Source organism: Glutamicibacter protophormiae, from assembly GCF_016894325.1.
In the GTDB taxonomy this organism is placed as follows: Bacteria; Actinomycetota; Actinomycetes; order Actinomycetales; family Micrococcaceae; genus Glutamicibacter; species Glutamicibacter protophormiae.
The window spans coordinates 1,136,623-1,194,293 of record NZ_CP069806.1; the positions used below are offsets into that span (position 1 = coordinate 1,136,623).

At 65.5% G+C, this 57,671-nt stretch carries 50 protein-coding genes and 1 pseudogene (2 of these 51 only partly in view); 41 read left to right on the top strand and 10 right to left on the bottom strand.

The annotated features are described in order from the left end of the window. The 4 genes from JQN66_RS05415 to JQN66_RS05430 all read left to right on the top strand — a co-directional run. Nucleotides 1-755: the 3' portion of an LLM class flavin-dependent oxidoreductase gene (locus tag JQN66_RS05415; RefSeq protein WP_239464151.1), read on the top strand. It extends 349 nt beyond the left edge of the window; the window shows 755 of its 1,104 coding nt (coding positions 350-1,104); the start codon falls outside the window, past its left edge; the stop codon is at nucleotides 753-755. Nucleotides 756-836: 81 nt separating this feature from the next. Continuing rightward, nucleotides 837-1,838: an AraC family transcriptional regulator gene (locus tag JQN66_RS05420; protein WP_204676954.1), complete on the top strand. Its 1,002-nt coding sequence runs from the start codon at nucleotides 837-839 to the stop codon at nucleotides 1,836-1,838. A 47-nt stretch (nucleotides 1,839-1,885) separates the two neighbouring features. Continuing rightward, complete coding sequence (locus JQN66_RS05425) at nucleotides 1,886-3,538, top strand: thiamine pyrophosphate-binding protein (protein WP_204676955.1); 1,653 nt, start codon at nucleotides 1,886-1,888, stop codon at nucleotides 3,536-3,538. 442 nt (nucleotides 3,539-3,980) lie between these two features. Beyond that, nucleotides 3,981-4,649 carry a hypothetical protein gene (locus JQN66_RS05430; protein ID WP_204676956.1) on the top strand — a complete coding sequence of 223 codons (669 nt, stop codon included), beginning with the start codon at nucleotides 3,981-3,983 and terminating at the stop codon, nucleotides 4,647-4,649. A gap of 92 nt (nucleotides 4,650-4,741) precedes the next feature. On the opposite strand, the gene JQN66_RS05435 is transcribed toward JQN66_RS05430, so the two are convergent. From JQN66_RS05435 to JQN66_RS05455, 5 genes are all read right to left on the bottom strand, one after another. Then, nucleotides 4,742-7,138 (bottom strand): bifunctional salicylyl-CoA 5-hydroxylase/oxidoreductase, encoded by a 2,397-nt coding sequence (locus JQN66_RS05435; protein ID WP_204676957.1) that lies wholly within the window; start codon nucleotides 7,136-7,138, stop codon nucleotides 4,742-4,744. 67 nt (nucleotides 7,139-7,205) lie between these two features. Then, nucleotides 7,206-8,837 carry an AMP-binding protein gene (locus tag JQN66_RS05440; protein ID WP_204676958.1) on the bottom strand — a complete coding sequence of 544 codons (1,632 nt, stop codon included), beginning with the start codon at nucleotides 8,835-8,837 and terminating at the stop codon, nucleotides 7,206-7,208. A gap of 60 nt (nucleotides 8,838-8,897) precedes the next feature. Continuing rightward, entirely contained in the window at nucleotides 8,898-9,782 is an 885-nt protein-coding gene (locus tag JQN66_RS05445; RefSeq protein ID WP_204676959.1) for an acyl-CoA thioesterase, read from the bottom strand. Then, nucleotides 9,779-10,261 (bottom strand): cupin domain-containing protein, encoded by a 483-nt coding sequence (locus JQN66_RS05450; protein WP_204676960.1) that lies wholly within the window; start codon nucleotides 10,259-10,261, stop codon nucleotides 9,779-9,781. Before JQN66_RS05450 ends, JQN66_RS05445 begins: the two co-directional genes overlap by 4 nt. A gap of 60 nt (nucleotides 10,262-10,321) precedes the next feature. Beyond that, entirely contained in the window at nucleotides 10,322-11,170 is an 849-nt protein-coding gene (locus JQN66_RS05455) for a fumarylacetoacetate hydrolase family protein (protein ID WP_204676961.1), read from the bottom strand. Nucleotides 11,171-11,302: 132 nt separating this feature from the next. Here JQN66_RS05455 and JQN66_RS05460 point away from each other — a divergent pair, with 132 nt between their 5' ends. Both JQN66_RS05460 and JQN66_RS05465 read left to right on the top strand, forming a co-directional pair. Then, a complete protein-coding gene (locus JQN66_RS05460; RefSeq protein WP_204676962.1) occupies nucleotides 11,303-11,719 on the top strand; it encodes a RidA family protein in 417 nt (138 codons plus the stop codon). A gap of 549 nt (nucleotides 11,720-12,268) precedes the next feature. Then, nucleotides 12,269-13,441, top strand: a pseudogene (locus tag JQN66_RS05465) (IS30 family transposase). A gap of 95 nt (nucleotides 13,442-13,536) precedes the next feature. Here the strand turns inward: JQN66_RS05465 and JQN66_RS05470 are convergent. Beyond that, nucleotides 13,537-14,307 carry a PaaX family transcriptional regulator gene (locus JQN66_RS05470; RefSeq protein WP_239464152.1) on the bottom strand — a complete coding sequence of 257 codons (771 nt, stop codon included), beginning with the start codon at nucleotides 14,305-14,307 and terminating at the stop codon, nucleotides 13,537-13,539. A gap of 292 nt (nucleotides 14,308-14,599) precedes the next feature. Continuing rightward, entirely contained in the window at nucleotides 14,600-15,160 is a 561-nt protein-coding gene (locus tag JQN66_RS05475) for a phosphorylase family protein (protein ID WP_204676964.1), read from the bottom strand. 126 nt (nucleotides 15,161-15,286) lie between these two features. On the opposite strand from JQN66_RS05475, the gene JQN66_RS05480 reads away from it, so the two are divergent. From JQN66_RS05480 to JQN66_RS05555, 16 genes are all read left to right on the top strand, one after another. Beyond that, complete coding sequence (locus JQN66_RS05480; protein ID WP_204676965.1) at nucleotides 15,287-15,778, top strand: S-ribosylhomocysteine lyase; 492 nt, start codon at nucleotides 15,287-15,289, stop codon at nucleotides 15,776-15,778. A gap of 123 nt (nucleotides 15,779-15,901) precedes the next feature. Next, nucleotides 15,902-16,288 (top strand): hypothetical protein, encoded by a 387-nt coding sequence (locus JQN66_RS05485; RefSeq protein ID WP_204676966.1) that lies wholly within the window; start codon nucleotides 15,902-15,904, stop codon nucleotides 16,286-16,288. A gap of 132 nt (nucleotides 16,289-16,420) precedes the next feature. After that, entirely contained in the window at nucleotides 16,421-17,842 is a 1,422-nt protein-coding gene (locus tag JQN66_RS05490) for a 3' terminal RNA ribose 2'-O-methyltransferase Hen1 (RefSeq protein ID WP_204676967.1), read from the top strand. Continuing rightward, nucleotides 17,839-20,358 (top strand): polynucleotide kinase-phosphatase, encoded by a 2,520-nt coding sequence (locus JQN66_RS05495; protein ID WP_204676968.1) that lies wholly within the window; start codon nucleotides 17,839-17,841, stop codon nucleotides 20,356-20,358. The genes JQN66_RS05490 and JQN66_RS05495 overlap by 4 nt, the downstream gene beginning before the upstream one ends. A gap of 167 nt (nucleotides 20,359-20,525) precedes the next feature. Further along, a complete protein-coding gene (locus JQN66_RS05500) occupies nucleotides 20,526-22,283 on the top strand; it encodes an FAD-binding protein (RefSeq protein ID WP_204676969.1) in 1,758 nt (585 codons plus the stop codon). A 16-nt stretch (nucleotides 22,284-22,299) separates the two neighbouring features. Continuing rightward, nucleotides 22,300-23,202, top strand: coding sequence for a LysR family transcriptional regulator (locus JQN66_RS05505; RefSeq protein WP_204676970.1), 903 nt, complete (start codon nucleotides 22,300-22,302; stop codon nucleotides 23,200-23,202). A 98-nt stretch (nucleotides 23,203-23,300) separates the two neighbouring features. Further along, the gene (locus tag JQN66_RS05510; protein WP_204676971.1) at nucleotides 23,301-24,662 is read left to right on the top strand and encodes an MFS transporter; all 1,362 of its coding nucleotides are present in this window, start codon (nucleotides 23,301-23,303) and stop codon (nucleotides 24,660-24,662) included. Between the two features lies 1 nt (nucleotide 24,663). After that, nucleotides 24,664-25,530 carry a shikimate dehydrogenase gene (locus JQN66_RS05515; RefSeq protein ID WP_204676972.1) on the top strand — a complete coding sequence of 289 codons (867 nt, stop codon included), beginning with the start codon at nucleotides 24,664-24,666 and terminating at the stop codon, nucleotides 25,528-25,530. Nucleotides 25,531-25,597: 67 nt separating this feature from the next. Beyond that, the gene (locus tag JQN66_RS05520) at nucleotides 25,598-26,761 is read left to right on the top strand and encodes a Gfo/Idh/MocA family protein (protein WP_204676973.1); all 1,164 of its coding nucleotides are present in this window, start codon (nucleotides 25,598-25,600) and stop codon (nucleotides 26,759-26,761) included. A 26-nt stretch (nucleotides 26,762-26,787) separates the two neighbouring features. Next, complete coding sequence (locus JQN66_RS05525) at nucleotides 26,788-27,618, top strand: sugar phosphate isomerase/epimerase family protein (RefSeq protein ID WP_204676974.1); 831 nt, start codon at nucleotides 26,788-26,790, stop codon at nucleotides 27,616-27,618. Between the two features lie 79 nt (nucleotides 27,619-27,697). Then, nucleotides 27,698-29,488, top strand: coding sequence for an FAD-dependent oxidoreductase (locus JQN66_RS05530; protein WP_204676975.1), 1,791 nt, complete (start codon nucleotides 27,698-27,700; stop codon nucleotides 29,486-29,488). A gap of 28 nt (nucleotides 29,489-29,516) precedes the next feature. Beyond that, nucleotides 29,517-29,801 carry a YciI family protein gene (locus tag JQN66_RS05535; protein ID WP_204676976.1) on the top strand — a complete coding sequence of 95 codons (285 nt, stop codon included), beginning with the start codon at nucleotides 29,517-29,519 and terminating at the stop codon, nucleotides 29,799-29,801. Nucleotides 29,802-29,847: 46 nt separating this feature from the next. Further along, nucleotides 29,848-30,942 (top strand): alcohol dehydrogenase catalytic domain-containing protein, encoded by a 1,095-nt coding sequence (locus tag JQN66_RS05540; RefSeq protein WP_204676977.1) that lies wholly within the window; start codon nucleotides 29,848-29,850, stop codon nucleotides 30,940-30,942. Then, nucleotides 30,939-32,603 (top strand): FAD-dependent oxidoreductase, encoded by a 1,665-nt coding sequence (locus JQN66_RS05545; RefSeq protein ID WP_204676978.1) that lies wholly within the window; start codon nucleotides 30,939-30,941, stop codon nucleotides 32,601-32,603. Before JQN66_RS05540 ends, JQN66_RS05545 begins: the two co-directional genes overlap by 4 nt. Nucleotides 32,604-32,611: 8 nt before the next feature. Next, entirely contained in the window at nucleotides 32,612-33,379 is a 768-nt protein-coding gene (locus JQN66_RS05550) for an SDR family NAD(P)-dependent oxidoreductase (RefSeq protein ID WP_204676979.1), read from the top strand. A gap of 364 nt (nucleotides 33,380-33,743) precedes the next feature. Then, nucleotides 33,744-35,114: a M16 family metallopeptidase gene (locus JQN66_RS05555; protein WP_407717455.1), complete on the top strand. Its 1,371-nt coding sequence runs from the start codon at nucleotides 33,744-33,746 to the stop codon at nucleotides 35,112-35,114. A 19-nt stretch (nucleotides 35,115-35,133) separates the two neighbouring features. Here the strand turns inward: JQN66_RS05555 and JQN66_RS05560 are convergent, their stop codons facing one another. Together JQN66_RS05560 and JQN66_RS05565 are read right to left on the bottom strand one after the other, a co-directional pair. Then, nucleotides 35,134-35,916, bottom strand: a complete 783-nt coding sequence (locus tag JQN66_RS05560) for an alpha/beta fold hydrolase (RefSeq protein WP_204676981.1) — start codon at nucleotides 35,914-35,916, stop codon at nucleotides 35,134-35,136. A 48-nt stretch (nucleotides 35,917-35,964) separates the two neighbouring features. Further along, nucleotides 35,965-36,378 (bottom strand): hypothetical protein, encoded by a 414-nt coding sequence (locus JQN66_RS05565; RefSeq protein WP_204676982.1) that lies wholly within the window; start codon nucleotides 36,376-36,378, stop codon nucleotides 35,965-35,967. A 184-nt stretch (nucleotides 36,379-36,562) separates the two neighbouring features. Here JQN66_RS05565 and dapB point away from each other — a divergent pair, with 184 nt between their 5' ends. From dapB to JQN66_RS05580, 3 genes are all read left to right on the top strand, one after another. Further along, on the top strand, nucleotides 36,563-37,321 hold the full coding sequence (dapB, locus tag JQN66_RS05570; protein WP_204676983.1) for a 4-hydroxy-tetrahydrodipicolinate reductase: 759 nt from the start codon (nucleotides 36,563-36,565) through the stop codon (nucleotides 37,319-37,321). Next, nucleotides 37,318-37,773 carry a tetratricopeptide repeat protein gene (locus JQN66_RS05575; RefSeq protein ID WP_204676984.1) on the top strand — a complete coding sequence of 152 codons (456 nt, stop codon included), beginning with the start codon at nucleotides 37,318-37,320 and terminating at the stop codon, nucleotides 37,771-37,773. The genes dapB and JQN66_RS05575 overlap by 4 nt, the downstream gene beginning before the upstream one ends. A gap of 199 nt (nucleotides 37,774-37,972) precedes the next feature. Continuing rightward, nucleotides 37,973-39,418 (top strand): IS4 family transposase, encoded by a 1,446-nt coding sequence (locus tag JQN66_RS05580; protein ID WP_239464153.1) that lies wholly within the window; start codon nucleotides 37,973-37,975, stop codon nucleotides 39,416-39,418. Between the two features lie 125 nt (nucleotides 39,419-39,543). Here JQN66_RS05580 and JQN66_RS05585 read toward each other — a convergent pair whose 3' ends face one another. After that, nucleotides 39,544-40,728, bottom strand: coding sequence for a heparan-alpha-glucosaminide N-acetyltransferase domain-containing protein (locus JQN66_RS05585; protein WP_204676985.1), 1,185 nt, complete (start codon nucleotides 40,726-40,728; stop codon nucleotides 39,544-39,546). A gap of 67 nt (nucleotides 40,729-40,795) precedes the next feature. Between JQN66_RS05585 and dapA the strand changes: the two genes are divergently transcribed. From dapA to recA, 16 genes are all read left to right on the top strand, one after another. Then, complete coding sequence (gene dapA / locus JQN66_RS05590) at nucleotides 40,796-41,707, top strand: 4-hydroxy-tetrahydrodipicolinate synthase (RefSeq protein ID WP_204676986.1); 912 nt, start codon at nucleotides 40,796-40,798, stop codon at nucleotides 41,705-41,707. Between the two features lie 58 nt (nucleotides 41,708-41,765). Further along, a complete protein-coding gene (locus tag JQN66_RS05595) occupies nucleotides 41,766-43,433 on the top strand; it encodes a ribonuclease J (RefSeq protein ID WP_374189870.1) in 1,668 nt (555 codons plus the stop codon). A gap of 154 nt (nucleotides 43,434-43,587) precedes the next feature. Beyond that, entirely contained in the window at nucleotides 43,588-44,085 is a 498-nt protein-coding gene (locus JQN66_RS05600; protein ID WP_204676987.1) for a hypothetical protein, read from the top strand. A 46-nt stretch (nucleotides 44,086-44,131) separates the two neighbouring features. After that, entirely contained in the window at nucleotides 44,132-44,617 is a 486-nt protein-coding gene (locus JQN66_RS05605; RefSeq protein ID WP_204676988.1) for a hypothetical protein, read from the top strand. A 162-nt stretch (nucleotides 44,618-44,779) separates the two neighbouring features. Next, the gene (locus JQN66_RS05610) at nucleotides 44,780-45,184 is read left to right on the top strand and encodes a TM2 domain-containing protein (protein WP_204676989.1); all 405 of its coding nucleotides are present in this window, start codon (nucleotides 44,780-44,782) and stop codon (nucleotides 45,182-45,184) included. A gap of 236 nt (nucleotides 45,185-45,420) precedes the next feature. Beyond that, nucleotides 45,421-46,254 carry an ABC transporter ATP-binding protein gene (locus JQN66_RS05615; RefSeq protein ID WP_204676990.1) on the top strand — a complete coding sequence of 278 codons (834 nt, stop codon included), beginning with the start codon at nucleotides 45,421-45,423 and terminating at the stop codon, nucleotides 46,252-46,254. Further along, nucleotides 46,251-46,940: an ABC transporter permease gene (locus tag JQN66_RS05620; protein ID WP_204676991.1), complete on the top strand. Its 690-nt coding sequence runs from the start codon at nucleotides 46,251-46,253 to the stop codon at nucleotides 46,938-46,940. Before JQN66_RS05615 ends, JQN66_RS05620 begins: the two co-directional genes overlap by 4 nt. After that, entirely contained in the window at nucleotides 46,937-47,707 is a 771-nt protein-coding gene (locus JQN66_RS05625; RefSeq protein ID WP_204676992.1) for an ABC transporter permease, read from the top strand. Before JQN66_RS05620 ends, JQN66_RS05625 begins: the two co-directional genes overlap by 4 nt. Continuing rightward, complete coding sequence (locus JQN66_RS05630) at nucleotides 47,704-48,615, top strand: ABC transporter substrate-binding protein (protein ID WP_239464154.1); 912 nt, start codon at nucleotides 47,704-47,706, stop codon at nucleotides 48,613-48,615. Before JQN66_RS05625 ends, JQN66_RS05630 begins: the two co-directional genes overlap by 4 nt. A 209-nt stretch (nucleotides 48,616-48,824) precedes the next feature. Continuing rightward, nucleotides 48,825-51,401 carry a DUF3892 domain-containing protein gene (locus JQN66_RS05635; RefSeq protein WP_204676993.1) on the top strand — a complete coding sequence of 859 codons (2,577 nt, stop codon included), beginning with the start codon at nucleotides 48,825-48,827 and terminating at the stop codon, nucleotides 51,399-51,401. A 214-nt stretch (nucleotides 51,402-51,615) separates the two neighbouring features. Beyond that, the gene (locus tag JQN66_RS05640) at nucleotides 51,616-54,642 is read left to right on the top strand and encodes a DNA translocase FtsK (RefSeq protein ID WP_204676994.1); all 3,027 of its coding nucleotides are present in this window, start codon (nucleotides 51,616-51,618) and stop codon (nucleotides 54,640-54,642) included. 5 nt (nucleotides 54,643-54,647) lie between these two features. Further along, nucleotides 54,648-55,256: a CDP-diacylglycerol--glycerol-3-phosphate 3-phosphatidyltransferase gene (gene pgsA / locus JQN66_RS05645; RefSeq protein ID WP_188949185.1), complete on the top strand. Its 609-nt coding sequence runs from the start codon at nucleotides 54,648-54,650 to the stop codon at nucleotides 55,254-55,256. Between the two features lie 79 nt (nucleotides 55,257-55,335). Continuing rightward, on the top strand, nucleotides 55,336-55,818 hold the full coding sequence (locus tag JQN66_RS05650) for a CinA family protein (RefSeq protein WP_204676995.1): 483 nt from the start codon (nucleotides 55,336-55,338) through the stop codon (nucleotides 55,816-55,818). Nucleotides 55,819-56,013: 195 nt separating this feature from the next. Then, on the top strand, nucleotides 56,014-56,427 hold the full coding sequence (locus tag JQN66_RS05655; RefSeq protein ID WP_047121151.1) for a helix-turn-helix domain-containing protein: 414 nt from the start codon (nucleotides 56,014-56,016) through the stop codon (nucleotides 56,425-56,427). Nucleotides 56,428-56,556: 129 nt separating this feature from the next. Continuing rightward, nucleotides 56,557-56,754, top strand: coding sequence for a DUF3046 domain-containing protein (locus tag JQN66_RS05660; protein ID WP_245353557.1), 198 nt, complete (start codon nucleotides 56,557-56,559; stop codon nucleotides 56,752-56,754). 234 nt (nucleotides 56,755-56,988) lie between these two features. Continuing rightward, nucleotides 56,989-57,671: the 5' portion of a recombinase RecA gene (gene recA / locus JQN66_RS05665; RefSeq protein WP_188949188.1), read on the top strand. 370 nt of this gene lie beyond the right edge of the window; only the first 683 of its 1,053 coding nucleotides appear in the window; it begins with the start codon at nucleotides 56,989-56,991; its stop codon lies off the right edge, out of view.

The window sequence follows — 57,671 nt, forward strand, 5'->3', positions numbered from 1 at the left end:
TCGGCGGTGGCGGACGCGCGGGATTGAACATCGTCGCCGGCTGGAACCAGCCGGAATACGAGGCCATGGGGACCCTCATGCCGCACGAACACGACGACCGATACAGCTTCGCCCAGGAATGGGCGGACGTCGTCCTGGCGGCCTGGCAGGAACCGGGAATCTTCAACATGGAGACCAAGCATTTCAAGCTGCGCGGAGCCGAATCCGAACCGAAGCCGCTGGGCAACAAGGTGCCGATCCTGAACGCTGGCTCTTCCGGCCAAGGACGGGCCTACGCGGCGAAGAACTCGGACTTCGTGTTCACCATCGTGCCGGACGTAGCCACAGGAGCCACGATCGCCTCGACCGTGAAGGAACAGGCCCGCACCGAATTCGGCCGGGAGGTCGGCGTCTTCACCCTGGGCCACGTGGTCTGCCGCGATACCCGTGAAGAAGCCCATGAATACCTGGAATACTATGCCCGGGACAACGCGGACTGGGGCGCGGTGGACTACCTGATGGGGCTACAGGGCCTGCATGCCCAGTCTTTCACCCCGGAAATGCTCGCGACCATGCGCGACCGCTTTGCCTCCGGCCACGGCTCCCTGCCATTGGTCGGTACCCCGGAGGATGTCGCGGACCAGATCACCGCCTTGTACGAGGCCGGTTTCGACGGCATGACGTTGGCGTTCGTCGACTACGTGACCGAGCTTGAATACTTCGGCCAGAAGGTGCTTCCAATCCTGGAAGCCCGAGGTGTTCGGCTGCCCCGCTAGGCGGCAGAAGGTGGCAGGGCCCCGCAATGGTGCGGGGCCCATGCCCTGTGCAACAGGGAAAACTCGCTAAGGAGGATCATTGTGACTGAGCTGTCGACGACTGGTCATTCGGAGTCGGAAGGGATGCTGACCCAGCATCCGGTCGCCCGGAGCACCGATCCGTGCATCATCCGCGATGCAGTCAATGAACTGACCCTCGACCAGCACGCCCTGCGCCTGAATAGCGGGGTGGCTTTAAACGGCACGGTCAACGGCACCAGCTTGGGCCCACTGTCGCTGGTCCACGTAGCCTATGGCGAAGAAGTCACCATCACCTCCCCTCCGACCGACGACCGCATCCTGGTCGTTTTCCCACTCGGTCCCATGGCCGTCGAATCGAGCTCTCACCAGTGGAAATCCGCGACACCCTTCGCGCTGAGCACCTCCCGGACCACCGTGATGGTCCCGGACGCCGGACGCGGGGCGCTGATCGGCGGGATGGAATCCAAGGTCGCCGCCGAGTACTTCGCCCGCATCAGCGGTAGGAGCCTGGCCTCCGGCACCACCCTGGATTCGCGCACGCCCCTGCAACTTGCCGCGCCGAACCTGGTCGCTCACACCTGGATGGAATCCTGCTTGGCCCTGGGCGAGCTGGGCGTCGACCCCGAAGCGCATATCGGCCAGACCCTGCTGAACACGTTCTTATCGACCCTGTTGCTCGGATTGACTCCGCATCTGGACTGTTTCGAGCCGCCGCAGCAGACACCCAGCGGATATCCCGACTACCTGCAGGCTGCCAAGAATTTCATTGACGAAAATTTCGCGCACATCACGCGGATCTCGACGGTGGCGCAAACCGTCGGTATCAGCTCGCGGCAACTGCAGTATGTATTCACCCGACATCTGGGTACCACGCCGATCCAGTATCTGCGCGAGGTGCGGCTGCTGGCGGCCCACCAACTGCTGCTGGGAGCCAACCCTGCCCAGGGTGACAGCGTCAGCTCCATCGCGTCCAAGGTAGGATTCGACCACCTTGGGCGCTTCTCGGCCTACTATGGGCAGAAGTTCGGTTCCGCTCCCTCGCGAACCCTTGCCGCGGCCTGACAATTCGACCAGCTTGTAATTACCATTCGCCATCAAAGGAACCGTCCATGAATGTTGCAGAACTTGTAGGAAAAACCCTCGCGGAGCTCGGCGTAGGACATGTCTTCGGTGTTGTCGGCAGCGGCAACTTCACCATTACCAATGCCCTGATAGAGCAGGGTGTGCCGTACACGGCCGCGCGCCACGAGGGCGGGGCGGCGACGATGGCGGATGCCTACTCGCGCACCAGCGGGCAGGTCGGGGTGGTTTCGGTGCACCAGGGGTGCGGGCTGACCAATGCTGCCACGGGCATCGGCGAGGCGGCCAAGTCCCGCACGCCGATGATCGTGCTGGCCGCCGAGGCCGCTCCGAGCGCGGTGTATTCGAACTTCGCCATGGACCAGGACTCGTTCGCGTCCTCCGTCTACGCGGTCTCCGAACGGATCCACAGCGCCCAAACTGCGGTGGCCGATACGGTGCGCGCCTATCGCACGGCGGTGAACGACCGCCGGACCGTGGTGCTCAACCTGCCGCTGAACGTGCAGGCGCTGCCGGCCCCCGACGCTGTCGAACCAATCGAGGTGGTGCCGCGCGAACCGATCCGTCCCTCGCGCGATTCGGTGCGCGCCTTGGCGGTTCTGCTGGAAAATGCGCAGCGTCCGGTCTTCGTGGCCGGGCGCGGCGGCCGCGGTGCCAAGCAGGAGATCCTCGCCCTGGCCCGCCATACCGGTGCTCTGGTGGCCACCTCGGCAGTGGCCAAGGGATTGTTCAATGCGGATGATTTCAACCTGGGCATTTCCGGGGGTTTCTCCTCCCCGCTGACTGCCGAGCTCATTTCCGCGGCGGACCTGATCGTCGGGTTCGGCTGCGCACTGAACATGTGGACGATGCGCCACGGGCACCTGATCGGTCAGGACACCAAGGTGGTCCAGGTGGATCTGGACGAGCCGGCGCTGGGAGCCAACCGGCCGATCGACCTGGGCATCGTCGGGGACAGCGCCGAATGCGCCAGGGATGTACTGGAGCTGCTGCTCGCCCAGAAGACCGCGGTTCGCGAAAGCTACCGCACCAGCCAGGTGAAGGAACGCATTGACGCCCAGGCCCATTGGCAGCAGGTCGACTATGTGGATCTGTCCACCGGGACCTCGATCGATCCCCGGACCCTGACCACGGCCCTGGACGAAATCCTCCCGGCCGAACGGGTGGTGAGCGTCGACTCGGGCAACTTCATGGGATACCCGAGCCAGTTCCTCGACGTGCCCGACGAGCACGGCTTCTGCTTCACCCAGGCGTTCCAGTCCATCGGACTGGGCCTGTATACCGCGATCGGCGCGGCGCTGGCGCAGCCGGAGCGACTGCCGGTGCTGGGTACCGGCGATGGCGGATTCCACATGGCGATCGCCGAGCTGGATACCGCGGTGCGCCTGAAGCTCCCGCTGGTTTGCATTGTCTACAACGACGCGGCCTACGGCGCCGAGGTGCACCACTTCGGCGAGGCCGACGAAGTTCCGGACATGGACTCGGTGGTGTTCCCCGAAACGGATTTCGCCGCCATCGGCCGCGGCTTCGGTGCCGATGGCATCACCGTGCGCACCCTCGCGGACCTGGACGCCGTGAAGCATTGGGTGGGTTCAAACCCCGCCAAGCCACTGGTGATCGACGCGAAGATCGCCTCGGATGGCGGCGCTTGGTGGCTGGCCGAGGCCTTCAAGGGCCACTAGACCCGGGCATGCATAGTAGCTGGGGCGCGGTCGTGGACGTAATCCACGACCGCGCCCCATTTGCCGTGCACCTATCCGCCGCAGCTACTGGACTTCGGCGGCCACGGGGCGGAGACATGCAGACAAGTCAGGCCGATCGCCGAACATCCCTCGCATGCCATCCGGACTCCGACATGGATGGAGCGTGAATCTTGCAGATATTTGCGGCCAGCCGGAGCCCAGCGTTGTGAACCCTGACAGGGTTGGAATCGATGCAGGTCGGGCTTGTGCTGCGCCGTCTGGAAAAGATGGTTCATGGATCTTCCAGCCTCGCCGCTACCGGCGTACCCTGCGTTCCATGGAAGAACTGGAAATGGTTCAGGATCCGGATCCCGGGAGCACACGCCGGATCCGGCTGGCCCGCGTCGTTGCGGGTTTCTTTTGTTTGGTGGCGCTAGTCCCCATGTACGGGCTCATTGATCTTGGAACCCTGCTGGGGTGGGCCAATCCCGATTACGTCTGGGCGGTGCCCCTGGAGTCCAGCTGGGGCGCGCTCTTCACCTTCAGCATCGGCTCGGCCCTGGGCTGGATCGCCCTCTGGCCCGCGCGTTCGCGCACCGCGCTGGTGCAATTGGCCACCGTCACGGGCGCGGTACTCCTCTGTGCCCTAGTGCGGTGGGAACAAGGACCTTGGTGGGTTGGACTGACGGTAGGTGTGGTGACCGCAGCGCTGGCCTGGCTGTTGCGTGGCCACTTGGTCCCTGCCCCGGTGTCGGCGACGGCTTGGCCCCGGCTGGTCTGGGCGCTGCTCGGCGTGGTGTTGTGGGCGCCGGCTGCCTGGGGCGCCTTCCAGCATTCGCTGTCCGTCGCCCCGGAGGAATTGGAAATCACCAACGACGTCGATCACTGGCCAATACACGCGGCAGTGGCCCTGTTGCTGATACTGCTGCCCTTCCTGCTTGTCCGGCGCCCGGAATCCGAGCGCCTGGTGCTCTTGTCGGTAGGCCTTTCAGCCAGCTGGATCGGGATGGCGATGCTCGTCTTCCCGGACCGGGCACGGGCCGTGCTCTCGACTGCAGCGGGGGCCGCGATGGTGCTCTGGGTGCTGGCGGGAGCGCTGTTGAAGCGCTGAAGACCGGTCCGGTACACGAATATAAAGCGGGAGCGCACCGAACAGCCATATGGCGGTTCGGGGCGCTCCCGCGTGCCAGCATCCAGCTGGTGTTAGACGGTTGGCATCAGGTCGTCCTGCGCGGCGTCCTTGGCCGGGGTCCAACGCAGGTGGACCTGCTCGTCGACCTCGGCCTCCTGCAGCAGCGACAGGCGCGGGCGGACCGCGTCGGTGCGTGCGCTCGGCGGCTTGCGGCGTCCGGCCTTGAACGGCATTGGCCAGGTGGCCCCGTCTCCCACGTAGTCCTGTTCGGCGGCGGCCTGCAGGGTCCACTGCGGGTTGTACAGGTGGGTACGGCCCAGCGCTACCAGGTCGGCACGTCCCGCCAGCAGGATCGAGTTCACATCGTCGTAGGAGCTGATGGCACCCACGGCAATGACCGTCACCCCGGCGGCCGCGGCGACCTGGTTGCGGATCTTGTCCGCAAACGGGGTCTGGTAGCTGCGGCCGAAGGCAGGGCGCTCATTGCGCACGATCTGGCCCGAGGACACGTCGATCGAATCGATGCCGTGGGCGATGAACGCCTTGGCGATCTCCAGCGCGTCGTCCTCGGTGTTGCCGCCCTCCGCCCAGTCGGTGGCGGAGATGCGGGCGCCCAGCGGCTTGTGCGCCGGCCAGGCGGCACGCACCGCGTCAAGGACCTCCAGCGGGTAGCGCAGGCGGTTCTCCAGGGAGCCGCCGTATTCGTCGGTGCGCTGGTTGGACAGCGGGGAGAGGAACGACGAGAGCAGGTAGCCGTGCGCGGCGTGCACCTCAAGCAGGTCGAAACCGGCCTCGTCGGCGCGCTTGGCGGCGGCCACGAACTGCTCGCGGACCTCGTCCATCTGGGCACGGGTGATTTCCGCCGGAAGGTGGCAGCCTTCGCCGTACGGCAGCGCCGAAGGGGCCAGGACTTCCCAGTTGCCCTCATCCAGCGGCTCGTCGAGGCCTTCCCACATGAGCTTGGTGGAACCCTTGCGGCCGGAGTGGCCGATCTGGGCGCCGATCTTCGCCTGCGAGTTGCCGTGCACGTACTGCGTGATGCGCTTCCACGCGGCGCCCTGCTCATCGGTGTACAGGCCGGTGCAGCCCGGGGTGATGCGGCCGATGTCCGAGACGCAGACCATTTCGGTCATGACCAGTCCGGCGCCGCCCATGGCCTTGGAGCCCAGATGGACCAGGTGGAAGTCGCCGGGCACGCCGTCGACCGCCGAGTACATGTCCATGGGGGAGACCACCACGCGGTTGACGAGCTCCAGCTCGCCGATCTTGTGCGGCTGGAACATCGCAGGGGCCACCACATCGGATCCGTTCAAGCGTGCGAAGTCCTCATCCACCTTGTTGGCGAACTCGGTGTCGCGCAGCTTGAGGTTGTCGTAGGTGATGCGGCGCGAACGGGTGAGCAGGTTGAAGCAGAACTGGACCGGATCCTGGTCCTTGTACTGGCCGATGTTCTCGAACCATTCCAGCGATGCCTGGGCGGCACGCTGGGTGGATTCGACCACCGGGCGGCGCTCGGTCTCGTAGGCTTCAAGCGCCGTTTCAACCGAGCTGTGCTCGTGCAGGCACGCGGCCAAGGCGAGCGAATCCTCCATGGCGAGCTTCGTGCCCGAGCCGATGGAGAAGTGCGCAGTGTGCGCGGCATCGCCCAGCAACACGATGTTCTCGTGGCGCCAGTGCTGGTTGCGCACCGTGGTGAAGTTGATCCACTTGGAGTTGTTGGTCAGCACGTCGAAGCCGGCCAGTTCGTCCGCGAAGATCTCCTTGACCTTGGCCACGGATTTCATGTCGCTCACGCCCGGAGGGAAGACGTCGTTTTCGGTCTCGTCGAAGCCGGCCGCGCGCCACACATCCTCGTGCATTTCCACGATGAACGTGGAGCCCTCGTCGGAGTACGGGTAGCCGTGGATCTGCATGGTTCCCGCGTCGGTTTCCTTGACGAAGAACTTGAAGGCCTCGAACACCTGATCGGTGCCCAGCCACATGTACTTGGACACGCGCGGGTCCAGCGAAGGCAAGAAGGACTCGGGGAACTTGGCGCGGACCGCGGAGTTCAAGCCGTCGGCCGCCAGCACCAGGTCGTACTCGGCCATCAGCTCTTCCACGGGCGGGGCGATGGTGGAGAAACGCACGTCCACGCCCAGCTCGATGCTGCGGCGCTGCAATAGCTCCAGCAGCTCCTTGCGGCTCATGGCCGCGAAACCCTGGCCTCCAACCGTGTGCATTGCACCGCGGAAGTGGATGTCGATGTCGCTCCAGCGGGCGAAACGGCGGGACATGTACTCGGCGATCACGGGGTCGGCGTTGCCGATCCCGCCCAGGGTCTCGTCGGAGAACACCACGCCGAAGCCGAAGGTGTCCGAAGCTGCATTACGCTCCCAGACCGTCACCTCGTGCGCCGTATCCAGCTGCTTCATCAGGGCGCCGAAATACAGTCCGCCGGGGCCTCCGCCAATCACTGCGATTTTCATGATCTTAGTCCTTTCACCAGTCCCCGTGGGCACTGCGGTCAAAAAATATGTTGGGGTGGCTGTCGTCTTAGGACAGCGAATCGGCGTTCAACGCGTCGCGCAGCTTGAAGTGCTGCAGCTTGCCGCTGGGATTGTGTGGCAGCTCGTCGACGAAGTGGATTTCCCTCGGGTACTTGTATGGAGCGATCGTCGCCTTCACGAAGTCCTGCAGTTCCTTGGCCTTGTCCTCGGACTGCTCGACCCCGTCAACCAGCACCACGAACGCGCAAACGATGGAGCCGCGGTTCGGGTCGGGTCGGGCGATGACGGCGGTCTCCAGCACCTCGTCGTGCTGGTTCAGCGCGTTCTCCACTTCCGGAGCCCCGATGTTGTAGCCGGAGGAGACGATCATGTTGTCGCTGCGGGCCTGGTAGACGAAGTAGCCTTCCTCGTCCTTGAGGAACACATCGCCAGTCACGTTCCACCCGTCGCTGATGTAGTTCAGTTGGCGTTCGTCGTCCAGATAGCGGCAGCCGGTCGGGCCGATGACCGCCAGTCTGCCGATTTCATTCGGGCCCAGTTCCTTGCCATTCTCGTCCAGGATGGTGGCGCGGAATCCGGGAATCGCGGTGCCGGTCCTGCCGGGGCGGATGTCCTTGCCAGCGGCCGAAATGAACACGTGCAGCATTTCGGTGGAGCCGATACCGTTGACGAGTTCCAGGCCCGTGGCTTCCTGTACCTGATGCCAGGTTTCAGCCGGCAGATGCTCACCGGCCGAGACCCCGACGCGCAGTGAACGCAGCAGGTCCGCCTTGCCGTTCTTGAGGATCGCCCGGTAGGCAGTGGGAGCGGTGAACAGCACCGTCGCTCCGGCCTGGTGCGATAGCTCGGCCAGCTCCACCGGGGTGGCCTGCTCGGTCAGCAGCGAGCTGGCCCCGAAGCGCAGCGGGAAGACGACCAGGCCGCCGAGCCCGAAGGTGAAGGCCAGCGGGGGAGAACCGGCGAAAACGTCGTCTTTGGTGGGCTTGAGGATATGGCGCGCGAAGGTGTCGGCATTGGCCAGGATGTCCCGGTGGAAATGCATGGTGATCTTCGGGGTTCCCGTGGTGCCGGAGGTCGGGCCAAGCAGTGCCACGTCGTCGGCCGAGGTGTCCACATTGGCGAACTGCCCCGGCTTCGCCGCGGCCAGTTGCACGAGGTCGGATTCCCCATTGCCGCCGAACGCCACCACGGGGTAGGCATCCTGGGCGGCGAGCGCCATGTCCTCGACGAAGCGGTGGTCGCACAGGGCCACGGAAGGCTTGGTCAGGTCCGCAATGCTCCTGATTTCCTGGGCGCGCAGCGCGGCCATGGTGGTCACCACGACCGCGCCGGCCTTGAGTACCCCGAGCCAGCAGGCGACCAGCCAGGCATTGTTCGGTCCGCGCAGCAGGACCCGATTGCCCGGGAGGATGCCGAAGTCCTCCACCAACACCTGCGCCACCTGGTTGGAGCGGGTCAGCAGTTCGCCGTAGCTGACGCTGGTTCCGTCGGGAGCCAGCAAAGCCGGTCGGTCGGCGCCGAAGGCTGCGACGGCATCGTCGATCAGCACGGTGGCGGCGTTCATCCGGTCGGGGTACTGCAGTTCCGGCAGGGTAAATTCCAGCGTCGGCCACTGTTCGAGCGGCGGCAGGTGGTCGCGGGTGAACGTGTCAACGTGGGACGAGGGTGATAGAGGCATGTCGTATCTCCAGTGGTCGTTTCGCCGTGTACGGTGTGGTGAAGGATTTCGGTCGGTGCACTAGCCGCGCGGGCCGCGGATCATGCCCTCTTGGGCGACAGTGGCCAGCAGCTTGCCGTCGCGGGTGTAGAACCGGCCCAAGGCGAGTCCGCGGTTATTTTGGCTGGATACAGCCTCCTGGACGTAGAGCACCCAGTCGTCCACCCTGCCCTCGCGGTGGAACCACATGGAGTGGTCCAGGCTGGCGGTGGTCAGGCCCTCGGTGCGCCATGGCAGGTTCAGGCTCCGAAGGATCGGTTCCAGGATGGTGTAGTCGCAGACATAGGTCAGGGCCGCCCGCTGGACCACCTTGTCGTCCGGCAGCGGGGTGAACGCCTTGACCCAGACCGCCTGGTGCGGCTCGGTGGATCCTTCCACGCTCAGGTACACCGGTGAAGGCACGTGGCGCATTTCAAAGCTGCGGCCGTTGGACCAGTACTCTGCGTCTGCTCCTTCGGCGCCAGCCAGCGCCTGGGCGGCGCTGTCCAGCGATTCAGGATCCAGGTCAAAGGAGCCTTCGGGGGCTTGCATGGACAGGTCCGGGCCCTGCTCCGGCACGTGGAAGGAACCCAAGGCCGAGAAGACCGGCTTGCCGTTCTGGAATCCGCGGACCTGGCGGGTGGAGTACCCGCGTCCGTCGCGCAGGTGCTCTACCTCGTAGCGCACTGGTTCATGCATGTCGACGGGGCGCAGGAAATAGGAATGCATAGAATGCAGTTCGCGGTCATCGCCCACCGAACGCATCATGGCCATGGCCCCCTGGGCCACCATGTCGCCGCCGTAGGCCTTGGGCCACGGAGCGTACTGCGGGGTGGCGTTGAACGCCTGGTCAAAAACCTCCGGCGCGGTCTCCGTGAGCTCGATGGCCTTCAGGAAGATCTGGGAGTCGAGGGTCTGGGCGTTCATGCTCGGCGGTATCCTTCCAGCGAGGCGTCATCGACGTCTTCAAGGTTCACAACGATGTTTTCCGGGGTGCGGGCGGTGAGCCAGACAAGTTCCTCGGTGACCGACATATTGGCTTCGACGTGGGGCATGAAGGGCGGAACGAAAACCCAGTCGCCTGCGGTCATGTCCAGGTACTGCTCGTAGTTCTCGCCGAAGTAGATGCGGCCGTGGCCGCGCAGCACATAGCCGCCGGTTTCCGCTTCACCGTGGTGGTGCGGCAGCGAACGGTAGCCTGGGGTGTTGGAGACCTGGCCGAACCAGATCTTGGTGGCAGGGGTGTGCTGGATGCTGACACCCGAGACGCGCACGCAGTCGCCGGACTGCGCGGTATTGGTGTCTTCCTCCCCGGCACGGGTGACCACCGGGACAACCAAACCGTCGGCACCGGCGTACATCGAGTTGTCGCCTTCGGTGCGGTAGACCATTGGTGTTTCAGTCATGGTTTTTCTCCTTTGGAAGTGTGAACTGAAATTTGGGCTGTGGGGCAGATTTCGAGTGGATCAGGCGTCGGCCGGGATCCGCAGGGTGAACTTGTTGGATAGCTCGCCGATGCCGGGAATTTCCGTGGACAGCACGTCTCCTGATTGCAGGAAACGCGGCGGGGTCATGCCCATGCCGACGCCTCCCGGAGTTCCGGTGAGCACCACGTCCCCGGCACGGAGCGTGGTGAAGCCGGAAATGTAGGACAGCAGCGCGGCCGCCGAGAAGACCAGGGTCCGGGTATTCCCGCGCTGGACCTCTTCGCCGTTGATCCGGCAGATCACCTCGACGCCTGCGACCGGGTCGATTTCGTCCGCGGTCACCAGGTAAGGGCCCAGCGGGGTGGTGGCGTCGAAAGCCTTGCCCTGGAACCACTGGAGAGTGCGGCGCTGCCAGTCGCGCATCGAGACGTCGTTGGCCACCGTGTATCCGGCAATAGCTGCGAGTGCTTCGTCTTCAGTGGCGTCGCGCAGGGTGGAACCGACAACCACGGCCAGTTCGGCTTCCCAGTCGACGGACTCGGAGTTTTCACTGGTAATCTCCGCATTCGGATCGGTCAGGGTATCGGCGAACTTGGCGAAGAGCGTCGGGTATGCGGGGAGCTCGCGACCCATTTCCAGAATGTGGTCCGAGTAGTTCAGCCCGCAGCAGATGACCTTGTTCGGGGCTGGCACGGGGTTCAGGACGGTTGCATCGGCGGCAGCGATGAATTCGGAGGATCCCGACGCAAGGGTTTGCCGGGCTAGGCCCTGCCAGTGCTCGTCGTTGAGGAGCTCGCTGAGATTCTGGGCCTTCAGCGGAACATAGCCGCCGTCTACCGCCACGGCCGCCATGCGCTGCGTTTTGTACTGAATCGAAGCGAGTTTCATTGTGTGCTTTCTCCCGAAGAACTATGTGTCGACTTTTTTACTGCCGTCACGTATGCTCAATGTAGCACGCATCACAATTTGTGCGCTAGACCTAATTTTGGATATCGCATCGAATCTCTGAAAGGGACCACCATGGCCGAAGCCGCAGTTTTCGAAAACCTCACCGTCAACCCAGAATCCCTGCCCAAGCCATCCGGTTATGCGCATGGAGTGCGTGCTGGAGAAACCGTTTACCTCGGCGGCCAGACGGCACTGGACAAGAACATGCAGATCGTTCCAGGCGGTATCGTGGAGCAGTTCAAGCAGGCTTTCGGCAACGTCTTGGCCACCTTGGAGGAAGCCGGAGGCAAGCCGGAGGACCTGGTGACCGTGACCATCTACCTCACCGACGTGGACGACTACATGGCCAACGGCCGGGAGATCGGAAAGCTCTGGCGCGAGATGGCGGGCAGCAAGTACCCGGCGATGGCCGGTATTGGCGTCAGCCGCTTGTGGCAGAAGGAAGCGCTCATCGAAATCCAGGGTGTCGCCGTCATTCAGAGCCGCTAGGGATCTGCAGCGCAATAGAGCAAAAAATGAGCCGCAGGCCAGCTTGGGTTCTAACGGTCGTTGCAACACCCTGTCCAAACAGGAGTTGCAACGACCGTGTCCCATTTAACCGACAAACCAGAAACCCCACACCCCACCGGCACCCGCCGCCGAATCACCGAAACCGAACGCCAGCGCTTCGCAGAAGTCCTGGACCGGACCACCTCGGTGAAGGAAGCTGCCGAAGCTATCGGCATCTCCCTACCCACCGCTTATAGGCTCGCCCGAACCTGCGGGTGGGAAGCGCCGAATGCTGCGGAATCAGGGGCCAGCAGGCAACGAGGCAAGTCCAAGACGAAATACACCCAAGAGCAGAAGAACACCTTCTTCAAAGCTTTCGACCGACTGCAGAACGTCAGCGCGGCCGCCAGGGAAGCAGAGTTCCCCATCTACACGTGCTATCAATGGGTGAACAAAGCCGGCCTGAACACGTCCCCTCCACGCGGGCAAAAACGCGAAGAGTTCCTCAGACTCCGAGCCGCAGGTAAGAGCAGGAAAGAAGCAGCCGGCATCGTCGGGGTGCATGGACGCACGGCCGAGGACTGGGATCACGGCGTGCGCAGATCAGGCAACGTGAGGATTTATCCCGATGGCCGGCGCGTGGACTATAAAAGAGGGGTGACTACCACTGTTGACCCATCAGGTGCACTATCCAGTGCACCAGCGCCTACGATGGCTGCCCTGGATCAGGCGATCTGCTCGCGCTACCTTTCGCTGCAGGAACGTGAACAAATCTACGCGCTGCACCAGACGGGTGAATCGATGAATGCCATCGCCCGCAGCTTGGGACGCGCGGTCAGCACGATCAGCCGTGAGCTCAGGCGCAACAACAGCCCTTTGGGCTACCAGCCGTACTCAGCGCACCGGCAATCCGTGGCCCGCCGGCCCCGGCCCAAGCCCAGCAAACTCGCCGCGGACGGGGACCTGCGTGACTACGTGGTGAAGAAACTGGAACTAGGCTGGTCACCGGAGCAGATCAGCCATCAAATCATCGCTGATCACCCCGATCAAACGGAGATGCGTGTGTGCCACGAAACGATTTAACAAGCAATCTACGTGCAGGCGCGAGGAGGGCTGAAACGCGAGGTGGAGCAAAGCCTGCGTACCGGCAGGGCGCGGCGCAAGCAACACCGTAATCCTGCATCGCGCACCCCACGGTTCCGAGACCCCATGATCAACATCAGCGAGCGCCCAGCCTCGGTGGAAGACCGTGCGGTACCTGGTGATTGGGAAGGGGACCTGATCCTCGGGGCGGGGAACAAGACGGCGATCGCCACCTTGGTGGAGCGGACCACGCGCTTCGTGGCGCTGGTGCACCTGCCGGTGGATCACACGGCCGAATCGGTGCGCGACGGCCTGATCAAAACCATGGGTGATTTGCCCAAGCTGCTGCGTGGGTCGTTGACCTGGGACCAGGGGGTGGAGATGGCCAAGCATGCCGCGTTTAGCACTGCGACGGACATGGAGATGTATTTCTGCGATCCGCATAGCCCTTGGCAGCGGGGCACGAACGAGAACACGAACGGGTTGCTGCGCCAGTATTTCCCCAAGGGCACGGATCTGTCCGGGTATGGTCCTGAGGATTTGGAGCATGTGTGCAATTTGCTCAATGGGCGTCCACGCAAGACGCTCGGCTGGAAAACTCCAGCCGAGCGTCTTGATGAACTATTATTGGTGGCTTAGCCGCCGGGTGTTGCGTCGACCGCTAGAATCCGCCCAGTTCACGCGAACTGGCTTGCGGCTCATTGTCTTCCCGGGCTGGGAAAGGAGCCCCGGATCTAGGTTTTGGCGTCGGCTGCCTGATCGCTGATGACACGCTCCGCGTGTCGGGCGGCCCTGAACCCGATGATTTCGTGGAGCTGCTGGAAAAGTTCGGAGGCCGCGATGGCGTTCCAGCCTTCCGGCAGGAGCTCGGCAGGCAACCCCGGATCGGAATAAGGCAGCCGGCGCCATTGGGTGATCAGCACGAGGTAGTCGGCGAACGCCTCGGTGTCGCGGTCCGCTGAGTCTTCTGCCGACGGCATTCGCGTCCACTTGTCCAGGAGTGGCTGATTGGTTTCCAGGAACTCGGAATACAGGGAATCCAGCGATTCGAGGTCCCACCAGATGCCCATGTTCTTCGCCAGGTCGTGGCTGCCCACATGCTCTGCCAGGAAGAACTCGAAATAATCCGACAGCCCGTGGCGGTCGAAGTAGGACATGGCCTCGTCCTTGAGGTGCTCCGGGGCAATCCACAGCCCGGGCGCGACAGCGCCGAATCCCATGCGGATCAAGGTGGAGCGGATCTTGTGCCGGATGCTCCGTTGCGATTCCGGCACCGTGAATGTAGCGAGCAGCCAGCGGCTGCCAGCCGTAGCCCGGCGGGGTGTGAAGATGCGCTCATCGCCCTCTGCGAAAGCGGACAGGGCTGAGGGCGACAGCGCGTACCCGTTCCGGCTGTTGACCTTGACGCTGTCAATGATTCCGCGTTTCTTGAGCCGGGAGATTGATGAACGAACCCCGGCCGACTCAACGCCAAGGTCGTTCATCAGCGAAATAATTGTGGACACCTGCAGCTCGCCCCCATACGCCCTGGCATAGAGGCCGAAGAGGGAAATGATGAGTTGGTGGTGGCGCGGCGTCGAGTTTTCGCTGCCACCTGATGGTTGCTCGGTCCGTGGCGTCATGCGCTCACTGTATCGAATCCGAGGTCTATTAGACCAAGCGGCACTGCGGCTGCTGCCTGTGTCGATCCCGTCCGGCCCGGTCCAGGCGGCCTGGCCAGGGCCAATGGAAAAGGGCAAGGGCAGCGCGGCCGGGTGTCTACCCGTGGCGCTGCCCTTGCCCTCGTCGCGAGTGCTGCTAGGCCAGGTTCTTCTCATAGAATTCGCGCAGCTGCACGCTCTTCGCCTTGGCGATGTCGTCCCATTCGTCGATCGACGCCGAGTCGTCCGCGTAGTCCGAAGGAATCTTGAAGATCTGCAGCGGGACGTTGAAGCGCTGGCAGATGCTGGCGTAGGCGTAGCCTTCCATATCCACCAGGGAAGCACCCAGACCCGAGATGTGCACCCGCTGCTTGTCGTCGGAGACGAAGACATCGCCGGTGGCCATGGTGGCCTGGAACTCCGGAAGCAGGATCTCGCCGGCCGGATCGACGTCTGCCGACGGCAGCGGGAAATCATGCTGGATCAGCTTGGTCACCTGGTAGATGGTGTCCAGGCTCGGGCGGTCCTCGCCGGCATGGCCGACCACGCCGGCGGTGCCCAGCACGATGACGCGCTCGACGGTGCCGGCGGCCAGCTCCCCGGCCAACGCCACCGCCGCATTGACCTTGCCCACGCCGGTGATCAGGTGCTCGACGTCGGCAAAGGCGACGGCCTCGTCGCTATGGGCAAAGACGAGCAAGGTCTTCTTGTCCGACATGAAATTCCCTTCTGAAGAAGTCAGTCCGGGGTCCGCTGGTGCGCCCCGAAGTCTCCCAGAATTCTATCGGTTACGCCCCATTAACCCTCATCGCGTCATGGCCGAGTGAGCGGATAGACTTTTGCCATGAGTGATATTGAACTTGCAGAAGTTGAGAGCTTCGCGCTGGACCACACCAAGGTCAAGGCGCCCTACGTGCGCAAGATCGGCGTCGAACGCGGACCCAAGGGCGACGCCATTTCCAACTACGATATCCGCTTCGTCCAGCCGAACCACGGGGAGATCCCCACGGCCGGACTGCACACGATCGAGCACACCCTGGCCGGGCTGATCCGCACCCGTTTCGAGGGGCTGATCGACTTCTCGCCGTTCGGCTGCCGCACCGGATTCCACCTGATTGCCTGGGGCGAGCCGACCCCCGAGCAGGTCGCCGCGGCCATCAAGACCTCGCTGGAGGACCTGGTGGAAAAGGTCACCTGGGAAGATGTCCCGGGCACCGAGGCCGTCAGCTGCGGCAACTACCGCGACCACAGCCTGCACTCGGCCAAGGAATGGGCCAAGCTGATCCTGGAGCAGGGCATCAGCTTGGACGCCTTCGACCGCTCCCGCATCGCCTAGCGACAGCATACTCGAAGCAGTGGATCCCGGCCCCGCCCTGGCGCGGCCGGGATTTTTCGCGCCTGCTTGTCGAGATGCGCGTGCTACGCGCGACCCAGCGAATACCTAAGTAGCATGGGTAGCATGGCTGCTATGCGAAAAGTTCTGCCCTCGGCCGCTGTCCTGTCGATCCTCACGCTGGCGGCGGCCGGCTGTGCGAACTTCGATGCGGCGGCGACCTCTCCGGTCAGCGACGTGTGCAGCGCCGCCATCCAAACGCAGAACGAGGCATGGTCCAACCCCGAAACCTCGAACCAGCAGCTGCAGGAAGCGGAACTGCGGGGACTGCAGGACTGCAAGAACATCGACGAGTGGAGCACCGCGGTGTCCTACAACCCCGGTTCCATGGGATACGAGGTGCTGAGCACCGAAGAAGCCGCCAACCTCGTCTACATGTCCTGCGAGAGCGGGGACGCGGAGAACCTGACCCCGGTCTGCGCGGACGCCGCCGGGCGCGGCTACCTGAACTAGCGGGCCCCGCCGCCCGGAATCCCGGCACCCCGGCGGCACACCGGCCGGCCGCATCCCGTGCCGCCGCAGCTTTTCGGTAGGGTTGCATAAAACGCCAAGCCATCATGCAAAAACTTCTGAGAAGGCCGCCACGTGCTATTGACGATTACGCTTGAATCCGCACCCGGGTCGGGGATCGACGCCACCGCCCTGTCGCATCTGCTGCGCAAGCATCCTGCCAAGGTGCAGTCATTCGACCTGCCGGTGGGCCAAGCCCACGTGTTCTACCCCGAATGCACCGCGCAGCGCACCACGGCGGCCCTGCTCATGGAAGTCGACCCGGTGGGGCTGGTGCGCAGCAAGCGCTTCCGCGGCGATGCCGGCGCCCTGGACTACTACGTCAACGACCGCCCCTACGTCGCCTCGAGCCTGATGTCCGTGGCCCTGGGCAAGGTCCTGCGCAGCGCCATGACCGGAACCAGCGAATCCTACCCCCAGCTGGCCGCCGCGCCGCTGCCGCTGCGCATCGAGCTGCCCGCGGTCTCCAGCCGCGGGCTTGCGGGCCGGGACCTGGCGAAGCGGCTGTTCGCGCCGCTGGGCTGGAATGTCGAACAGACGCCCATCGCCCTGGACGGGCAGTACCCCGACTGGGGCGCATCGCAGTACAGCTCGCTGGTGCTCAGCGGCGAAGTCCGACTGGACCTGGCGCTGCGCCAGCTCTACGTCCTGCTGCCGGTGCTGGACGACTCGAAGCACTATTGGGTCAACGACGACGAAGCAGAGAAGCTGGCCCGGCAGGGCGAGGGCTGGCTGGAGGACCATCCGGACCGGGAACTGATCGCCCGCCGCTACCTGGCCCACCAGAAGGACCTGGTGGCGCTCGCGGAATCCCGGATGGACGCGGCGGCGTCCCCGGAATCCGCGGCGCGCGCCAGTGCACCGGAGCCAACCGGAAACGACGCCCAAGTTCCGCTGCGGGTGCAGCGAGCCGTGGATGTCATTGCGGCGCTCAAGGAGCACGGAGCCCACCGCGTGGTGGACCTGGGCTGCGGACCGGGCGCGCTGCTGCGCCGCTTGCAGGCCGACCCGTTCTTCACCCGCATCGTCGGCACCGATGTCTCCACCCGTTCGCTGGAGCAGGCGGCCGCCGCGCTGCGCCTGGATGAGCGCTCGGACGAGCAGCGCGAGCGCATCAGCCTGCTGCACTCTTCCGCGGTCTACCGCGACGCCCGGCTGTCCGGCTACGACGCGGTGGTGCTCATGGAGGTCATCGAACACGTGGACGCCACCCGGCTGCCGGCGCTGCAGGACGCGGTGTTCGCCGCGGCCGCCCCGCGCGTTGTCGTGATGACCACCCCCAACGTCGAATACAACGGCAAATACCCGGACCTTGGCCACGGGTCCCTGCGCCACGACGACCACCGTTTCGAGTGGACGCGCGCTGAATTCCAGGCCTGGGCCCGAGCCGCCGCGGCGGAGTTCGGCTACACCGTCGATTTCCGCGGCATCGGACCGGCGGACAGCGCCGTGGGCGCACCTACCCAGATGGCCGTCTTCCGAAAGGACGCAGCATGAGCGAGTTCTCCATCCCAGAAACCGGGCTGGTGGTGCTGGTCGGCGTCTCCGGATCCGGCAAGTCCAGTTTCGCCGCCAAGCACTTCGGGCGCTTCGAGGTGCTCTCCAGCGACTACTTCCGCGGCCTGGTGGGCAACGACGAAACCGACCAGTCCGTCACCGCCGCGGCCTTCGACGCGCTGCACTACGTGGCCGGCAAGCGCCTGGATGCCGGGCTGCTGACCGTGGTCGATGCCACCAGCGTCCAGCAGTCCGCCCGGCAGAGCCTGATCGAGCTCGCGAGAAGCCACGATGCGCTGGCCACGGCCATTGTCCTGGACGTGCCTGTCGACGTGTGCCTGCAGCGCAACGAAGGCCGCGGCGAACGGCGGGTGCCCAAGGCGGTGATCGACCGCCAGCACCAGCAGCTGCGCCGCTCGCTCAAATCCTTGCGGCGCGAGGGCTTCACCCGGGTCCATGTCCTCTCCAGCCCGCAGGACATCGACGGGACGGCCATCACCCGGCACAAGCTGCTCAATGACTTCCGGGACCAGCACGGCCCGTTCGACGTCATCGGCGACGTGCACGGCTGCCTGGAGGAGCTGGTGCTGCTGCTGGCGAAGCTGGGCTACGATATTGTCCGCGACCGGCAGGGGCGCGCCGTCGACGCCTTCCACCCGAATCGCCGGGCCGTCTTCGTGGGCGACCTGGTGGACCGCGGCCCGGACTCGCCCGGCGTGCTGCGCCTGGTGATGGGCATGGCCGCCGCCGGGCATGCGCTGGCGGTGCCCGGCAACCACGAGGACAAGCTGGTGCGCGCGCTGCGCGGGGCCAAGGTGACCCTGAATCATGGCCTGGACAAGACCCTTGAGCAGTTGGAGGCCGAAGGCCCGGAATTCAAGCGCGAGGTGCAGGACTTCTGCCGTTCCCTGGTCTCGCACCTGGTGCTGGACGACGGCAAACTGGTGGTGGCGCACGCCGGGCTGATTGAGAAGTACCATGGTCGCGCCTCCCAGCGGGTGCGGGCCTTCGCCCTCTACGGGCAGGTCAGCGGGGAAGTGGACGAGTACGGTTTGCCGGTGCGCTATCCCTGGGCCCGGGACTACCGCGGCGACGCGGCGGTGCTCTACGGGCACACGCCGGTCACCGAGGTCGCGTGGATCAACAACACCGCCTGCCTGGACACCGGTTGCGCCTTCGGCGGCCAGCTCAGCGCGCTGCGCTACCCGGAACGGGAAGTTGTCGCGGTGGAGGCGCTGGCGCAGTACGCCGAGCCGATGCGCCCGCTGGAATCCCCGCACGGTCCGCAGCGCGAGCCCGGGGTGCTGTCCATGGAGGATGTCACCGGCCCGCTGCACCTGAAAGCGGGGGAGCGCGGCACCGTGAAGCTCAGCGCCGCCCAAGCGGCCGGGGCGCTGGAAACCATGAGCCGATTCGCCACCGACCCGCGCTGGCTGCGGTACCTGCCGCCCACCATGTCCCCGGCGGACTCCTCGGCCCGCCCCGGATACCTGGAGCATCCGGACGAGGCCTTCGCCTACTTCCGCAAGCTCGGGATCGGCGAGGTCATCTGCGAGGAGAAGCACATGGGGTCGCGCGCGGTGCTGCTGCTGGCCCGCGATCCAGCGCGCTTCGACGCGCCGGCCGGCTGGCTCGGGGCGTTGCATACGCGGACCGGGCGCGAATTCCTGGAGCCGGAAGCGGAACGCGCCCTGCTGCAACGTGCCCATGCGGCTGCGGAGGCTGCCGGGTTGTGGGACGAGCTGGGCTCGGACTGGGTCATCCTGGACGGCGAGCTGCTGCCCTGGTCGCTGAAGGCCGAATCCTTGATCAAGGACACCTACGCCTCGGTCGGGGCCGCCGCGGTGGCCGCAACGTCGGCCGCAGCGGACCTGCTCGAAAGGGCGGCCGGAACCGGGCTGGATCTTGTTGCGCTGCTGGAACGCACCAGGGAACGCAGCGAGAACGCGCAGGCGTTCCGCCAGTCCTACCGGCGCTACGTCGGCGACAAGGAGCAGGTCCGCTTCGCCGCCTTCCAGGTGCTGGCCTCCGAAGGCAGGACCTACGAAACCAGCGACCACGGCTGGCACATGGGCATTGCGCGGAAGCTTGCGGTGCAGGCGCCCGACCTGTTCAAGGACACCGCGTGGATGCGGGTGTCGCTGGACTCCGGGGAATCGACCGCCCAGGCGGTGCAATGGTGGGAAAAGCTGACCGCGTCCGGCGGCGAGGGCATGGTGGTCAAGCCGTGGCTGAATCTCACCCGCGGTGCCAGGGGCTGGGTGCAGCCGGGCATCAAGGTGCGCGGACGGGAGTACCTGCGCATCATCTACGGCGCCGACTACCTGGCGGAAGCGAACCTGCAGCGGCTTAAGCAGCGGGCTACCGACCGGAAGCGTTCTCGGGCCCTGCAGGAGTACCTGTTGGGGCTTGAGGCGCTGCGGATGACCGCTGCGGGGGAACCGCTGTGGAAGGTGCACCAGATGGTGTTCGGTGTGCTCGCCTTGGAATCCGAGCCGCTGGATCCGAGGCTTTGAACGGCTGGCACACGTTCTCGACCTGCGGTCAGGTTTACCCCGCAGCGCATTGAGTAGTTTTGGTACATAATAAATGACCAAAATTGTCGTGGACACTACATTGTTCTGCATCACATAATAAACACCAGACAGACCAACGTCATGTGAACAGTGTTTAGGAGCAAGCGATGCCGCGCCAGAAAAGCGAATGGGACCTCGAATACGATCTGGTGGTTCTCGGAACCGGCGCCGGAGGGCTGGCCGCCACGCTGACCGCCGCGGCGCACGGCGCCAAGGTGCTCACCCTGGAAAAAACGGAATACCTGGGCGGCACCACCGCCTATTCGGCCGGCACCTGTTGGGTGCCCGACAACAAGTTCCAGCGCGAGCAGGGGATTCTGGACGACTACGACAAGGCCGTCCGGTACCTGGACCTGGTTGTGGGGGACAAGGCCCCGCGCGAGGCGCGCCTGGGATACCTGGACGCCGCGCCGAAGATGCTCGACGAGCTCGAGGGCCTGGGGGTCCGCTTCCTGCATTCGCCAGCCGTGGTGGACTACCACTCCGAGCTTCCGGAAACAGGCAAGACCGGCCGCGCGCTGGAACCCGAACCCTTCGACGGGCGCAAGCTCTCGGCCACCGAATTCCGCCGCGTGCGCCGCCCGGTTCCCGAGTTCGCGCTCATGGGCGGAACCCTGATGCTGCGCCGCCCGGATGTCGCCACGCTGCTGAAGCTGTTCAACGGCACGCTCGGCGAGCGCGCCAAGGCCGTGGGCCTGGCCGGAACGCTGGGGCTGCAGTGGGCCCGCGACCGGGTGACCCGCCCGCGCGGCACCCGCCTGGTGATGGGCAACGGACTGGTTGCCTCGCTCTACTACGAATCGCTCAAGCGCGGGGTGGACTTCCGTTTCAGCGCGCACACCACGGAATTGATCCGGGGCAGTGAACGGGTCGAGGGGCTCGTGGTGGTTCACGAGGGCAAAACCCTGAGGGTCCGCGCCCGCCAGGGTGTGGTCCTGGCCGGAGGCGGCTTCTCGCAGAGCCCTGCGTTGCGCGAGCAGTACCTGCCCAAGCCCACCGCGCAGTTCTCCCGCGCGGGGGAGGGTGCAACCGGCGACACCCTGGCGCTCGCCGCCGGCGCGGGGGCCGCCCTGGGCCGGGACAATGAGGAAAACGCGCTGTGGTTCCCGAGCTCCATCGGCCGCCGCGCCGATGGGTCGCAGGTTGTGTTCCCGCATATCTGGGACCGCGCCAAACCCGGCGTGATCGCGGTGGGCAGCGACGGCAAGCGCTTCGTCGACGAGTCCTGCTCCTACCACCGCTTCGTGCGGGCCATGTACGCCACGCAGGGACGGGCGATCCCGGCCTGGCTGATCGTGGATTCGCGCACGCTGGCCAAGTACGGTCTGGGCATGATCACCATGCCTCACCTGCCGCGCAAGGCGCTGCAGCGTTATGTGAAGGACGGCTACCTCTACGAAGCCAAGACGCTGGCCGGTTTGGCCGCGCAGATCGGCGTGGATGCCGCAGGCCTTGGAGAGACCGTGCGGCGCTACAACGGCTTTGCCGAAACCGGCAAGGACGAGGACTTCGGCAAGGGCGAACTGCTCTTCGGCCAGGTGGCCGGCGATCCGGAGCATGCCCCGAACCCGAATGTGGGCCCGGTGGCGCGGGCCCCGTTTTACGCCATGGCATTGGTCCCCACGCCGCTGGCCACTGCCTTCGGCGTGCTCACCACCCCGCAGGCCCAGGCGCTGGACGAGCGCGGCGAAGCCATCGACGGCCTGTACGCCGTGGGCAACGACGCCGCCTCGGTGATGGGCTCGGAATACCCCGGCGCCGGCGTGCAGGTCGGATCCGGACTGGCCTTCGGCTGGGCCGCCGCACGCCACGCCGCCGGCGGCCTGCCGCGCACCGGTACGCTAAAGGAGTTGACGACCGACTAGGGAAAAGCGGGTAGGCATGGAAATCCGGTGGCTTGAGGCATTTATCGCGGTGGCCGAGGAATTGCATTTCGGCAATGCCGCCCTGCGGCTGCGCATGGCGCAGTCGCCGTTGAGCCAGACGATCCGCAAGCTGGAGCGCTCGCTGGGTGCCGACCTGTTTGTGCGCAGCACCCGCTCGGTGGAGCTGACGGCCGCCGGCCATGCCCTGCTGCCGCATGCGCGCCAGGTCATGGAGGAGCTGGCCATCGCCGCCCAGGCGGTGCGGGTGCCCCAGGGCAAGGTCTATGGAAAACTTTCCCTGGGTTTCACCGGCGTGCTCAACCAGCTGGCCCTGCCGCCGATGACCCGCGCGCTACGCAACACCCATCCCGACATCGAACTGACGCTGGTGGGCCGCGTGATGACCCACGATGCGGTGCACCAGCTGGAGGCGGGATCCCTGGATCTGGCGTTCGTCGGCCTGCCGGTCGACTCCACCCGGATCAACTCCCGGCTGCTGGCGCAGGAGGCCTTCGGCATGGTGCTGCCGCAGGAGCACCCGCTGGCGGACAAGGACGGTGTCCAGCTGTCCGCCTTCGCCGACGATTCGTTCATCACCCCGCCGATCTCCGCGGGATCCGCGCTGTACCAGTCGACCATTTACGCCTGCACCGATTCCGGGTTCTATCCCACGGTGTCGCAGGAAATCACCGACCCCTACATGACCATGATGCTCGTGGCGGCAGGGGTCGGTGTCGCGTTCATGCCCGAAGGCATCGCCAACGTGGTGCCTCCGGGCGCCGTTTTCGTCCCGCTGCACGGCAAGCAGTACTACATGAACCACGGCCTGGCCTGGTCCGTGCGCCCCGGCTCGCTGGCCCGCGACGCCTTCCTCGAATTGAGCGAAGAAGTGCTGCCGACCCCCAAATCGATTATGTGATTTCTGCACATAGTCTATGTGTAATTAGGTCGTGGACTTAATAAGTTAGGCGGGTCACACTTGATGATGTTCCTCTCGAAGAGGAGAAAGGACTCATCATGCGATCTGCAACTTCTTCCCCGGATGCCGTCAAGGCTCCAGCCCGTCCACAGGCCCGCCGCGCGGCCGTGTCAGGCTTCCTCGGCAGTGCCCTGGAATACTACGACTTCTTCATTTACGGCTCCGCCGCCGCCCTGGTTTTCTCCCACGTGTTCTTCCCGGCAGGGGGCGCCAACTCGGTGCTCCTGTCGATCTCCACCCTCGGCGTTGCCTATGTGGCCCGCCCGCTGGGCGCGGTGCTCTGGGGGCACCTGGGCGACCGCTTCGGACGCCGCAACACCCTCATGGCTTGCCTGCTGCTCATGGGCATCTCCACCCTGATGATCGGCCTGCTGCCCACCTACGAGCAGATCGGCATCTTCGCCCCGATCCTGCTGGTGGTCCTGCGCCTGTTCCAGGGCCTGTCCGCCGGCGGCGAGTCGCCCGGCGCGGCATCGCTGTCCATGGAGCACGCTCCGGAACGCCGCCGGGCCTTCTTCGCCAGCTTCACCATGAGCGGCGTGATGTTCGGCATCGTGCTGGCCACCGTGGTCTTCATCCCGATCGCCAGCATGCCCGATGAGCAGATGCTCAGCTGGGGCTGGCGCATTCCGTTCTTGGCCAGCGTGGTGCTGACCGTCCTGGCCTTCTTCATCCGCCGCCATTTGGACGAGCCGGAGGCCTTCACCGAGGCCAAGGAGAACAACGAGGTCGTCAAGGTCCCGTTCTTCGAGCTCTTCGCCCGCCACTGGACCTCGGTGATGCGCGTGATGCTCTCCTCGACCTTCGCCATGATCAACACGATCGTGAACGTCTTCGCCCTGGCCTACGCGGTGGAGCACAACGGCATTGAACGCACCACCATGCTCGCGGCCATCGCCGCCGCGAACCTGGCCGCCGTCTTCACCCAGCCCTTCTACGGCTGGCTGGCGGACAAGGTCGGCCGCAAGCCGGTCTTCATTGTCGGAGCGCTGGGCGCCGGGGCCATGGTCTTCGTGTTCTTCAACGCCATCAGCACCGGCAATATCGCGGTTATCTTCATCTCCGCGATCATCCTGATCGGCGTCTTCTACGCGGCCCCGAACTCCACCTACATGGCAGGCTTCCCGGAGCAGTTCCCGGCCAGCGTGCGCTACTCGGGCATGGCCATCGGCCTGATGCTGGGCCTGCTGGTCTCCGGCTTCACCCCGGCCATCGGCACCCTGATGACCTCGGGCGACATCACCAACTGGATGCCGGTCGCCATGATGTGCATGGGCTTCGCCACGCTCTCCGCCATCGCCTTCGCCACCGGCCCGGAGACCTACCGCACCCCGACCGCCGAGCTGGGGCTGAGCAAGCTCCAGGTCAAGGCGCTGCGCGAGATGCAGGGGAAGAAGTAGCATGCACCGCACCGCACACCGCATCGGCCTGATCGGCAACGACCTGGCCGGCTCGCTCTCCCCGGCCCTGCACCAGGCCGAGGCGCACGCGCTGGGCCTGCCCGGCTACAGCTACGAGCGCATCGACCTGGAAGGGCAGTCGGACGTGGACCTGGGGCAGGTGCTGCGCGACGCGCTGGCCCGCGGCTTCACCGGGTTCAACGTCACCCACCCGCACAAGCAGGCCATCATGCCGCACCTGGACCAGATCGCCCCGGACGCCGCCGCGATCGGCGCGGTGAACACCGTGGTGCTCCAGGACGGCAGGCTCATCGGGCACAACACCGACCGCACCGGCTTCCTGGCCGGGCTGCGCCGGGGCCTGGCCCAGGACACGCAGCGCACCACCGTGACCCTCTTCGGAGCCGGCGGCGCCGGCTCCGCGGTCGGCGCGGCGCTGCTCGACTTCGGCGTGGCCGACCTGCGCATCATCGACACCGATGCCGGACGCCTGGCGCAGCTGCGGGAACTGCTCACCGCCTCGCTGGCCGCCGGCCAGCGGGTGGGCACCGGGACCCCGCAGCAGGCCCGGGAATGGATCGGCGCATCCCAGGGGGTGGTGAACGCGACCCCGCTGGGCATGGAAGGCATCGGCGGCACGCCGTTCGACACCTCCTGGCTCTCCGGGGCCCAATGGGTCGCGGACGTGGTCTACCGCCCGGTGGCCACCGAGCTGCTGCGCGATGCCGCGGCACACGGATGCACCACGGTGAAGGGCACGGAAATGCTCATCGAGCAGGCGGCGGACACCTTCGCCCTGCTGGTGGGCACCGCCCCGGACCGCCGGCGCATGCGCAGCTCGCTGGAGCACCTGCTCGCCGCCGTGTAGCCGCTCCCGCACCGGCCGAATTCGGCCGGAACACTCCCGAAGCGAATCGAACCCAAGGACTCACGACATGCCAACACCGCCAAGCTCCGCCGACACCGCCGCACCCCGCACCCTGCGGGTGGGCATCGTGGGCTGCGGCAACATCAGCGCCAACCACCTCGAAGCGTTCCAGGCCCTGGACTCGGTCACCGTGGCCGCGGTCTGCGACGTGGACGGGGCCCGCGCCGCCCAGGTGGCCGCCGAATACTCGGTGGAGCACGCCGTGGATTCGGTGCAGGGCCTGCTGGAACTGGGCCTGGACATCGTCTCGGTGTGCACCCCGCATCCCACCCACCAGCAGGTGGTGCTGCAGGCCGCGGCGGCCGGGGTGCATGTGCTGTGCGAAAAGCCCATCGCGGTGGACGTGCCGGCCGCCGAGCAGATGGTGCAGGCTTGCGCCGAGGCCGGGGTGAAGCTGGGGGTGCTGTTCCAGCGCCGCTTCTGGCCGGCGGCCGCCGAGCTGCGGGCGCAGATCGATTCCGGCGCGCTGGGCACCCCGGTGCTCGGCCAGGTCTCGGTCATGCTGCACCGCGAGCACGAATACTACTCGGCCGCCGACTGGCGCGGCACCTGGGCCGCGGACGGCGGCGGGGTGCTGATGACCCAGGCGATCCACTATCTGGATCTGCTGCAGTGGTACCTCGGCGACGTGGCCCGCGTCCAGGGCGAGGTCAACACCTACAAGCACGGAGAGCACATCGAGGTGGAGGACTCCGCCACCGCGCTGCTGACCTTCGCCAGCGGCGCCATGGCCACCGTCATGGCCAGCACCAGCGCGGACCCGGCGCTGGGTGTGCAGATCCGCATCACCGGTTCCAACGGCGCCAGCGCCGAACTGAGCGAATTCCCCGAGGGCAGCGACGGCCGGTTGACCCTGCGCACCGCGGACCACCGGATCGACGCCAGCGCGGTGCATCCCGCCGGGGTGCCCGCGAACGTGGCACTGGACCAGATCAACGGCGCGCTGAAGGAACACCACCGCGCGCAGATCGCCCAGTTCGTTGCCGCGGTCCGCGAAGACCTGGAACCGGCGGTCACCGGCGAGGAAGCGGTCAAATCCCTGCGCATCCTGCTGGCCGTCTACGAATCCGCGCGGACCGGACGCCCCGTCGACTTCGCTGCGGGGCCCAGCCGGAGCACCGTGGTCCCTCACTCCGTGGCCGACCGGCTCTACACCACCGCCCGCGCCTAGATTCTTTCGACCACCAAGGACACATCATGAACACCACCACCCAGGAACTCGGACTGGCCCAGCTTTCGCTGCTTGACAGCTCCCCGGCCGAATTGGTCCATCTGGCCGCCGACACCGGATTCGACTTCATCGGCGCGCGCGTGCGCCAGGTGACCCCGGAGGAGAAGCCCTACAACCTGCAGCCCGGATCCCCGCTGCTCGCCCAGACCCTGCAAGCGGTCAAGGACACCGGAGTGCGCGTGCACGACATCGAATTCATCCTGCTGGACGGCAGCGGCCAGCGCGAGGCCTGGCTGCAGATGCTGGACGCCGGACAGGCGCTGGGCGCCAAGACGCTGACCGTCGCCGCCTCGGACGCCAACCTGCCGCGGCTGACCGAGAACCTGGGCCGGATGGTCGAGGACGCCCGGAACTTCGGCATCGTGCCGACCCTGGAGGTCATCTCTTACCAGAGCGTGAACTCGCTGGAACTGGCCGGGCAGCTCGCGCAGGCCACCGGCTGCAAGATCGTGGCCGACACCCTGCACCTGAGCCGCATCCAGGCCCAGCCCGGACAGCTGGCGGCCCAGGCGGAACACGTGGCCATGCTGCAGCTGTGCGACGCCGTGGCGCAGCGCCCGCAGACCCGCGAGGGGCTGGTGCTCGAATCGCGCAGCGAGCGAGTGGTGCCCGGTCAGGGAGCCGTGCCGCTGGCCGAATTCGTCGCGGCCTTGCCGGCCGAGCTGCCGCTGAGCGTGGAATCCCCCTCGGATTCCACCGTCGCCCGCATCGGCGCCCGCCGCTGGGCCGAGGAGCTCAAGGCCGGAGCGGAGCAGGTCCTGGCCCGGGCCCGGACCCTGCGCGCCGCCGCCGTATAGCCGGATGCCGGCAGCAAGGCCCGCACCCGGCACGGCAGACCCACTGATGCACGAACTTTCAAGAAACGGATGAATAACCATGAGCACCGCAACCCTTCGAAGCGCAACCGCTGACACCGCCGCCGATGTCGTGGTCGTCGGCTCCGGCGCCGGCGGGCTGTCCGCGGCAGTCGCCGCCGCCTACCACGGACTGAAAGTCGTCGTGGTGGAAAAGGCCGCGGTCTGCGGCGGGGCGACCTCCTACTCCGGCGGCTGGGCGTGGGCCCCGGGCAATCCGCTGGCCAAGGCAGACGGAGTCAACGAAGACCCCGAAGAATTCCGCACCTATCTGCAGCACCGGCTGGGGGAGTACTACAACGCCGAGCGCGTGGACGCCTTCCTGGAAGGAGCCCCGCAGATGGTGGACTTCTTCCACAACCACACCAGCTTGCAGTTCACCCCCGGCGCCCAGATCAAGGACATCTACGGCAACACCCCGGGCGCCGGCACCGGCCACCGCTCGGTGGGCCCGGCCCCCTACGACGCCCGCAAGATCCCGCGCGCGCTGCGCGCCAAGATGCGCCACCAGCTGTACGCCACCAGCTTCCTTGGCATGGGCATCATGGCCGGACCCGACCTGGCGAAATTCCTTTCCGCGTCCACCGGCAGCATCCCGGGCCTCCTCCACGCCGCCAAGCGCGTGAGCACCCACATGCTCTCCCTGGCCGTCTACCGCCGCAACATGCAGCTGGTCAACGGCACCGCGCTGACCGGGCGCCTGATGAAGTCCGCCGACGACCTGGGCGTGGACATCCGCGTGTCCACCTCCGCGGAGGAACTGCTCACCGATGCCACCGGGCGCATCACCGGGGTGAAGGTCGGCAACGGGACCAAGAGCTACACCATCACCGCCGCGCGCGGCGTGGTGCTGGCCACCGGCGGCTTCCCGCAGAACGCCAAGCTGCGCCGGGAGCTGTTCCCCAAGACCCCGACCGGCGAGGAGCACTGGACGCTGACCCCGCCGGAAGCCGACGGCGCCGGGCTGCGCCTGGCCCAGGCGGTGGGCGCCCGCTTCACCACCGACGTCGCCTCCCCGGCGGCCTGGTGCCCGGTCTCGCTGATCCGCTACCCGAACGGCAGCACCGGCACCTTCCCGCACATCATGGACCGCGCCAAGCCCGGCAGCATCGGCGTGCTGCCCAACGGCAAGCGCTTCGTCAACGAGGCCAACGGCTACTACGACTACGTCGCCGGAATGCTCGAATCCACCGAGGAAGGCCAACCGGTGGTCTCCTGGCAGATCGCCGATGCGCGCTACGTGCGCCGCTTCCCGCTGGGCATGGCCAAGCCGCTGCCGGTGCCGCTGACCCCCTACCTGCGCAGCGGATACCTGGTCAAGGGCAACACCCTGGCCGAGCTCGCGGACAAGTGCGGCATCGACCCGGTCCAGCTGGAGAAAACCGTCAAGGACTTCAACGCCAACGCCGACAAGGGCATCGACCCGGACTTCGGACGCGGGGAAACCCCCTTCAACCGCTACGGCGGCGACGCCGGGAACACCCCCAACCCGACCCTCGGCGCCCTGCGCAAGGGGCCGTTCTACGCGGTCAAGGTGGTTCCCGGCAGCTTCGGCACCTTCGCCGGACTGGACGTGGACGCCAAGGCCCGCGTGCTGGACGAGCAGGGCAACGCCCTGCCCGGGCTGTTCGCGGTCGGCAACGACCAGGCCAGCGTCATGGGCGGGCATTACCCGGCCGGCGGCATCAACCTGGGACCGGCGCTGACCTTCGGCTACCTGGTGGGCCGCGACCTGGCCAGCGGCCCGGAAACACGCGCTGGCGCCTCCGCCGCCGAACAGCAGGACCATCCCGCCACCGGCGCCCGCCGCTAAATCGAGAACCGAACAAGGAGCAACAAGCATGAACTTCTACGCCATCACCTACACCTACTCGCCGTCCACCAGCGACGCCCGGGACCGCGTCCGCCCGACCCACGTCGACTTCCTGCAGCAGCGCTTCGAGAACGGCGAGCTGCGCGTGAGCGGGCCGGTGGATTCCGGCGCCGGCGCCCTGCTGGTCATCGGCGCGGAATCCGAGCAAGCGGCGCTGGCGCTGATGGACCAGGACCCATTCGCGCTCGAAGGCCTGATCGCGCAGCGCGACATCCGCCGCTGGGACGTCTTCTTCGGCAAGGACAAACTCTAGGAACACCGGCGGCGGCCCCGAGCCGCAGCCAGCGAAGGACTACACCATGCTCACCGCCACCACGACGGCCAAGCGCCGCATTGAATACCGCGAGGTTCCCGCCCCGGTCCCGGCCCCCGGCCGGGCACTGGTCAGGGTCCGCCACGTGGCCCTGTGCGGCACCGACGCCCACATCTGGGACGACGACTACCCGGCCGGCCTGCCGGTCATCCAAGGACACGAATTCACCGGAATCATCGAACAGATCGAGCCCGGGGCCAGCGACGCGCGCAGCGGCATGCCGCTGGAACCGGGGACTGCGGTCGCGGTCAGCCCGATGGTCTACTGCGGCCAGTGCCCGCCGTGCCTGGACGGGCGATTCAACGTGTGCGAATCGATTTCCTGCCTGGGCTGCTATGAAGACGGAGCGCTGGCCGAACTCGTCAGCGTCCCGGTGGACAAGCTGCACCCGCTACCTCCATCGCTGCCGTTGCACCTGGGCGCCCTGGGGGAGCCCGGATCCATTGCGCTGCAGGCCGTCAACCGCGGCACCCCGAAGCCCGGGGAAACCGCGCTGGTGCTCGGCTGCGGTCCCATCGGGCTGCTGGCCACGCTGTTCCTGACCGAACGCGGGGTGAAGGTCATCGCCTCGGACCTTTCCGCCGAACGCATGCAGCTGGCCCGCGACTTCGGCGCCGAGCAGACCTTCGCCGCCGGCTCCGGCGCGGCGGATGCGGTCGCCTGGGGAGCGGCCGCGGGCCCGACCCTGGTCATCGAGGCCACCGGCGTTCCGGTGTCCTTCGAGACCGCGGTCCGCCTGGCCGCGCCGACCGCGCGCATCGTCCAGGTGGGCATCTCCGCCAGGAACGCCGCGCTGTCACTGCGCGAGGTTCCATTCAAGGAACTGGAGATCCGCGGCAGCCGCAACAGCCTGAACCTGATTCCCGACGCATTGGAGATCATTGCCCGCCGGCAGGATCTCGCAGCCCGTCTGGTGACCCACCGCTTCGCCTTCGATGCATTGGCTGAAGCCTTTGAAACCATGATCGACCCGGAGCAGCCGGTCGGGAAGATCGTTATCGACCTGCCCGCGGCTTCCGGCGAATCCGCCGCGGAACCCCAGGGCGCAACCGCCGGCGGCGAAAGGAATGCAGCAGCATGAATACCGTACGCAAGGAATCCAGCGGGCCGTTGAGCGCGCTTGAGGACCTCGACGCCGCCTATGACCTGGTTGTCATCGGCTCCGGGGCCGCCGGTCTCACCGCCGCGGTGCGCGCGGCCGCTGGCGGCGCCTCGGTTTTGGTGCTGGAGAAGGCCTCCAAACTCGGCGGAACCAGTTCTGCCGGAGGCGGGGTGATCTGGGCTCCGAACAACCACCTGGCCGCCGGTGCCGGCTACGAGGACAGCCAGGCCTCGGCCGCGGACTACCTGCGCGCCGCCGCCGGCCACGCGATGGGCGAAGAGGACATCAACTGGTATGTGAGCACCTGCGCCCAGGCCGTGAAATTCCTGGACGAAAACACCCGTGTCCGGCTGGTGCCCCTGGGACGGCCGGACTACCACATGGAATGGGACGGCGCCGCACCTGGCGGGCGGAGCCTGGACAACCTCCCGTTCGCCGCCGAGGACTACCCGGGGCTCATGAACGCGCTGCGTCCGCCGACCTATTTCCCGCTGCTGAGCATGATCGAACGCGACGAGCTCAACGGGCGCGCCCCGGATCCGGAACTGCTCGCCGAGCGCGGCGCCTCGGGCATCCGCACCATGGGCGGCGCCTTGGTGGGGTCGCTGGCGGCCAGCGCGCTGGACGCCGGGGTGAAACTGGCCGCGGACGCCGCAGTCACGGACCTGCGCCGTGCCGGGGAGCACTGGAACGTGCAGATTGCCGGCCGTCACCGGGTCGAGGCGCCGAACGTGCTGATCGCTTCCGGAGGATTCGAATGGAACCCTCGGCTGCGCGAAGCCTTCCTGTCCTACGAGGTGACGCCCATCGGCGCCCCGTCCAATCAGGGAGACGGCCTGGAGCTGGGGCTCGCGGCCGGGGCGGCGGTCAAGGACATGACCGCGGTCTGGGGCGTGCCGGTGATCGCGGCTCCCGACGCGGTCTACGACGGCAAGCAGTCAGGGCGCATGGCGAATGTCGAGATGACGCTGCCCGGATCCATCACGGTTAATGCGGCGGGGCGAAGGTTCGTCAACGAAGCGCTGAACTACCACGACGCCTGCCGGGTCTTCGGCAATATCGATCCGCTGACCTCCGCGGTGCAGAACAGCCCCGCCTGGCTCATTTTCGATGCGGCGTACTTCAGCAAGTACCCGGTGGCCGGGTCGACCCCGGGCGTGCAGCCGGACTGGATGGCCAGCGCGCCGACGCTGCCCGAGCTGGCCGAGGCGGTGGGCGTGGATGGCGCGGCGCTGGAAGAAACCGTCAAGAAATTCAACACCGATGCGGTGCGCGGGATCGATCCCGAATTCGGCCGCGGGGCCACGGAGCAGGACCGGCATCTGGGCGACGCCTCGAACACCCCGAACCCGTGCCTGGCGCCGCTGACGCAGGGTCCGTTCTACGCCGTGCGGATCCACGCGGGCGTGCTGGGCACCTCGGGCGGGTTGTCCACCAACGGGCAGTCGCAGGTGCTGGACCGCCACGGCGAACCCCTGGCCGGGCTGTACGCCGCGGGCAACGTCTCGGCCGGTGTGTTCCGCAACAACTATCCCGGCGGCGGGGCCACCTTGGGGTCGGCCGTGGCCCGCGGGTACGCGGCGGGAAGCCATGTGGCCAGCGTGCTGCAGCAACGACAACCGGCTCCGGCCGGCAGATAGGCGGAAAAATGACGCAGGAAACACCCGCGGGCGCGGTACTGGAGTTCGAGCCCTGGGCGGGACGCTTCAGCGGGCGGGTCGTGCTGGTCACCGGCGCGGCCGGAGGACTGGGCGCCCAAGCGGTGCAGCGCCTGCACAGTGAAGGCGCCATCGTGATCGCCACCGATATCCGCAGGCCGGACACCGGGCATGCGGCGCTGTCCCTGGAACTGGATGTCGCGGATCCCGAAGCCTGGGCGCAGGCCGCGCAGCGTATCCGGGACGCCTACGGCCGGCTGGACGGGGCGCTGTTCTGCCACGGCATCCAGGGCCCGGAGCACACGATCCAGGACGTGCCGATCGCCGGATGGAAAAAGACCCTGGAAATCAACCTGGACGGCTGCTTCTACGGGCTGCAGGTGGTTGTTCCGCTGATGCGGCAGGAGAACTATGGGCGCATCGTGATGCTCTCTTCGATTGCCGGGCGCGAAGGCAACGAGAACATGAGCGCCTACGCGGTGTCCAAAGCCGGATTGATCACCCTGGCCAAGACCGTCGCCAAGGAGACTGCGCGCAACGGGATCACCATCAACTGCATCGCCCCCTCGATGTTCAACACCCGGCTGCTGGAGGACCTGAGCGCCGAACGCAATGCCGCGCTGCTGGCACGGGTGCCCATGCAGCGCGTGGGGGAGCCGCAGGAATTCTCGGCACTGGCGCTGTGGCTGCTTTCGCCCGAAGCCAGCTACATGACCGGCCAGGTGCTGGATCTCAGCGGGGGCCGCAACACCGCGTAGGCCCCGCCCGGCGCCGGCGCCATGAGGATGCCCGGAACCGCAGCCAGCACGGCGGCTGCGGTTCCGGGCATCGTCGCGCCGCTCCCGGGACGCTGGAATTCCACGGCGTCGCGGGAGAGCGGAAGCGAAGCGCCTCGTGGCGGATCAGGAGTTCCCGGTGCAGCGGCCGCGGCAACCAAGCGGGCTTGGCAGAGAGGGTTGCTCGGGTTTGCCGCCGCAGCGGTGTGCGCTGAATTCCAGCGGCCCGTCCGGGGCATCGGCCCGCCGCGAACCGGTTGTCTACCCCGGTGCTCGCTGTGGGAGAATCGGTAGAGCTAATGCCAGCTGGTGCTGGCTGACTTCGAGCGATCTAAGGACGTACCCAGTGGTCATGATTCCGTTGCCGTTGCATTCGGTGGAGGATCAGCAGTTTTCGCCTCTCGACCCCGCAGACCTCACGCTGGTTCACCGCGGCGAGGGCGGTTCGGAAGTCCGCCGCAGCATCCTGCCCGGCGGCGTTCGCGTCTTGACCGAAGCCATGCCGGGACAGCGCTCGACCACGGTGGGATTCTGGGTGCCGGTCGGTTCGCGCGACGAGGAAGCCGGGCACTACGGCTCGACCCACTTCCTGGAGCACCTGCTGTTCAAGGGCACCACCAAGCGCAGCGCTCTGGAAATCGCCCAGTCCTTCGACGCCGTCGGCGGCGAGTCCAACGCGGCCACCGCCAAGGAATCCACCTGCTACTACGCGCGGGTCCTGGACACCGACCTGCCGATGGCCATGGAAGTCATCGCGGACATGGTCACCTCGGCGGTCATCGACCCGCACGAGCTGGAGCAGGAACGCGGAGTCATCATCGAGGAACTCGCGATGGACGCCGATGACGCGACGGATGTCGCGCACGAGCACTTCGTCGCCCGCGTCATGGGCAACCACCCGCTGGGACGCCCCATCGGCGGCAGCCCCGAGGAGATCATGGAGATTTCCCGCGAGGCGGTGATGGAGCACTACCGCGCCCACTACCGGCCGAGCGAACTGATCGTCACCGCGGCGGGCTCGCTGGACCATGAGGAATTGTGCACCATGCTGATGTCCGCGCTGAGCGAGGCCGGCTGGGAACTGGATCCGCTGGCCGTGCCCGAACCCCGCCGCAATCCGGAGCCGGCGAAGATCACCAGCATCCCGGGGCTGGAGGTCATCAACCGCCCGGTGGAACAGGCGAACATCATCATCGGCTGCACCGGAATCACCGGTCACGACGAGCGCCGCCAGGTGCTGGCGGTCCTCAACGCGGTGCTGGGCGGCGGCATGAGCTCGCGGCTGTTCCAGGAGATCCGGGAAAAGCGCGGCCTGGCCTATTCGACCTATTCCTTCTCCGCGGCGTACACCGACGCCGGATACTTCGGCATGTATGCCGGCTGCGCCCCGGGCAAGGCCGCCGAGGTCATCGGCCTGCTCGGCTCCGAGCTGGACCGGCTGGCCCGGGAAGGCATCTCTGACGAGGAACTGTCCCAGGCCAAGGGGCAGCTGGCCGGCGGCACCGTGCTGGCGCTGGAAGATCCGGGAAGCCGCATGTCCCGCCTGGGGCGCGCGGAAATGATCACCGGGGAATTCCAGGACATCGACGAAGCGCTGTCCCGCGTGCATGCGGTGACGGCGGACCAGGTCCAGGCCCTGGCCCGGGAACTGGCCGCCCGGGAACGGGTTGTCACCGTGGTCGGGCCCTTCGAGAACGAGGCGGCCCTGGGCCTCTAGCAGGATGCCGCCCCGCGGGTCACGCCGCCTCGGCGGGGGCCTGCGGGACCTGCACTGCGCGGCCGGTTTCTCCGGCCCGCCGGACGAGACCTGCCAGTTCCGGCGCATGGGAGAAATTGAAACCATGCGCGGCCCGGGGCAGGATCGTCAACCGCGACCCCGGGGCTTTGGCGGTGAGCCGCAGCCCGAATTCGGGTGGAGAGAGCGGGTCGCGGGTGCCGCACACGACATCCACCGGGCAGCGGACCGTGCCCAGCAAGTCGATGGTCGGATAGTCCAGCATCTGCCGGCAGCTCTTGGCCCACCACGGGATGCCGCAGCGCAGGTAGTCCACGGCCAGGATCGCCTTGACCGAGTTCAATTCGTTCGGGAAGTCCTCCAGCAGGCGCCGGGTCTGCCGGAACAGGGTGTCCTCCCGGTCGTTGACCGCCGGTGCGGCGACGACCAGGTGCTTGACCATGTCGGGCCATGAGCGCGCAATCTCGATGGCCACCTGGGCGCCCATGGAATGGCCGACCAACACCACGTTCTCGGCCTTGAGCTGCCGCAGCGCCAAGGCCACCTCATGGGCGAACCGCGCCACCGTGACGGGCCTGCCGTCATCCAGGTTCTTTCCATGGCCGGGCAGCTCCGGGACGATGACGCGATGGTCGGTGGCGAGCAGATTGGCCAGCGGGGTGAAATAGCGGCTGGACGCGCCGAGCCCGTGAATCAGCACCACATCGGGGCCTTGCCCCGCACTGCGCACCGAGAGCCGGGTTTTCAGCGACTCGGGTAGCGCTCCAAAGTATTCGTGCCTCACAGCGGCCTTTCGTGTTTTCAAGAATGACGGGACGATGCTGCGCGGCAGCTAGGCTCCGCGGTTGCGCTGTTCAAGTGCGGACCAGAGATCCTCCGGGAACATGGTGTGCACGTCCTTGAGGTACTGGGCGCCGTCCCCGGGCTTCTCCACCGTGTTTCCGGTGATCTTGAACGGGAATGCCGTCGCCTGGGCGGCGGGTGCGGGGTTCGGCCCTTGCGTTTCGGTGCAGGTGGCCCAGCCGAAAGTGGCCGGATCCCCGATGCGGAATACCTCGACCTGGCATGAGGGCGCGGCGAAGTCGGTGCCGTGATCCTGGACCAGATCGACGATGGCCTGCTGCTGGTCATCCGAGAGCGCTTCCGGCTCGCTGGCGGCCCCGCAGGCCGACGTGCCGAAGGCCAAGACCAGCACCGATAGCGCGCTGATTCCGAATCTCTTGATGGTGTGCCCCACTGTGTTCATGCCTGTCGATCGTGATTTGCCTGGTCTCATCTTGGCCCAGGTGCCGCAAGAAATCCAAGCTACCCCACCGTGCGGGCCAGCGGTGTCCGCAGAAACACAGGAACAGCATTCCCGGGATGTCCCGGGCTGAGCGGCGCGTCACGCAAATCCATCGCAGGCGGTGGTTGGCTATAGGGTTAATGGCATGAGTGCACAGATCAAGGTGGCCGTGCTCGGCGCGGCCGGACGTATGGGCTCGGAAGCGGTCAAGGCCGTCGCCGATGCAGCGGATATGGAACTGGTAGCGAGCCTGGGGCGCGGGGACGACCTCCAGCAGATCATCGATGCCGGAGCCACCCACGTCGTCGACCTGTCCGTCCCCGCCTCCACCGAGCAGAATGTGCGTTTCGCCGTTGAGCACGGGCTGCATGCAGTGGTCGGCACCACCGGCTGGAGCGACGAGCGCCGTGCAGCGCTGGAAGCGCTCCTGGCCGAGCACCCCGCCAGCGGCGTGCTGATCGCCCCGAACTTCGCCCTGGGCTCCGTCCTGGCCAGCGCGTTCGCGGCCACCGCCGCCAAGTACTTCGAGTCCGTGGAAATCATCGAATTGCACCACCCGAACAAGGTCGACGCGCCCAGCGGCACTGCCGTGCGCACCGCTGAGCTGGTTGCCGCGTCCCGCCAGGCCGCAGGTGTCGCCCCGAGCCCGGATGCCACGGAAACCCAACTTGAGGGAGCCCGCGGTGCCGACGTGGACGGCATCCGCGTGCATTCGGTGCGCCTGCGCGGACTGGTCGCCCACCAGGAAGTCCTGCTTGGCGGCCCGGGCGAGCAGCTCACCTTGCGCCACGACTCCTACGACCGCGCCTCGTTCATGCCCGGCGTGCTGCTGGGGCTGCGCACCGTCGCCTCGCGCCCGGGGCTGACCTACGGCCTGGACGGTTACCTGGAGCTGGGCCAGTGAAAACGAAACTCTGGGTCGGCGGAATCCTGATTCTCTTCGCCCTGTACATCGGCATGGCCTTCACGCAGGCGTTCCGCTTCATGGGGACCGATTCGTTGACGGCAAAGATCATGGGTGTCGCCATTCTGGTGGTTCCCGCGTTCGGTGTCTGGATCCTGATCCGCGAAGTCCTGTTCGGCCTGCGCACCGAAGCCATGGGCAAGACCCTGGCCGCGCTGGGCGAACTGCCCGAAGACCTGCCGCGTATGCCGTCGGGACGCTTCGTGCGCGAAGCCGCGGACGCCGACTTCCCCAACCACCAGCGCGATGTGGAAGCGAACCCGGAGTCCTGGAAGTCCTGGTACCGTTTGGCCCTGGCCTACGAAGCCTGCGGCGACAAGCGCCGGGCACGCAACTCGATGCGCACCTCCATCGGCTTCTGGCGCCAGGAGCAGAAAGCCGAAGCGGCCTAGCCCCAATGCCGTTCAGTTAAGCAGCTAGAGCCCCAGTCAACTCACCCCAGCGTGCCATCGGCCAGACCACCACTGCCCGATGGCACGCTCTTTTTGCGTCTTAAATCGTGAGATGCCACCTGACAAGTCTTTAAATCAAACGGAACTCCTGTTAAACATGTGAATTGTTCACACCCAAATGCAAAACAGGAGTTCCTGCATGCCATCATTCCACCAACCCGCACCAGCACGCCAATCCCCGCACCCCGCCACGTCAAAAACCGTGCAGCACACCACCGCGGCGAAGGCCTTCGGCACACTGCACCTCGGCGCCCTGACCGAGCACATCCCCGTGGAGATGGTCCGTGAAGCCTTGACCGAGACCGGCACCCATGAGCAACGCACCCGCCGGCTCAGCTCGGCGCGCACCGTCTACTTCGTGCTGGCTCTGGCCCTGTTCCCGGCCCTGGGCTACCTGAACGTCTTCGCCAAGCTCACCGCCCACGCCCCACTGCCCGCGAAGATCAGTGCCGCAGCCCTGACCGGTGCACGGCGCCGTATCGGGGTCAAACCCCTGCAACTGCTCTTCGACCTGCTGCGCGGCCCGGCCCCCACCGTGCAGCGGGAAGGCTCGTTCCATGGCAGGTATCGGCTCTGCGCGCTCGACGGGACCATCCTGACCGTGGCCGACACCGTGCAGAACCGGCTCACCTACTGCAAGCAGCCAGGTTTGCACGGCGGCACCGGATACCCGCAAGCCCGACTTTTGGCGTTGGTCGCGTGCGGCACCCGCAGCATCCTGGATGCCGTGTTCGGACCGACGAGTATCGGGGAAACCACCTACACGCCCCGGCTACTGCGCTCCATGGGCAAGGACATGCTGGTCATGGCCGACCGGAACTTCGCCTCCGCCGCCCTGTTGCACCAGATCCGTCAGACCGGCGCGCAGTTCCTGGTGCGGGTCAAGCTCGGCCGGAACCTGCCGGTGCACCGGGTGCTGCCCGATGGGTCCTACCTTTCGGTGCTGGCCGGGATGCCGGTGCGGGTACTCACGGCGAACATCACCCTGCACCCGGCAGGAGGCCAGGCCCGGACCGAGACCTACCGGCTGGTGACCAGCATGCTGGACCCGGCCGAAGGGACCGCGGCCACGCTGATGGGGGTATACCACCAGCGGTGGGAGGTCGAGACGGCGTTTCGAGAGTTGAAATCCACCCTGTTGGGCGGCCGGGTGCTGCGTTCGAAGACCGTGTTGCTGGTGGAGCAGGAAATCTATGCGTTGCTGATCGTTGAGCAGGTGCTGCGCACGGTGATGAGCGAAGCGACCAACGCGGTGCCCGGGGTGGATCCGGATCGGGCGAGTTTCACCGTCGCGTTGGAAACGGCCCGGGATACTGTGCTGGCCGGCCCACCATCAGCCACGCCAGTGCCACTTGGCACCGGCGACGACTCGGGATGGCGGGTGCTGGCCGGGATGATCGGGATGCAGGTCTTGCAGCGTTTGCTGCCGCCACGCAGGTTGCGGACCGGGTCCAGGACGGTGAAGCGGGCGATCTCGAAGTATCAGGCCAGGCGCAGCAAGCCGCATACCCCGACCGTCGTGGCAACGGTCAGCATCCGCATCGTGGATCCTGGTTCGTTGTTGACGGGCGAGGTAGCGGCTTAACTGAACGGCATTGGGCCTAGCCCCGCGGACCAGAGCCCAGAACCACGCAGGTCCCCGCCATCCTTGATCGGAAGGCGGGGACCTTTCGCTTGACGCCATCGGCCAGCGGCCACCGGCAGTGCGGGTCAGCGGGGCGGAGGCGCGGCGTTTTTGCCTGGTGGCTCGGCATCGGCCCCGCTCAGGACGCGCACCACATATTCGAGGGGACCGGTGGCCTTGGTCAGCGCGAGCCAAAGCCCCAGCGCCGCAGTGGCAGCGCACAAGATCCACCAAATGGTCATCGGCGGCAGGTAATCCTGCATCAGGGGCAGGAGCAGGATGTGCCCCGCATAGAGCGTCAAGGGGGCCCGTCCCGCCCCGGCCAGGAATGCGCCCAGCCGGCCCAGCTTCGGAACGACCAGCTGCATCACCCCGATGGCGGCGACCGCGCAGGCCGCCGCATGGAGCGTGAAGACCAGCGAGGTGCTGTGCGCGGTGGGCAGCCAGAGGTAGGCAGGATCCGCCATGAATGGATCCAGGGTGACGCGCGGCAGGCGGCCGGCGACCACCAGCGCACCTACGTCGGAGAGCTGGACCTGCGCGGCGGCTGCGATCTGGTCGAAAAACCGGCTCGTGGCCACCCACCCGAGCGCCAGCGTCGCCAATGCCGCCCCGGCTCCGCCGGCGGCGAGCTTGGCCGCGGTCGCCGGAGAAGCCAGGGGAGTGCGGCCCAAGGCGATGCCCAGCAACCCGAAACCGAACCAGACCATCAGCGGGTAGTAGCCGGTGACCAAGACGTCCTTGAGCAGGAGTCCCGGGGTGAGCAGGTCGGTGAAGGTTGGGTTGTGCCCGAGGTCCTGTCCCGCCCAGGCGTGGGCCAACGGGCGCCACAGTATAGGCATGATCAGCAACCAGAGGGCTGAGACTACCCAAACTGTTGCTCTTGAGAGCCTCAGGGCCAGCGGAAGCAACAGAAAAAGTAGGCCATAGTGAACCAGAATGACGGCAACGCCTTCATTTGAGGGTCCAATGAGCATTCCGAGCACGGCAATAATTAATGCTCTCAGGGCAAGGACTGAGTAAACCTTGGGGTTGGAAAAGCCTTTGCGCGCCAGCGAACGCGTCAAAAGCGTCAGCGAAACCCCGGCCAAAACCATGAATAAAACCGAGGCCCGCCCCGAGGCCACAGCCCCGGTAAACGTAGGGGAGTAGGCCCCTTCGGGCCCCCTTTCGTAGAGGCTGAAAACGTGGGCCGCGAACATGCCGAGAATGGCGGCCAGACGGGCGGCATCCACCCCCAGCAGCCGTGGCGGTTTGCTCGTTGGGTCCATGGATTTATCGCATCACGGAATTGTTCGAAGATGCCATCGCAACATGCGCGAGTGTAGATTTAATCCCATGGCTACAAGTGCAATTGATAATCAGGCGTTCCCCTTTGGCACGGTGCTGACCGCGATGGTCACGCCCTTCACCGACGCAGGTGAGGTCGATTATGAAATGGCCGCGAAGCTGGCCACCAAGCTCGTGGACGACGGCTGCGATGGCCTGGTCGTCACCGGCACCACCGGCGAAACCTCGACGCTGACCGACGAGGAAAACCTGGGCCTGTTCCGTGCGGTGGTCGCCGCCGTCGGAGACCGCGCAGCGGTGCTTGCCGGATCCACCACCAACGACACCCGCCACTCGATCGCGCTGTCCCTGGCGGCGAAGGAAACCGGCGTGGACGGCATTCTGGTCACCACCCCGTACTACAACAAGCCGAGCCAGGCCGGCGTCATCGCCCACGTGAAGGCGATCGCCGAGGCCGTGGAACTGCCCATCATGCTCTACGACATCCCGGGCCGGGCTGGCATTTCGCTGGCCCCCGAGACGATCATCGAACTGGCGAAGATCCCGCAGGTGATCGCGCTGAAGGACGCCAAGGCGGATTACCAGTCCACCACCACGGTGCTGGCCAAGACCAATCTGCACGTGTACTCGGGCGACGACGGGCTGACCCTGCCGCTCATGGCCGCGGGCGCCGTCGGCGTGGTTTCGGTCTCAGCTCACGTCGAGGCGGCCAAATACCGTACGCTGGTTAATGCAATGCATGCCGGGGATCTGGCCACTGCACGTGCTACACACTTCGAGCTGGACCCGATCCAGCGCGGCATCATGAGCCACATTCAGGGCGCGGTCGCCGCAAAATATGGACTTCACTGGCAGGGTGTCCTGCCGAACACCGTCGTCCGACTGCCGCTGCTGGCACCGTCGGACGCAGAACTCGATGCCATCCGCGCGGACCTACGTGAAGGCGGATGGGATCTGTAACGAAAGGGTATAACCGCACATGACCGAGAGTTCAGTAGGAAAGGCCGATTCTGCACGCATGCAGAAGCCGGCCAAAGTGAAGAAGGGGACGATGCGCATCGTCCCCCTCGGAGGCTTGGGCGAAGTAGGCCGAAACATGACCGTGTTCGAGCTCAACGGCAAGCTGTTGATCGTGGACTGCGGTGTGCTCTTCCCCGAGGAGCACCAGCCTGGTGTGGATCTGATCCTGCCGGACTTCTCATACATCAAGGATCGCCTGGACGACGTGGTGGGCCTCGTGCTCACCCACGGCCACGAGGACCACATCGGCGCCGTGCCGTACCTGCTGCGCCTTCGCGAAGACATCCCGCTGTACGGGTCCAAGCTGACCCTGGCCTTCGTCGAAGCCAAGCTGGCCGAGCACCGCATCAAGGCCAACACCAACATCGTGGTGGAGGGCGAAATCGCCCAGGTCGGAAACTTCGAATGCGAATTCGTCGCGGTCAACCACTCGATCCCGGATGCCCTGGCGGTCTTCCTGCGCACCGAGGCCGGCACCGTGCTGCACACCGGCGACTTCAAGATGGACCAGCTGCCGCTGGACGGGCGCATCACCGACCTGCGCCACTTCGCCCGCCTGGGCGAGGAAGGCGTGGACCTGTTCCTGCCGGACTCCACCAACGCCGAGGTGCCGGGCTTCACCGTCGCCGAACGCGAAATCGGTCCGGTGCTGGAAGCCAAGTTCGCCCGCGCCCGCCGCCGCATCATCGTCGCTTCCTTCTCCTCGCACGTGCACCGCGTGCAGCAGGTGCTGGATGCCGCCGCCATGCACGGCCGCAAGGTCGCCTTCATCGGCCGCTCGATGGTGCGCAACATGGGTATCGCCGAGCGCCTGGGCTACCTGGACATCCCGCAGGGCGTGCTGGTCGACCTGAAGCAGATCGACCAGCTGCCGGACCACAAGGTCGTGCTGATGTCCACCGGTTCCCAGGGCGAACCGATGGCCGCGCTCTCGCGCATGGCCAACGGCGAGCACAAGGTGCAGATCAACCCGGGCGACACCGTGATCCTGGCGTCCAGCCTGATCCCGGGCAACGAGAACTCGGTCTTCCGCGTGATCAACGGCCTGATGCGGCTGGGTGCAGAGGTCATCCACAAGGGCATGGCCAAGGTCCACGTCTCGGGCCACGCTTCGGCCGGTGAGCTGCTGTACTGCTACAACATCCTGCGCCCGAAGAACGTGCTGCCGGTGCACGGCGAAACCCGCCACCTGATTGCCAACGGCCGCCTGGCCGCGCAGTCCGGCGTGCCGGAGGAAAACGTGCTGCTGGCCGAGGACGGCTCGGTCATCGACCTCAAGGACGGCGTGGCCCAGCTCGTCGGCCAGGTCGAATGCGGCTACGTCTACGTGGACGGCTCCAAGGTCGGCACCATTACGGATGACGACCTGAAGGACCGCGTCACCCTCGGCGAGGAAGGCTTCATCTCGGTCATCACCGTGATCAACCGCCAGAACGGCACCATCATCTCCGGCCCGGACATCCACGCCCGCGGCGTGGCCGAAGAGGACTCGGTCTTCAACGAGATCAAGCCGAAGATCGCCGCCGCGATCGTGGAAGCGGTTGCGAACAACCCGAACCATTCCACGCACCAGCTGCAGCAGATTACCCGCCGCGTCATCGGCTCGTGGGTGTCGCGCAAGCTGCGCCGCCGCCCGATGATCGTCCCGGTAGTGCTCGAAGCCTAGGCTTTCGGAACACCGGACAGCGGAACCCTGCCCACCGGGCGGGGTTCCGCTGTTTAACGGGACACGGCATGAAAATCCGGTCAAGGATGTTCCCGGTTCGTCATCTACCCGGTGGATCAGGCCTGCCGGAGGACCCGCGGGTTAGGCTTGGCCCATGATGCGTCAACGGGCACGGGCCCTGAGTACCATGGGCCAACAGCTCTTCTGGTCAGCGGCAGGTCTCGGAGCGTTGTGCGGGGCGGCGGCGGCCGTGGCAATTCTTGGCCCGGCGGCTTACTGGACCGGTTCGCAGGGCGATGTCGATACGGCCTATCTCCTTAATTTCCTGGCCACGATTCTCCCGATTGCGATGCTCAGCGGAATCGGTGTGGGGATACTCAGCTGGGCCGCGACGTACGCTGCCGTGGGAATCCTCGAAGTGCGACGACCCGAGGCGACGGCATTGCATCAAGCGGCAGCCGGCGCCGCGGGATCCATGGCAGGCGGGCTGCTTCCCGCGCTCGTGATTTTTCCAAGTGTTTTGGCGGAAGAGCCGAATTTTGGAATCATTTACGGCCTGGTGTTCGGTCTGATGGCATTGTGCTTCATCCTGGCGTTCGGAACCCTGTTGGCCTTGAACCGCACTGATGTTCGGCAACGGCCCGGGACCTGACAGAGCAGGCCGCAGAATAACTTGACCAAAGAAAGGTGTTGCCCACATGCCACCGCACACTCCGGCGTTGGAAACACAACGGATTTCACTTCGCCTGCTGGCGGGAACGGTCCTGTCCGGTGCAGCGCTCGGCGCTTTGCTGGGACTCATGAACTACTGGGGGATACTGCTCGAAACATGGACAGGTCCACAACCGTCGGATGCGGCCGCCATAGCTTTCGGCGCGCTGGCCAACGGGGCCATGCTCGGCGCTGCGGCAGGCCTGATCCCCGGGGTGGGCGCCCTGTCTGGCATGGCGCTCCAGAAGCGTCGGCAGAAATCGGGCCGGGGAGCGTCCCAGCGCGGTGCGGCGCTCACCGGCGCGGCAGCGGCCACGCTGCTTGTGTCCTGCGCTGGACTTGCGGTACTCCTGCCGAGCGCCCCTGCAGGATTCTGGATCGGGAACGCGGCAGGCTACCTGGTGCTATCCCTGGCCATTGTTTGGACGATGACTACACGGTTCCACGGACGCGGAAGCAGATCTGCGAACTGAGAGGCCGCGCCGACGCGTAGTGGTCCGCAATTGGCAGGTACCGCCAAAAGCCACTAGCGTGGGTCCCGAGGAATCTCCAGATCAGATGTGCTTAAAGGTGCTCTGTCAGTCCTCAGCATGGCCAGTGCCTGGCCACCATCATCCGAACCCCGAGGATTCTTCATGTCTGTTCCGCCGAATCAGCCGAATTACTACGCCAGCTCCACGAACCCGTATCCGTCGAACCCCTACGGGCAGCAGCGCAACGGCGAGGGCTGCAAGAGCTTCATCGCGGCCTGGCTGCTGTCCTGGTTCCTGGGCGGCCTGGGCATCGACCGGTTCTACCTCGGGAAGATCGGCACAGGTATCCTCAAGCTGATCACCTTCGGCGGTTTTGGCATCTGGGCCCTCGTGGACATCATCTTGATTCTTGCCGGCGGCATGCGAGACAAGTACGGCTACCGTTTGGCCGGGTACGAGGAGCACAAGAAGACCGCATGGATCATTTCGATCATCCTGCTGGTTCTCGGACTCGGTTTCGGCAGCGTGAACGCCCCGGACTACATCCAGCAGTGGCAGGCTTTCTAAGCCTCCTGAGTGGCCCCGTGAAAATTCGCTGAGAATTTCGCGGGGTCATTGCTTTGGGAGCGTTTATACGTTCCTGATCTGGGATGACAAACTGAACTAATGCTGAAGATTCACGCGCGGGACTGTGCCGGAAGCCAGGAATTAGGCAGAATGGGGCAAATGAACGCCCTGACGAATCCCCACAGGCCGGCGCCGCACCGCGCGCCGCAGATCCAGGATGCAGCGGGTGTCCGCCCATGATCGAGTTCGATGCAGTCAGCAAGAGCTACCCGGGCGGCACCACGGCGGTCAGCGACTTCTCCCTTGAGGTGCCTGCGCATCGCACGACGGTGTTCGTCGGATCCTCCGGCTGCGGCAAAACGACGCTGCTGCGCATGGTCAACCGCATGGTCGAGCCTTCGGCGGGGAGCATCAGGATCGATGGGCGGGACATCAGCGCCGGTTCTCCGGTCCAGCTGCGCCGCAGCATCGGCTATGTCATGCAGAACGCCGGGCTGCTCCCGCACTTCACCGTCGCGGAAAACATCGCCACGGTGCCGCGGCTCAAGGGAACCTCCCGCGGCAAGGCCCGCCAGCGTGCACTGGAACTGATGGCGACGGTGGGACTGGATTCCAGCCTTGCCGACCGGTATCCGCACCAGCTCTCCGGCGGCCAGCAACAGCGCGTGGGCGTCGCCCGGGCACTGGCCCCGGAGCCGAACATCCTGCTCATGGACGAACCCTTCGGCGCGGTGGACCCGATCGTCCGCACCGAGCTGCAGCAGGAGCTGCTGCGGCTGCAGCGGGAGCTGGGCAAAACCATCATCTTCGTCACCCACGACATCGACGAGGCGTTCCTGCTGGGCGACCAGGTGGTGATCCTCTCCGAGCAAGCGCAGAAGCTGCAGGTGGGAACGCCCAGCCGGATCATCGAATCCCCGGCCAACGACTTCGTCGCCTCGTTCATCGGGGCCGACCGCGGGCAGCGGGCCCTGAGCATCAAGCAGACTCCCACCGGAACCGTGCTGGTGGACTCCCAGGGCAGGACCCAGGGCCGCCTGGTCGACGCGCCGGACCTGGACCGGGCATGAACTGGATCCTTGAAAACCTCGACCTGATCGGGACGCTGGCGCTGGAACACCTGCGCCAAAGCCTGTGGGCGATTGCCGCCGGGTTCCTGATCTCGCTGCCGCTGGGCTGGGCAGCCTGGAGGTACCGGTCGCTGCGCGGCCTGGTGGTGACCGGCACCGGCCTGCTGTACACCATCCCGTCGCTGGCACTGCTGATGATCCTCCCGGTCGTCACCGGAATGAGCGCCATCAGCGAAGCGAACCTCATCGTGTCCCTGACCGTCTATGCGCTGGCCATCATGGTCCGCTGCGTGGTGGATGGGTTGGACTCGGTCGACCCGCAGACCCGCTCGGCCGCCACGGCCATGGGCTACGGACCCGGCCGGCGCTTCGCCGCGGTTGATCTTCCGCTGGCCGGCCCGGTCATTCTCGCAGGACTGCGGGTGACCGCCGTCAGCACCATCTCCCTGGCCACCGTGGGCATCCTGGTCGGCGTGACCAACCTGGGCTACCTGTTCACCAACGGGCTGCAGCGGCGCATCATCCCCGAGGTGCTCGCCGGCGTCCTCGCGGTGGCGTTGATCGCGCTGCTGATCGACCTGCTGCTGGTGCTGGCCGGGCGCTGGCTCATGCCCTGGACCGCCGCGCGGCCCCAGCGGGCCCGGCGCGCCCGGAACAGCGCACCCGAGGCGGTGGGCACCCGATGAACCTGCTGCGCGATGCCTTCTCCTGGCTCACCGACCCCGCCCAATGGACCGGGGCCAGCTCGCTGCTGCTCCTGCTGGGCCAGCACCTGACGTACACCGCGATCGCTGTCGCGCTCGCCGCGGTCATCGCCATACCCCTGGGCTGGGCCATCGGCCATACCGGCCGCGGCCGTGAAATCGCCGTGGCCGTCTCCGGGCTGGCCCGCGCCGTCCCCTCCTTCGGCCTGCTGATCCTGCTGGTGCTGGTGGCCGGGGTGCTGCACAAGCCAGAGGCCGCGGTGATCACCTTCGTGCTGCTGGCCATCCCGTCCATCCTGGCGGGCGCGTATACGGGGCTGGAATCGATCGACCGCAAGACCATCGACGCCGCCCGCGCCATGGGCATGACCGAACGCGAGATCCTGGCCAAGGTCGAAATTCCGCTGGGCCTGCCGCTGCTGGTGGGCGGGCTGCGTTCGGCCATCTTGCAGGTGGCCGCCACCGTCACCATCGCCGCCTATGTCAACCTCGGGGGACTGGGCCTGCCGATCATCACCGGCTTGAACCTGCGGCGCTATGACATGGTGCTCGGCGGCGCGCTCCTGGTCGCGGCGCTTGCCCTGGTGCTGGAACTGCTGATGGCCCTGGCCCAGCGGATGTCCGTGCCCCGCGGCCTGCGCAGCACCAGCACCGCCGGCCCGCCGGCCGAGCCCGCAGGGCGCGGCGCAGACCACGCAAACACCCCTGAATTGCAGGGAGATCGCACCGTTGAAAGGACGCGAACATGAAGTTCCCAATGCGCAAGACCCGGGCAGGCTCGGTCCTTGCACTCGCCGGAATGCTGGCACTGGCAGGATGCGGTGCCAGCGACCCGCTGGCCAACGAGCCGAGCACCGGAGCCTCCGGCGACGCCGGCAAGACCGTAGTCGTGGGGTCGCAGGCGTACTACTCGAATGAGATCATCGCGGAGATCTACGCCCAGGCGCTGGAGAAGGCCGGTTTCACGGTGGAGCGGCAGTTCAACATCGGGCAGCGCGATGCGTACATGCCGCAGCTGGAGAACGGCAGCATCGACATCATGCCCGAGTACACCGGAAACCTGCTGCAGTACTTCGAGCCGGACACCACCGCCCGGGCGACGGATGACGTGTACGACGAGCTCGGCAAGGCGCTGCCCGACTCCCTGGCGGTGCTGGACCAGGCCCAGGCCTCGGACCAGGACTCCTACACAGTCACCGAGAAATTCGCCAAGGACAACGGCCTTGCCTCGATCGAGGACTTGGCGAAGGTGTCTGAAAAGCTCACCCTCGGCGGCCCGCCGGAGCTGGCCGAAAGGCCCTACGGGCCGAAGGGCTTGAGCAAGATCTACGGCATCGACGCGGCCTTCTCCGCTACCGGGGACACCACGGTGGAGGACCTGGTTGCGGGAACGGTGAACGTGGGCAACGTGTTCACCGCGGACCCGCGGATCAAGACGGAGAACCTGGTGGTCTTGAAGGACCCGAAGGCGTTGTTCCTGGCCTCCAATGTGGTGCCGGTGGTCGAAGCCGACATGTCCGATGATCTGGCGGCAGTGCTCAACCCGATCAGCGCCAAGCTTTCCGCCGAGGCCCTGATCGATCTGAACGTCCAGAGCACGGTGGACCAGAAGTCGGCGAAGGACATCGCCAAGCAATGGCTGGACTCAGGCATGTAGGCCCGGGGCATGAGGAACAGTCGCGGTGCGACGAGCACCGAAGGCCCCGGGCTAGTGGCGCTGCATTCGCAGATTTTCCCAAAAACCGATAGTTGGCAAGTAAGGAAAAAATCCGTGTAATGCTTTTGTAATGCTTGGCTCTCTAGGGTGCGTTCAAGGCCGAACCCGGCCTTGAACGCTTCTCACGCCCTGGGGACCAAGGAGTTCTGATGTTCACGCGACTTCGATTCATGGCCAGCCTGTTGAACCTTCAGTTCCAGTTCGGTGGTGAGAATCCGCTGGGGCCGGCCCCGGACGCCGAACACTGGCATCACGAGGGCATCACTCGCCGGTCCGCGGGCTCCTGGTCGCCAGAAGCCCGCAACGCCGTCGCATTTCACGCAGACTACGTGGACTCCTATTTGTACAACCCCCTGTGGTGGGGCGACATTGTCAATGGCGGAGGAGTAAATCGGATCCTGCTGTCCTTGAGCACGCGAAAACACCTCAAGGCGCTGCATTTCGACGATCTCTTCAGCAACACCGATATCGAGCGGCAGTGGCGTCAGTATCTCTCGGGCACGGTCAGCGGGCTGATCTGGGCCAAGGAATCGGATCTCGACGACCGGGCCAAGGTCAGTTGCGCGCACAACTTGATCGGCGCGAGCTTGCATGCGATTCAAGACTTCTACTCCCATTCCAACTGGATCAACAGGGGAGAACGTCGGGACACAACATGGTTTGAGGCGCCGGAACAGATGCGTCGGACAGGAAGCATCTACACCGGCTACTACGAACTCACGGCAGTACAGGGAATCTATCCGCACGGATCCTATGAATTCCAATGCGCGGTTCTGAGCGGAATGGCTCCGGTCCGTAAGGTCCTGAGCATTGTCTGCCACGCTGCCTCGCCCATGGCGGAGTCATCGATCTGCAAGATGTACCGGCGGTGCGACAGCACTATTCCGATCGAGATGCCGATCATTGAAGGCGTCAAGCTTCCCAGGGGAACGGTCTACGTCGAACCGGGGATCAATCTGGACTCCCGATGGCAGGCCCCCATGGGGGTGGCCGTCCGCGGTTCGGAGATGAAGCCGCCACTGACTGGCGATGAAGCCTTCAACACGGCCTACCGGCTGGCCGTCAGAAATTCGTGCCAGTGGCTGGATGTCCTGGGCAATTGCATGAAGCAGCTGGGATACACGGAATTCTGGAAGCAGATCAAGAACGTCGGGGTAAACGACGCGGACTACAAAAAGGACGTTGCGCCGTTCGAAGACATGTCGTTGCTGCCATATCTCTTCCTGAGCGTCGGCCCGACCCCGACTGCCACATCCGCTGAAGAACAGTGGTACCTGAGGCTTGTCATCCGAACCTCCGACATTCCCGGAGCGAACACCAATGCGGCGGTAGTTCCCGTGATCGACGGGGTGACCTACCCGGCACTCGACTACAGCCTCGAAAACGCAGACAGCTTGGTGGACAGGCTGATTTCATATGACGATTTCGCCAGCGGTTCGCTGACTGCCTACATGATTGGCCCGATTCCCCACAAGCCATCGCGTGTGGCATTGCTGAACACCGGTCCCACTTTGCTGGAAACCATCTGGAAAATCGCGAACTTGCTCTGGGATGAGATCAAGGACATTTTTGAAGGCATCTGGGAATTCTTCGCCGATATCTTCGGATTCGCCGCTGACTTCATCGCATACAATCGAGTGATCTTCACCGCGGATCGATTGGAGATCATGACCGTTGGTTCCAAGGTCCCCTTCGTCATCGATTGCAACGGAAAATCGGAAGGGCATTACAAGGTCCACGGAACCTTGCTGAAAACCGGCCGCGCAGGCAAGACCTACGGAAATATCCCGACGAATCGATTCCAAGTGGACTTCACCCGACTGCAGTGCATCGCAGAATCCGAATGGGATCAGGCCAGCAACTCAGACGAGCCATTCATTATCGGGCTGATCAACGGACACGGGGTCAACCACCACGAATCGTGGCGTTCTAAGGTCTATCAAACTGTCGACAGCGGTGAAGACCGCTTGATCAGGAAGACGTTCACTGTCGACGTTCCGGAGAAGTACGGCATCATTTCTCTGGCCACCGCGATTTTCGAAAGCGATCAAGAAAGCGAAAAAGATCGCGAACGCCTGGAAAAGGATTTCAAACACGAATTCAGCGGCAAAGCCCAACCGCGGGAACAAGACCTGGTGGATGTCTTGGGAGAAGCCTTTGGCCAGCAATGGCATTGCGACAGCATCCAGTCCGTCGCGTTCCGGCGCTGCGAAACCGCAGAAGTCTACGGGTTCAAGGAACAGAAGGTCGGACGCTGGATTGATGGCGGTGACGAAGTAGAGCTCACGTTGCGCGAGCAGTACCACCGACAGGTGGAGGTCCCCGATACAAGCCACACCGACTGCAACATGCTCTTCGAGGTACCCGAAGGAATCGACTGGAGCGCGGAAAGCAACACGGATTCCACACCGGGGAGCACGCCATATCACCCGTCCTTGTTCGATACCACGTCGCGGATCGTCAGTTACGTGAAATCCGATGCGGGGGACCCCGGACGGCGAATCGACGCGCTCGGCGGCGTGAGAGCTAATGGCCAACGCTGGAGCATGGGCATTGACCAGATCATCAACGCGATCGAGATTGGTGAAAAGTTCTTCGTCATCGACAAGGACAAATCGCTGACTCCGATACGAGTGGCGACATCGGGATCGGGGAGCAAGTATCTTCGCACTACATCCGACAAAAACCCGGGCAACAACCTGTCCAACCTGCCGCCCTTTGACTAGCGCACCAAGCGCAGGCTGAACTGGTGGACCGCCACCTTCCACGCTGCGGCGCGGGAACCGACCGGTAGGTGGTGGGCGGCCATCTTCGGGCGATCATGCCGTTTGAGTATTGTCTGGGATCTGGCTGGTGAGTGATTATTCTCTAGCGTCGCGGGGGCGCCGAGTTCACGTGTAAATTCGGTGCGTTCCCAGCCGATGGCGATACCCTAGAAATATGGCCCCACGTACCCAGTCTCAGGGGGCGAAGAAGCCAACGACGCGTAAACCCAAGGCGTCCGGCACCTCGTCCTCCAAGAAACCCACCGATAATCCGGAGCAGGAACTGCCGCTGCCGCTGCGCGTGATCCGCAGCGTGTGGATGGGCATCGCCCGGATCTTCGGTGGCGCCTTCCGACGCATCGGCGGCACCGTCAAACCCGACTACGAGCTGCGGCGCGACGGCACAGGACTGTTTCTCGCCCTGATCGCCATTGTCGTGGCGATCATTGAATGGTGGGGACTGCGCGATGCCGGATGGTTCGGCGTCGGAGTGCATGCGGTGGTCGGCGGAACGCTCGGCTTCATGGCCGTGCTGCTGCCGATCATCCTTTTCGTGGGGGCTTTCCGGCTGTTCCGCTACCCGGAAGCCGTCACGGAGAACAACCGCATCGGCATCGGCCTGCTGATCATGACGCTGTCCGGGTCCTCCATCGCCTCGCTGGCCAATGGGTCGCCGGCGGTGTCCGAGGACTTCGACGTGCTCTGGAATGCCGGCGGCATGGCCGGATCCATCCTGGGCACCCCGCTGGGGCTGCTGATTTCGGTGCCCGGAGCCATGGCGGTGTTCATCTTCCTGGTGTTCATGTCGCTGCTGATCGTCACCGCCACGCCGATCACCCAGATCCCCACGCGCATCCGCAACGGCTACAACCGTTTGCTGGGCCAGGATCCCGACGTAGTGCGCGCGGCCCGCGCCTCCGCCCAGGAGGCCTCCCACACCGTCGAGCTGGGGGCCCAGTCCGAGGACCACGACCAGTCCTACCTCTACCCGCAGGAGGAGGCGGAGCCGGCTCCCAAGAAAAAGAAGCCCGGCTTCTTCGAACGCCGCGCGGCGGCCCGCAAGGTCACCGAGGTCTACGACGTGGACGGCCACGAGGGCGCGGAGCGCAGCGGCGACATCGCCTACGACAAGGCGGTCATCGACGAGGAATCGGCCGAGCCGGACGAAGCCGCCACCACCTCGCTGCCGGCGGTGCACCGCAACCGCTCCTTCGAGGTCTTCGACGCCGACGAAGGCGCCACCCAAGCCCTTTCCCGGGAGCAGATGGCTTCGGAGCATCCGACCATCGCGCACCGCGCGGTGGAGGTCGAAGCAGAACTGGATGCGGAGCCGGAACCGCAGACCCCGCCTCCGGGCGTGAAGCGCCCCACCAAGGCCGAGGCCGAGATGGCCCAGATCATGGAGAGCATCGGGCTCAAGTCCGAGCCCGAAGCCTCCACCAGCGCCATGGACCAGGTCTCCTCGCGCGCCGCCGGCCTCTCCGGCGCGCCGCAGCCACCCATCCCGGCGCGCACCGAGCAGCTGCAGCTCTCCGGCGACATCGCCTACACCCTGCCTTCGGCCGACTTCCTGCCGCCGGGTCCTCCGGCCAAGGAAGCCAGCGAAGCCAACCAGGTGGTGGTCGACGCGCTGACCAACACCCTGCAGCAGTTCAAGGTCGACGCCCGGGTCACCGGGTTCTCCCGCGGCCCGACGGTGACCCGTTACGAGATCGAGCTGTCCCCGGGCACCAAGGTGGAGAAGGTCACCGCGCTGTCCAAGAACATCTCCTACGCCGTGGCCTCCTCCGACGTGCGCATCCTGTCCCCGATTCCGGGCAAGTCCGCCATCGGCATCGAGATCCCGAACACGGACAAGGAGGTCGTCGCCCTGGGCGACGTGCTGCGCAGCCAGAATGCGCGCAAGACCGAGCACCCGATGGTCATGGGCGTGGGCAAGGACGTCGAGGGCGGATTCGTCGTGGCCAACCTGGCCAAGATGCCGCACCTGCTGGTTGCCGGCGCGACCGGCGCAGGCAAGTCCTCGTTCGTGAACTCGATGATCACCTCGATCCTGATGCGCTCCACCCCGGACCAGGTCCGCATGGTGATGGTCGACCCCAAGCGCGTGGAACTGACCGCCTATGAAGGCGTGCCGCACCTGATCACCCCGATCATCACCAACCCGAAAAAGGCCGCCGAGGCCTTGGGGTGGGTCGTGCGCGAGATGGACACCCGCTACGACGACCTGGCGAACTTCGGCTTCAAGCACATCGACGACTTCAACAAGGCGGTGAAGGCCGGCAAGGTGCACCCTCCCGAGGGCTCCAAGCGCGTGCTCAAGCCCTACCCGTACCTGCTGGTGATCGTGGACGAGCTCGCCGACCTGATGATGGTCGCGCCGCGCGATGTGGAAGACTCGATCGTGCGTATCACCCAGCTGGCCCGTGCCGCCGGCATCCACCTGGTGCTGGCCACCCAGCGCCCGTCGGTGGACGTGGTCACCGGCCTGATCAAGGCCAACGTGCCCTCGCGCATGGCCTTCGCCACCTCCTCGGTCACCGACTCTCGCGTGGTGCTGGACCAGCCGGGCGCCGAGAAGCTGCTGGGCCAGGGCGACGCGCTGTTCCTGCCCATGGGCACCTCCAAGCCGATGCGCGTGCAGGGCGCCTGGGTCACCGAGTCGGAGATCCACCGCGTGGTGGAGCACGTCAAGGCCCAGCTGCAGCCCGAATACCGCGACGACGTCATGCCGGTCGCGGAAAAGAAGAAGATCGACGAGGATATCGGAGACGATCTGGAGCTGCTGCTGCAAGCCACCGAGCTTGTGGTCACCAGCCAGTTCGGTTCCACCTCGATGCTGCAGCGCAAGCTGCGCGTGGGCTTCGCCAAGGCCGGGCGCCTGATGGACCTGATGGAATCGCGCGGCGTGGTCGGCCCGTCCGAGGGCTCCAAGGCCCGCGACGTGCTCATCAAGCCGGATGACCTGCCCATGGTGCTGGCCGCGATGCGCGGCGACGACCCGTCCAACACGCAGGCGAGCGCCGCCGAACAGGCGCTGGTGGACGAGGCGAATGTGAACCACGCGGATCCGGTGGCAGAATATGCCGAGGACCTGGTTGCCAAGGACCTGGATGACCGACCGCAGGCCGTCGATTACTTCGACGGCTCCGACGACGAGGGCTCCGGTGAGGACGCCTGGGACCTGACAGGGAGACACTGACACCCATGAGTGAGCAAGCTTCGCACGAAACACCGCAGCCGGTGCCGGTACTGAATATCGCCAACGTGCTGACCACGATCCGCATCATCATGGTTCCGTTCTTCATCTGGGCGTTGTTCGCGGACGACAGCACCCACGGCACCTGGCGCTGGGTGGCGCTGGGGCTGTTCGTGCTGGCCATGTACACCGACAAGCTGGACGGCGATCTGGCCCGCAGCCGCGGGCTGGTCACGAACTTCGGCAAGATTGCTGACCCGATTGCCGACAAGCTGCTCACTGGCTCCGCGTTGGTCTGCCTGTCCATCCTGGCCGAGCTGCCATGGTGGGTCACCGTGACCATTCTGGTCCGCGAATGGGGCATCACCCTGCTGCGCGTGGTGGTCATCCGCTATGGCGTGATCGCCGCCAACATGGGCGGCAAGATCAAGACCGTGCTGCAGGCAGTGGTCATCGGGCTGTACCTGCTGCCGCTGACCCATACCGTCGACTGGCTGCATGCGGTGGCCTGGGCCCTGATGCTGTTGACCGTCGCTGTGACCGTGGTGACCGGTGTTGAATACATCTTCAAGGCCATCGCCCTGCGCAACACCTACAAGAAGAACGAACAGCGCTAGCTAACGCCAACGACCAACGAACGCCGGTGCGCATCGGGGACTACCCGGTGCGCACCGTCCATACCCAGGAGAGCGACAAATGAGGCACCAGGCACCAGCGGTGATTTCCATGGCCGGCGAGCAGAAGCTCCAGCTGGCCACCGCCGAATCCCTGACCGCCGGGCTGATTGCGGCAACCTTGGCCGAGGTGCCGGGAGCCTCTGCGGTGCTGCGCGGCGGGATAGTCAGCTACTCCAGCGACGTCAAGGCCTCCGTGCTGGGAGTGGACAAGAATCTCCTGGCGGAGAAGGGGTCCGTAGACCCCGAGGTGGCACGACAGATGGCTGTTGGAGCCCAGCGCGCCTGCGGCGCCGACCTTGCCGTCTCGGCCACCGGCGTCGCCGGTCCCGAATCGCATGACGGAAAATCCGTGGGCACCGTGTTTATCGGGTGGGCATTCGGAAGCGAGTCCGGAGCCAGGGAACATCACTTCGTCGGCGACCGTGCCCAGATCCGGGAGCAGAGCACCAACGCAGCCATCAACCAGCTGGCTGCCATATTGGGTAAAGCTTCTTCACAGTAAAGCGCGGAATACTATTTTTCCCGGCAATTTCCGCAATGAATCATCGTTTTGTGGCGTAGGTCGCAAATTTATGATTAGGGTGATGGTACGGGAACAAATTCGAATGACATGCCGTTGTAAGAATTGAAGGGTCGCTAGGACGGCCCCCGTTATGAATAGATCTTCGAGATGGACCTAGGAGCAAAGGCTAAATTTATGGTCAAGCAACCCGTCACAGTCAATGGTGTTGTCCGTTGGCGCGATATGGGAGAAGCCCATATGGTCCAGCCCGTGAAGGAGGAGCACAAAATGGTAGTACTCCGTCATGAAATCGGTGACGTCCTGCGTGACGTCCGTCAGCGCCAGGGTCGTACCCTCCGCGAGGTTTCCCATAGCGCCCGAGTTTCGCTGGGCTACCTGTCGGAAGTGGAGCGTGGACAGAAGGAAGCATCTTCGGAGCTGCTCTCGTCAATCTGCTCCGCTCTGGAGATTCCGCTCTCGCTCATGCTGCGCGAGGTATCTGAGCGCGTCGCACTGGCCGAAGGCATCGCGATCCCGGACACCGTTCCTACCGACATGGCCAACGAGTTCGCAGCAACCCGCAACGACAAGCCACTGGCTTCGGTTTAAGCTACATCAACACTTACCGGGGATGCCGCAGGCAGCCAACCCGGCTGGCGAGGGCCTACGCAAATGCGTGGGCCCTCGCTTCATTCGTGGGAGAATATTCCAGTGCGACTTAGTGACTTTTGGCGGAATATGGAGAATGAATTCGGCCCGCGATACTCCCATGTTCTGGCCGACTCCATGGCCCTGTCCGAACTGGACAGCATGACGGCGAGCGTTGCCCTGAACAAAGGCGTCAAGCCAAAACAAGTCTGGGAAGCGTTGTGCCGTGCGCAAGATGTGCCAGCGGAACGCTGGCTCGGTGTAGACATCGAGCCAAAGCAGTCCTAGGCGTCGACGAGCAGTTTCGAGTATTCGAAACATCCACATTGATTTTCGAACATCTATTCGGATAGAATTGATCGTGAACGAGGCGGAACGCCGCCCGCGAAAACTTAAACTTTGAGTTTGTCCACACTTGCCGGATCCGCGGGTCCAAAGTGTCGGTAGGCGCTCATACTGTCTAATGCAGGACAAGAAATCGTGAGCAGGTCGATTGATGGCTTGCATGAGCAAAGGTGAACCATGGCAGCAAATAATGATCGGGAAAAGGCACTTGAGTCTGTCCTGGGCCAGATCGACAAGGCCTTCGGCAAGGGCTCGGTCATGCGCCTGGGTGATGAAACTCGCGCTCCCATTGAAGTAATTCCTACCGGTTCGGTTGCACTGGACGTGGCCCTGGGCATTGGCGGACTTCCTCGCGGCCGTGTCGTGGAGATCTACGGTCCGGAATCTTCCGGTAAGACCACCGTCGCACTGCACGCTGTGGCCAGCGCCCAGCGCAACGGCGGCATCGCGGCATTCATCGACGCCGAGCACGCACTGGACCCCGAGTACGCCAAGAAGCTGGGCGTTGACACCGATGCGCTGCTGGTCTCCCAGCCGGATACCGGTGAGCAGGCCTTGGAAATCATGGATATGCTCGTTGGCTCCGGCGCACTGGATATCATCGTCATCGACTCCGTGGCGGCCCTGGTTCCACGTGCGGAAATCGAAGGCGAAATGGGCGACAGCCACGTTGGCCTGCAGGCTCGACTGATGTCCCAGGCACTGCGCAAGATCACCGGTCGCCTCTCGGCTTCGAAGACCACCGCGATCTTCATCAACCAGCTCCGCGAGAAGATCGGCGTCTTCTTCGGCAGCCCGGAAACCACCACCGGTGGCAAGGCGCTGAAATTCTACGCTTCGGTACGTATCGATATCCGCCG

Bases quoted from the DNA above. Each gene is read 5' to 3' on its own strand.
- JQN66_RS05425 (WP_204676955.1), top strand. From the start codon at position 1,886: ATGAATGTTGCAGAACTTGTAGGAAAAACCCTCGCGGAGCTCGGCGTA.
- JQN66_RS05430 (WP_204676956.1), top strand. From the start codon at position 3,981: ATGTACGGGCTCATTGATCTTGGAACCCTGCTGGGGTGGGCCAATCCC.
- JQN66_RS05435 (WP_204676957.1), bottom strand. From the start codon at position 7,138: ATGAAAATCGCAGTGATTGGCGGAGGCCCCGGCGGACTGTATTTCGGC.
- JQN66_RS05440 (WP_204676958.1), bottom strand. From the start codon at position 8,837: ATGCCTCTATCACCCTCGTCCCACGTTGACACGTTCACCCGCGACCAC.
- JQN66_RS05445 (WP_204676959.1), bottom strand. From the start codon at position 9,782: ATGAACGCCCAGACCCTCGACTCCCAGATCTTCCTGAAGGCCATCGAG.
- JQN66_RS05450 (WP_204676960.1), bottom strand. From the start codon at position 10,261: ATGACTGAAACACCAATGGTCTACCGCACCGAAGGCGACAACTCGATG.
- JQN66_RS05455 (WP_204676961.1), bottom strand. From the start codon at position 11,170: ATGAAACTCGCTTCGATTCAGTACAAAACGCAGCGCATGGCGGCCGTG.
- JQN66_RS05460 (WP_204676962.1), top strand. From the start codon at position 11,303: ATGGCCGAAGCCGCAGTTTTCGAAAACCTCACCGTCAACCCAGAATCC.
- JQN66_RS05475 (WP_204676964.1), bottom strand. From the start codon at position 15,160: ATGTCGGACAAGAAGACCTTGCTCGTCTTTGCCCATAGCGACGAGGCC.
- JQN66_RS05480 (WP_204676965.1), top strand. From the start codon at position 15,287: ATGAGTGATATTGAACTTGCAGAAGTTGAGAGCTTCGCGCTGGACCAC.
- JQN66_RS05485 (WP_204676966.1), top strand. From the start codon at position 15,902: ATGGCTGCTATGCGAAAAGTTCTGCCCTCGGCCGCTGTCCTGTCGATC.
- JQN66_RS05495 (WP_204676968.1), top strand. From the start codon at position 17,839: ATGAGCGAGTTCTCCATCCCAGAAACCGGGCTGGTGGTGCTGGTCGGC.
- JQN66_RS05500 (WP_204676969.1), top strand. From the start codon at position 20,526: ATGCCGCGCCAGAAAAGCGAATGGGACCTCGAATACGATCTGGTGGTT.
- JQN66_RS05505 (WP_204676970.1), top strand. From the start codon at position 22,300: ATGGAAATCCGGTGGCTTGAGGCATTTATCGCGGTGGCCGAGGAATTG.
- JQN66_RS05510 (WP_204676971.1), top strand. From the start codon at position 23,301: ATGCGATCTGCAACTTCTTCCCCGGATGCCGTCAAGGCTCCAGCCCGT.
- JQN66_RS05515 (WP_204676972.1), top strand. From the start codon at position 24,664: ATGCACCGCACCGCACACCGCATCGGCCTGATCGGCAACGACCTGGCC.
- JQN66_RS05520 (WP_204676973.1), top strand. From the start codon at position 25,598: ATGCCAACACCGCCAAGCTCCGCCGACACCGCCGCACCCCGCACCCTG.
- JQN66_RS05525 (WP_204676974.1), top strand. From the start codon at position 26,788: ATGAACACCACCACCCAGGAACTCGGACTGGCCCAGCTTTCGCTGCTT.
- JQN66_RS05530 (WP_204676975.1), top strand. From the start codon at position 27,698: ATGAGCACCGCAACCCTTCGAAGCGCAACCGCTGACACCGCCGCCGAT.
- JQN66_RS05535 (WP_204676976.1), top strand. From the start codon at position 29,517: ATGAACTTCTACGCCATCACCTACACCTACTCGCCGTCCACCAGCGAC.
- JQN66_RS05540 (WP_204676977.1), top strand. From the start codon at position 29,848: ATGCTCACCGCCACCACGACGGCCAAGCGCCGCATTGAATACCGCGAG.
- JQN66_RS05545 (WP_204676978.1), top strand. From the start codon at position 30,939: ATGAATACCGTACGCAAGGAATCCAGCGGGCCGTTGAGCGCGCTTGAG.
- JQN66_RS05550 (WP_204676979.1), top strand. From the start codon at position 32,612: ATGACGCAGGAAACACCCGCGGGCGCGGTACTGGAGTTCGAGCCCTGG.
- JQN66_RS05565 (WP_204676982.1), bottom strand. From the start codon at position 36,378: ATGAACACAGTGGGGCACACCATCAAGAGATTCGGAATCAGCGCGCTA.
- dapB (WP_204676983.1), top strand. From the start codon at position 36,563: ATGAGTGCACAGATCAAGGTGGCCGTGCTCGGCGCGGCCGGACGTATG.
- JQN66_RS05580 (WP_239464153.1), top strand. From the start codon at position 37,973: ATGCCATCATTCCACCAACCCGCACCAGCACGCCAATCCCCGCACCCC.
- JQN66_RS05585 (WP_204676985.1), bottom strand. From the start codon at position 40,728: ATGGACCCAACGAGCAAACCGCCACGGCTGCTGGGGGTGGATGCCGCC.
- dapA (WP_204676986.1), top strand. From the start codon at position 40,796: ATGGCTACAAGTGCAATTGATAATCAGGCGTTCCCCTTTGGCACGGTG.
- JQN66_RS05595 (WP_374189870.1), top strand. From the start codon at position 41,766: ATGCAGAAGCCGGCCAAAGTGAAGAAGGGGACGATGCGCATCGTCCCC.
- JQN66_RS05600 (WP_204676987.1), top strand. From the start codon at position 43,588: ATGATGCGTCAACGGGCACGGGCCCTGAGTACCATGGGCCAACAGCTC.
- JQN66_RS05605 (WP_204676988.1), top strand. From the start codon at position 44,132: ATGCCACCGCACACTCCGGCGTTGGAAACACAACGGATTTCACTTCGC.
- JQN66_RS05610 (WP_204676989.1), top strand. From the start codon at position 44,780: ATGTCTGTTCCGCCGAATCAGCCGAATTACTACGCCAGCTCCACGAAC.
- JQN66_RS05615 (WP_204676990.1), top strand. From the start codon at position 45,421: ATGATCGAGTTCGATGCAGTCAGCAAGAGCTACCCGGGCGGCACCACG.
- JQN66_RS05620 (WP_204676991.1), top strand. From the start codon at position 46,251: ATGAACTGGATCCTTGAAAACCTCGACCTGATCGGGACGCTGGCGCTG.
- JQN66_RS05625 (WP_204676992.1), top strand. From the start codon at position 46,937: ATGAACCTGCTGCGCGATGCCTTCTCCTGGCTCACCGACCCCGCCCAA.
- JQN66_RS05630 (WP_239464154.1), top strand. From the start codon at position 47,704: ATGAAGTTCCCAATGCGCAAGACCCGGGCAGGCTCGGTCCTTGCACTC.
- JQN66_RS05635 (WP_204676993.1), top strand. From the start codon at position 48,825: ATGTTCACGCGACTTCGATTCATGGCCAGCCTGTTGAACCTTCAGTTC.
- JQN66_RS05640 (WP_204676994.1), top strand. From the start codon at position 51,616: ATGGCCCCACGTACCCAGTCTCAGGGGGCGAAGAAGCCAACGACGCGT.
- pgsA (WP_188949185.1), top strand. From the start codon at position 54,648: ATGAGTGAGCAAGCTTCGCACGAAACACCGCAGCCGGTGCCGGTACTG.
- JQN66_RS05650 (WP_204676995.1), top strand. From the start codon at position 55,336: ATGAGGCACCAGGCACCAGCGGTGATTTCCATGGCCGGCGAGCAGAAG.
- JQN66_RS05655 (WP_047121151.1), top strand. From the start codon at position 56,014: ATGGTCAAGCAACCCGTCACAGTCAATGGTGTTGTCCGTTGGCGCGAT.
- JQN66_RS05660 (WP_245353557.1), top strand. From the start codon at position 56,557: ATGGAGAATGAATTCGGCCCGCGATACTCCCATGTTCTGGCCGACTCC.